At 69.7% G+C, this 50,426-nt stretch carries 54 protein-coding genes and 2 pseudogenes; 35 read left to right on the top strand and 21 right to left on the bottom strand.

The features are described 5' to 3' along the window. A partial coding sequence (locus ABT130_RS20215; RefSeq protein WP_502992177.1) for a WD40 repeat domain-containing protein occupies positions 1-404 on the bottom strand: 404 nt, incomplete at its 3' end. Between the two features lie 767 nt (positions 405-1,171). Here ABT130_RS20215 and ABT130_RS20210 point away from each other — a divergent pair. From ABT130_RS20210 to ABT130_RS20180, 7 genes are all read left to right on the top strand, one after another. Continuing rightward, complete coding sequence (locus ABT130_RS20210; RefSeq protein ID WP_350957238.1) at positions 1,172-1,543, top strand: hypothetical protein; 372 nt, start codon at positions 1,172-1,174, stop codon at positions 1,541-1,543. Between the two features lie 403 nt (positions 1,544-1,946). After that, entirely contained in the window at positions 1,947-3,650 is a 1,704-nt protein-coding gene (locus ABT130_RS20205; RefSeq protein ID WP_350957236.1) for an ABC transporter substrate-binding protein, read from the top strand. Further along, positions 3,637-4,566 carry an ABC transporter permease gene (locus ABT130_RS20200; protein WP_350957234.1) on the top strand — a complete coding sequence of 310 codons (930 nt, stop codon included), beginning with the start codon at positions 3,637-3,639 and terminating at the stop codon, positions 4,564-4,566. Before ABT130_RS20205 ends, ABT130_RS20200 begins: the two co-directional genes overlap by 14 nt. Further along, a complete protein-coding gene (locus ABT130_RS20195) occupies positions 4,563-5,549 on the top strand; it encodes an ABC transporter permease (protein WP_350957232.1) in 987 nt (328 codons plus the stop codon). Before ABT130_RS20200 ends, ABT130_RS20195 begins: the two co-directional genes overlap by 4 nt. Further along, positions 5,542-6,576, top strand: coding sequence for an ABC transporter ATP-binding protein (locus ABT130_RS20190; protein ID WP_350957230.1), 1,035 nt, complete (start codon positions 5,542-5,544; stop codon positions 6,574-6,576). Before ABT130_RS20195 ends, ABT130_RS20190 begins: the two co-directional genes overlap by 8 nt. Then, entirely contained in the window at positions 6,573-7,361 is a 789-nt protein-coding gene (locus ABT130_RS20185) for an ATP-binding cassette domain-containing protein (protein ID WP_350957228.1), read from the top strand. The genes ABT130_RS20190 and ABT130_RS20185 overlap by 4 nt, the downstream gene beginning before the upstream one ends. Positions 7,362-7,482: 121 nt before the next feature. Further along, positions 7,483-8,331, top strand: coding sequence for an alpha/beta fold hydrolase (locus ABT130_RS20180; protein ID WP_350957226.1), 849 nt, complete (start codon positions 7,483-7,485; stop codon positions 8,329-8,331). Here ABT130_RS20180 and ABT130_RS20175 read toward each other — a convergent pair. Further along, complete coding sequence (locus tag ABT130_RS20175; RefSeq protein WP_350921354.1) at positions 8,318-9,280, bottom strand: LysR family transcriptional regulator; 963 nt, start codon at positions 9,278-9,280, stop codon at positions 8,318-8,320. The two genes, ABT130_RS20180 and ABT130_RS20175, sit on opposite strands and share 14 nt — an antisense overlap. 183 nt (positions 9,281-9,463) lie before the next feature. Between ABT130_RS20175 and ABT130_RS20170 the strand changes: the two genes are divergently transcribed. The 4 genes from ABT130_RS20170 (at position 9,464) to ABT130_RS20155 (ending at position 11,822) form a co-directional block, all read left to right on the top strand. Further along, positions 9,464-10,270 carry an alpha/beta fold hydrolase gene (locus tag ABT130_RS20170; RefSeq protein ID WP_350957224.1) on the top strand — a complete coding sequence of 269 codons (807 nt, stop codon included), beginning with the start codon at positions 9,464-9,466 and terminating at the stop codon, positions 10,268-10,270. Next, the gene (locus ABT130_RS20165; RefSeq protein WP_350957222.1) at positions 10,267-10,509 is read left to right on the top strand and encodes a hypothetical protein; all 243 of its coding nucleotides are present in this window, start codon (positions 10,267-10,269) and stop codon (positions 10,507-10,509) included. Before ABT130_RS20170 ends, ABT130_RS20165 begins: the two co-directional genes overlap by 4 nt. A gap of 93 nt (positions 10,510-10,602) precedes the next feature. Next, on the top strand, positions 10,603-11,064 hold the full coding sequence (locus ABT130_RS20160) for a DUF5990 family protein (protein ID WP_350957220.1): 462 nt from the start codon (positions 10,603-10,605) through the stop codon (positions 11,062-11,064). A 194-nt stretch (positions 11,065-11,258) separates the two neighbouring features. Then, positions 11,259-11,822 (top strand): hypothetical protein, encoded by a 564-nt coding sequence (locus ABT130_RS20155; protein WP_350957218.1) that lies wholly within the window; start codon positions 11,259-11,261, stop codon positions 11,820-11,822. A gap of 122 nt (positions 11,823-11,944) precedes the next feature. Here ABT130_RS20155 and ABT130_RS20150 read toward each other — a convergent pair whose 3' ends face one another. Both ABT130_RS20150 and ABT130_RS20145 read right to left on the bottom strand, forming a co-directional pair. Beyond that, positions 11,945-12,619: a YoaK family protein gene (locus ABT130_RS20150; RefSeq protein WP_350957216.1), complete on the bottom strand. Its 675-nt coding sequence runs from the start codon at positions 12,617-12,619 to the stop codon at positions 11,945-11,947. A gap of 376 nt (positions 12,620-12,995) precedes the next feature. After that, positions 12,996-13,568 carry a histidine phosphatase family protein gene (locus ABT130_RS20145; RefSeq protein WP_350921344.1) on the bottom strand — a complete coding sequence of 191 codons (573 nt, stop codon included), beginning with the start codon at positions 13,566-13,568 and terminating at the stop codon, positions 12,996-12,998. Between the two features lie 119 nt (positions 13,569-13,687). On the opposite strand from ABT130_RS20145, the pseudogene ABT130_RS20140 reads away from it, so the two are divergent. Next, positions 13,688-13,744 (top strand): annotated as a pseudogene (locus ABT130_RS20140) (CbtB domain-containing protein); the annotation flags it as partial. Between the two features lie 25 nt (positions 13,745-13,769). Beyond that, a complete protein-coding gene (locus tag ABT130_RS20135; RefSeq protein ID WP_350921343.1) occupies positions 13,770-13,910 on the top strand; it encodes a hypothetical protein in 141 nt (46 codons plus the stop codon). Between the two features lie 175 nt (positions 13,911-14,085). Here ABT130_RS20135 and ABT130_RS20130 read toward each other — a convergent pair whose 3' ends face one another. The 3 genes from ABT130_RS20130 to ABT130_RS20120 form a co-directional block, all read right to left on the bottom strand. Further along, positions 14,086-15,873 carry a pectate lyase-like domain-containing protein gene (locus tag ABT130_RS20130; protein ID WP_350921340.1) on the bottom strand — a complete coding sequence of 596 codons (1,788 nt, stop codon included), beginning with the start codon at positions 15,871-15,873 and terminating at the stop codon, positions 14,086-14,088. Between the two features lie 243 nt (positions 15,874-16,116). Continuing rightward, positions 16,117-18,357, bottom strand: a complete 2,241-nt coding sequence (locus ABT130_RS20125) for a family 2 encapsulin nanocompartment cargo protein terpene cyclase (protein WP_350957214.1) — start codon at positions 18,355-18,357, stop codon at positions 16,117-16,119. A gap of 142 nt (positions 18,358-18,499) precedes the next feature. Next, on the bottom strand, positions 18,500-18,721 hold the full coding sequence (locus ABT130_RS20120) for a hypothetical protein (protein ID WP_350957212.1): 222 nt from the start codon (positions 18,719-18,721) through the stop codon (positions 18,500-18,502). Between the two features lie 154 nt (positions 18,722-18,875). Between ABT130_RS20120 and ABT130_RS20115 the strand changes: the two genes are divergently transcribed. The 3 genes from ABT130_RS20115 (at position 18,876) to ABT130_RS20105 (ending at position 22,352) form a co-directional block, all read left to right on the top strand. Continuing rightward, positions 18,876-20,819: an N-6 DNA methylase gene (locus tag ABT130_RS20115; protein ID WP_350957210.1), complete on the top strand. Its 1,944-nt coding sequence runs from the start codon at positions 18,876-18,878 to the stop codon at positions 20,817-20,819. 349 nt (positions 20,820-21,168) lie between these two features. Further along, positions 21,169-21,678 (top strand): SigE family RNA polymerase sigma factor, encoded by a 510-nt coding sequence (locus tag ABT130_RS20110; protein WP_350957208.1) that lies wholly within the window; start codon positions 21,169-21,171, stop codon positions 21,676-21,678. Then, positions 21,678-22,352 (top strand): hypothetical protein, encoded by a 675-nt coding sequence (locus ABT130_RS20105; RefSeq protein ID WP_350957206.1) that lies wholly within the window; start codon positions 21,678-21,680, stop codon positions 22,350-22,352. Before ABT130_RS20110 ends, ABT130_RS20105 begins: the two co-directional genes overlap by 1 nt. Before the next feature lie 276 nt (positions 22,353-22,628). On the opposite strand, the gene ABT130_RS20100 is transcribed toward ABT130_RS20105, so the two are convergent. Beyond that, entirely contained in the window at positions 22,629-23,117 is a 489-nt protein-coding gene (locus ABT130_RS20100) for an ATP-binding protein (RefSeq protein ID WP_350921331.1), read from the bottom strand. Positions 23,118-23,223: 106 nt separating this feature from the next. On the opposite strand from ABT130_RS20100, the gene ABT130_RS20095 reads away from it, so the two are divergent. Next, a complete protein-coding gene (locus tag ABT130_RS20095; RefSeq protein WP_350957204.1) occupies positions 23,224-24,003 on the top strand; it encodes a helix-turn-helix domain-containing protein in 780 nt (259 codons plus the stop codon). After that, positions 23,994-24,242: a DUF397 domain-containing protein gene (locus ABT130_RS20090; RefSeq protein ID WP_350957202.1), complete on the top strand. Its 249-nt coding sequence runs from the start codon at positions 23,994-23,996 to the stop codon at positions 24,240-24,242. The genes ABT130_RS20095 and ABT130_RS20090 overlap by 10 nt, the downstream gene beginning before the upstream one ends. A 139-nt stretch (positions 24,243-24,381) precedes the next feature. On the opposite strand, the gene ABT130_RS20085 is transcribed toward ABT130_RS20090, so the two are convergent. Then, on the bottom strand, positions 24,382-24,606 hold the full coding sequence (locus ABT130_RS20085) for a hypothetical protein (RefSeq protein WP_350957200.1): 225 nt from the start codon (positions 24,604-24,606) through the stop codon (positions 24,382-24,384). Between the two features lie 219 nt (positions 24,607-24,825). Here ABT130_RS20085 and ABT130_RS20080 point away from each other — a divergent pair, with 219 nt between their 5' ends. The 5 genes and pseudogenes from ABT130_RS20080 to ABT130_RS20060 all read left to right on the top strand — a co-directional run bounded on the left by ABT130_RS20080 (position 24,826) and on the right by ABT130_RS20060 (position 30,447). After that, the gene (locus ABT130_RS20080; RefSeq protein WP_350957198.1) at positions 24,826-26,097 is read left to right on the top strand and encodes a GAF domain-containing protein; all 1,272 of its coding nucleotides are present in this window, start codon (positions 24,826-24,828) and stop codon (positions 26,095-26,097) included. Between the two features lie 200 nt (positions 26,098-26,297). Continuing rightward, the gene (gene adh / locus ABT130_RS20075) at positions 26,298-27,815 is read left to right on the top strand and encodes an aldehyde dehydrogenase (RefSeq protein ID WP_350921319.1); all 1,518 of its coding nucleotides are present in this window, start codon (positions 26,298-26,300) and stop codon (positions 27,813-27,815) included. Then, positions 27,815-28,201: pseudogene (locus ABT130_RS20070) on the top strand (DUF779 domain-containing protein); the annotation flags it as partial. The gene adh and the pseudogene ABT130_RS20070, both read left to right, overlap by 1 nt. A 148-nt stretch (positions 28,202-28,349) precedes the next feature. Further along, complete coding sequence (locus ABT130_RS20065; protein WP_350957196.1) at positions 28,350-29,243, top strand: hypothetical protein; 894 nt, start codon at positions 28,350-28,352, stop codon at positions 29,241-29,243. Beyond that, complete coding sequence (locus ABT130_RS20060; protein WP_350957195.1) at positions 29,230-30,447, top strand: helix-turn-helix domain-containing protein; 1,218 nt, start codon at positions 29,230-29,232, stop codon at positions 30,445-30,447. The genes ABT130_RS20065 and ABT130_RS20060 overlap by 14 nt, the downstream gene beginning before the upstream one ends. Here ABT130_RS20060 and ABT130_RS20055 read toward each other — a convergent pair. The 3 genes from ABT130_RS20055 to ABT130_RS20045 all read right to left on the bottom strand — a co-directional run bounded on the left by ABT130_RS20055 (position 30,422) and on the right by ABT130_RS20045 (position 32,186). Next, positions 30,422-30,646, bottom strand: coding sequence for a hypothetical protein (locus ABT130_RS20055; RefSeq protein ID WP_350921311.1), 225 nt, complete (start codon positions 30,644-30,646; stop codon positions 30,422-30,424). The two genes, ABT130_RS20060 and ABT130_RS20055, sit on opposite strands and share 26 nt — an antisense overlap. 164 nt (positions 30,647-30,810) lie before the next feature. After that, positions 30,811-31,272, bottom strand: coding sequence for a hypothetical protein (locus tag ABT130_RS20050; protein WP_350957193.1), 462 nt, complete (start codon positions 31,270-31,272; stop codon positions 30,811-30,813). Between the two features lie 107 nt (positions 31,273-31,379). Continuing rightward, positions 31,380-32,186, bottom strand: coding sequence for a class II aldolase/adducin family protein (locus ABT130_RS20045; RefSeq protein ID WP_350957191.1), 807 nt, complete (start codon positions 32,184-32,186; stop codon positions 31,380-31,382). A gap of 179 nt (positions 32,187-32,365) precedes the next feature. Between ABT130_RS20045 and ABT130_RS20040 the strand changes: the two genes are divergently transcribed. Next, on the top strand, positions 32,366-32,998 hold the full coding sequence (locus tag ABT130_RS20040) for a helix-turn-helix domain-containing protein (RefSeq protein WP_350957189.1): 633 nt from the start codon (positions 32,366-32,368) through the stop codon (positions 32,996-32,998). On the opposite strand, the gene ABT130_RS20035 is transcribed toward ABT130_RS20040, so the two are convergent. Together ABT130_RS20035 and ABT130_RS20030 are read right to left on the bottom strand one after the other, a co-directional pair. Continuing rightward, the gene (locus ABT130_RS20035; RefSeq protein ID WP_350957188.1) at positions 32,952-33,647 is read right to left on the bottom strand and encodes an alpha/beta fold hydrolase; all 696 of its coding nucleotides are present in this window, start codon (positions 33,645-33,647) and stop codon (positions 32,952-32,954) included. The genes ABT130_RS20040 and ABT130_RS20035 overlap by 47 nt on opposite strands. A 114-nt stretch (positions 33,648-33,761) precedes the next feature. After that, positions 33,762-33,911, bottom strand: coding sequence for an FAD-dependent monooxygenase (locus ABT130_RS20030; protein WP_451935303.1), 150 nt, complete (start codon positions 33,909-33,911; stop codon positions 33,762-33,764). Positions 33,912-34,029: 118 nt separating this feature from the next. Between ABT130_RS20030 and ABT130_RS20025 the strand changes: the two genes are divergently transcribed. Next, complete coding sequence (locus tag ABT130_RS20025; protein ID WP_350957187.1) at positions 34,030-34,224, top strand: hypothetical protein; 195 nt, start codon at positions 34,030-34,032, stop codon at positions 34,222-34,224. Positions 34,225-34,310: 86 nt separating this feature from the next. Here ABT130_RS20025 and ABT130_RS20020 read toward each other — a convergent pair whose 3' ends face one another. The 3 genes from ABT130_RS20020 to ABT130_RS20010 form a co-directional block, all read right to left on the bottom strand. Next, on the bottom strand, positions 34,311-35,123 hold the full coding sequence (locus ABT130_RS20020) for an SAM-dependent methyltransferase (RefSeq protein WP_350957186.1): 813 nt from the start codon (positions 35,121-35,123) through the stop codon (positions 34,311-34,313). Between the two features lie 153 nt (positions 35,124-35,276). Then, positions 35,277-36,191 (bottom strand): Sco1979 family transcriptional regulator, encoded by a 915-nt coding sequence (locus tag ABT130_RS20015; RefSeq protein ID WP_350957185.1) that lies wholly within the window; start codon positions 36,189-36,191, stop codon positions 35,277-35,279. Between the two features lie 148 nt (positions 36,192-36,339). Beyond that, the gene (locus ABT130_RS20010; protein ID WP_350957183.1) at positions 36,340-37,011 is read right to left on the bottom strand and encodes a DUF6907 domain-containing protein; all 672 of its coding nucleotides are present in this window, start codon (positions 37,009-37,011) and stop codon (positions 36,340-36,342) included. 315 nt (positions 37,012-37,326) lie between these two features. Here ABT130_RS20010 and ABT130_RS20005 point away from each other — a divergent pair, with 315 nt between their 5' ends. Then, a complete protein-coding gene (locus ABT130_RS20005; RefSeq protein ID WP_350957181.1) occupies positions 37,327-37,878 on the top strand; it encodes a PepSY domain-containing protein in 552 nt (183 codons plus the stop codon). Between the two features lie 175 nt (positions 37,879-38,053). On the opposite strand, the gene ABT130_RS20000 is transcribed toward ABT130_RS20005, so the two are convergent. Next, on the bottom strand, positions 38,054-38,716 hold the full coding sequence (locus ABT130_RS20000; protein ID WP_350957179.1) for a hypothetical protein: 663 nt from the start codon (positions 38,714-38,716) through the stop codon (positions 38,054-38,056). 125 nt (positions 38,717-38,841) lie between these two features. Here ABT130_RS20000 and ABT130_RS19995 point away from each other — a divergent pair, with 125 nt between their 5' ends. Continuing rightward, on the top strand, positions 38,842-39,054 hold the full coding sequence (locus tag ABT130_RS19995) for a hypothetical protein (protein ID WP_350957177.1): 213 nt from the start codon (positions 38,842-38,844) through the stop codon (positions 39,052-39,054). Between the two features lie 126 nt (positions 39,055-39,180). Beyond that, positions 39,181-39,453, top strand: a complete 273-nt coding sequence (locus ABT130_RS19990; protein WP_350957175.1) for a hypothetical protein — start codon at positions 39,181-39,183, stop codon at positions 39,451-39,453. Positions 39,454-39,667: 214 nt separating this feature from the next. On the opposite strand, the gene ABT130_RS19985 is transcribed toward ABT130_RS19990, so the two are convergent. After that, a complete protein-coding gene (locus tag ABT130_RS19985) occupies positions 39,668-40,288 on the bottom strand; it encodes a nucleoside/nucleotide kinase family protein (RefSeq protein WP_350957282.1) in 621 nt (206 codons plus the stop codon). Between the two features lie 303 nt (positions 40,289-40,591). Between ABT130_RS19985 and ABT130_RS19980 the strand changes: the two genes are divergently transcribed. Further along, entirely contained in the window at positions 40,592-40,984 is a 393-nt protein-coding gene (locus tag ABT130_RS19980; RefSeq protein ID WP_350921284.1) for an isoamylase early set domain-containing protein, read from the top strand. 147 nt (positions 40,985-41,131) lie between these two features. Here ABT130_RS19980 and ABT130_RS19975 read toward each other — a convergent pair whose 3' ends face one another. After that, on the bottom strand, positions 41,132-42,244 hold the full coding sequence (locus ABT130_RS19975) for an acetate/propionate family kinase (protein ID WP_350957173.1): 1,113 nt from the start codon (positions 42,242-42,244) through the stop codon (positions 41,132-41,134). A 207-nt stretch (positions 42,245-42,451) separates the two neighbouring features. Between ABT130_RS19975 and ABT130_RS19970 the strand changes: the two genes are divergently transcribed. After that, positions 42,452-42,820 (top strand): STAS domain-containing protein, encoded by a 369-nt coding sequence (locus ABT130_RS19970; RefSeq protein WP_350957171.1) that lies wholly within the window; start codon positions 42,452-42,454, stop codon positions 42,818-42,820. A 110-nt stretch (positions 42,821-42,930) separates the two neighbouring features. Here ABT130_RS19970 and ABT130_RS19965 read toward each other — a convergent pair whose 3' ends face one another. Then, positions 42,931-43,149, bottom strand: coding sequence for an EF-hand domain-containing protein (locus tag ABT130_RS19965; RefSeq protein WP_350921277.1), 219 nt, complete (start codon positions 43,147-43,149; stop codon positions 42,931-42,933). Positions 43,150-43,395: 246 nt separating this feature from the next. On the opposite strand from ABT130_RS19965, the gene ABT130_RS19960 reads away from it, so the two are divergent. The 5 genes from ABT130_RS19960 to ABT130_RS19940 all read left to right on the top strand — a co-directional run. After that, positions 43,396-43,878 (top strand): GNAT family N-acetyltransferase, encoded by a 483-nt coding sequence (locus ABT130_RS19960; RefSeq protein ID WP_350957169.1) that lies wholly within the window; start codon positions 43,396-43,398, stop codon positions 43,876-43,878. Between the two features lie 361 nt (positions 43,879-44,239). Beyond that, positions 44,240-45,268: a lytic polysaccharide monooxygenase auxiliary activity family 9 protein gene (locus tag ABT130_RS19955; protein ID WP_350957167.1), complete on the top strand. Its 1,029-nt coding sequence runs from the start codon at positions 44,240-44,242 to the stop codon at positions 45,266-45,268. A 110-nt stretch (positions 45,269-45,378) separates the two neighbouring features. Continuing rightward, positions 45,379-45,888 (top strand): cellulose binding domain-containing protein, encoded by a 510-nt coding sequence (locus ABT130_RS19950; protein ID WP_350957165.1) that lies wholly within the window; start codon positions 45,379-45,381, stop codon positions 45,886-45,888. Positions 45,889-46,230: 342 nt separating this feature from the next. Then, a complete protein-coding gene (locus ABT130_RS19945) occupies positions 46,231-48,606 on the top strand; it encodes a Tex family protein (protein WP_350957163.1) in 2,376 nt (791 codons plus the stop codon). 608 nt (positions 48,607-49,214) lie between these two features. Then, positions 49,215-50,426: ricin-type beta-trefoil lectin domain protein (locus tag ABT130_RS19940; protein WP_350957161.1), on the top strand; the 1,212-nt coding region annotated here is incomplete at its 3' end.

The following is a 50,426-nucleotide window of genomic DNA, read 5'->3' as shown; positions in this document are numbered from 1 at the left end:
GCAATGGTTTCGCGGCCGGCCACGTCCCACAACTTCACGCTCTTGTCGAGGCTGCCGGTGGCGAGGGTTTTGCCGTCCGGGCTGAACGCCACCGAGATGACATCGTCGGTGTGGCCGGTGAGGGTGGCAACGGTGTTGCGGCCGGCCACGTCCCACAACTTCACGCTCTTGTCGGCGCTGCCGGTGGCGAGGGTTTTGCCGTCCGGGCTGAACGCCACAGAGAAGACCCAATGGGTGTGGCCGGTGAGGGCGGCGTTTGGTGTGGGTTTGGTGGCGTTTGGTGTGGGGTCGGGGGTGCAGGCGACCATGGTCGGCACGCCGATGGCGGCCAGGGCGCCGAGCCCGCCCAGGAGCAGGGTACGGCGAGATAGTGAGCGGCGCTGCCGCGGAGGGATCGTATTCACACCCCTAGGTGTAGAAGATCACGCTTGAGATTGACTTGGAGGTGCCTGCGTCCCCTTCTGCCTGCCCGGGCCGAGCAGCTCGCCGGCGGCGAACGGCTCCGGGGTCTTGGGACTATCCGGCCGGAATTGAACGTTAAGCCTTCCGCTGCTGGTCAGCATGGGGTCAGTAGGCTCCGAAGACGCCGATCGAGAGGGCTTTTCCGAGACTTGGATGCCGACTTCCCACAGCTCAGGACGCGCCGGTCGGTCTTAGCGTTCAATCCTGCGGAAATAGTCCCAGCACCCCGGATTACGGCAGGCGTTCGGCGCCGGGCGGTACTGTCGCGTGCAGAGTTCGGGGTTGAGGAACAGCGGAACAGCCGTTGGCGGTGAGAAAGATCTTGCTTCTCGTTGTGGCGGTGAACTGGTCAAATGCGAAGTGGGCAGGCGGTCAGGGTCGGCTGACGTGAGGGTGCGGCCTCAGGAAACGCTGCACCGGTGCCCTGCACGGACTTCCGCGACCTGCGACGAGGCGGCTTAGCGCCAACGGCTGTTCCGCTGTTCCTCAACCCCGACCCTCGCCGACTACCAGCACGCCTGGCCGGCCTGACCGTCGAGCACGACCAGAACGTCCCGAACATTCGAGATGTCTTGGCCTATGGAACTGGTAAAGATCGATGATCGAGTGACCTTTACCAGTTCCATAGGCCGGAGCAGGCGACGGGCCGGTCGAGGGACAGGCGTCGGGCGCTCACCACGGACGAAGGCAACGGTAGCCTGCGTCAGATATGCGCACCGTTCGCCTTGAGGGCCGGAGCTTCTCCGTTACCGATGACCCGGACCGGGTCATCGGTGGCTTCCTGTCTTACGCACTCTCGCTGAACAGACTCTCCGGACGTCCTCCCGCCGAGGAGTTCGCCGAGCGTTTCTCCCCCGACGGGAGCGAAATGGTTGTTCCCGATACCTTCGTGGCCTACCGGGCCACGGAGTCGGATGACACCGTTCCGGAGTTGTGGGAGTACACCGCGGAGGATTTCGATCGCATGGAGCTCTGGGTGCTTGTGCTGTTTCAGTGGCACCCGCTGCCGGACAACAGGGCCGTCATCGAGGGTCCCGAGCTGCGCCACCTGCTGAACGAGGCCCTCGCGCTGGTTGTGTAGGACCACAGGGTCGAGGAACAGCGGGACAGTCATTGGCGGTACGGGCTGTTCGAGCAGGTCAGGGCGATGCACGACCAACAGTGTTGAGTCAGCTTTTCGGCCCGAACATGGCGGGATGGTCCGGCGTGATAACACGATCTTTAGTGTTTCCGCAGGTCGCGGTGACCATCCGCACCATGATCCATCTCACCGCTAATGGCTGTCCCCGCGTCCCTCGACCCTGGGGACCGCCGGGCTATCATGGACGCCGCGCGCGCAGATCTCCGCGATCTGTAAGATTTTCTGAAAGGTTCCCTGCAAAACTCCTCGATGGACGCACGCTCTCGCCCGCCAACAGACTCCCTTCCTGAGATTCAAGCAGCGGACCCGACCGATCGGGACCGCTTCACAGGAAGCGCGATCTATGGCGAACCGATCCCGGAGAGTGGTGCCCGCAGGGCTCGCGCTCGTCCTGGCCCTCGTGATGGCGGGCTGCAACGCGAACTCGCAGTCCACCGAGCCGACGAAGGGCAAGAACACGACGGCGCTCGAGTCCGTGCCCCAGGGCGGGACCCTGCACTACCTCTCGCGGCGCGCGACCGAGTCCTTCGAGACCGCCAACGCGCAGATGGTGCCGACCAGCCGGCTGCGGTGGGTGCACCGCGGGCTGACGTCGTGGCGGACGTTCCCGGACAAGGACACGACCCTCGTGCCGGACCTCGCCACCGACACCGGTACGACGGACGACGGCGGCAAGACGTGGACCTTCACGCTGCAGGAGGGCCTGAAGTTCTCCGACGGCAGCCCGATCACCGCGCAGGACGTGAAGTACGGCATCGAGCGGTCGTTCGCGCCGATGTTCCAGGGTGGCCTCGGCTACCACAAGACGCTGCTGGTCGGCGGCACCGACTACGACGGCCCGTACGACGGCAAGGAACTCGACTCCATCGAGGTCGTCGACGACCACAAGATCGTCTTCCACCTGACGCGTCCGTTCGGCAACTGGCCGTGGATCGTCAGCATGCCGGCCTTCGCGCCGGTGCCGGCTGCGGCCGACACCAAGCCGGAGACGTACGGCGAGCACCCGGTCGCCAGCGGCCCGTACCAGGTGACGAGCTTCCGCAAGGGCTCGCAGGCGGTGCTGGAGCGCAACCCGAACTGGAAGGCCGACACCGACCAGGCACGGTTCGCCGGCCCGGACAAGATCGTCCTCGACATGGGCCTGAACAACGACACGATCGTGCAGCGCCTCATCGATGACAAGGGCGAGGACAAGACCGCGATCAGCAACGCGCTCATCTCGCCGTCGCAGTTCCAGCGGATCGAGTCCGACCCGTCGATCTCCGACCGCATGGCCAACAGCCCGTCGGGCTACTTCCGCTACCTCGCCATGAACGTCAAGCGCCCGGGCCTCTCCGACGTCCGCGTGCGGCAGGCGATCAACTACGCGATCAACAAGGCCGAGGTGCAGAGCGTGTACGGCGGCCCGAAGTTCGGCGGCCAGATCACCTCGACCATCATGACCCCCGGCATCCCCGGCTACACCGAGTACAACCTGTACGACGGCGGTGACACCGGCAACGTCGACAAGGCGAAGAAGCTGCTCGCCGACGCTGGCGTCTCCGACCTGAAGCTCACGCTGACCTACCCGACCGACGTGAGTGCGATCGAGGAGAAGGAAGCCCAGAGCATCAAGAACTCGCTGGCGCGGGTCGGCGTCAAGGTCGAGCTCAAGGGCCTCGACGGCGACACCTGGTCCGAGCTCGTCTCGTCCGCCGACGGCGACTACGACATGACGACGAACGGCTGGGGAGCGGACTTCCCGAGCGGCATGAGCACCATCCAGCCGCTGTTCGCGTCGAGCGAGATCGACAACGGCGGCGGCAACGCCTCGAAGTTCTCCAACCCCGAGGTGGACGCCGCGATCGACGCCGCGATCGCGGAGCCGGACCTCGACAAGGCCGGCGAGATGTGGGCCGCGATCGACAAGCAGATCATGGAGGACGCCCCGGTCGTGCCGATCCTCGTGCAGCGCACGCAGGCCCTGGCCGGTTCGAAGATCTTGAACTACTTCATCCCCGCCTACCCGCCGTTCGCGAATGAGCTGGTCGTCGGTGTCGATCGCTGAGATCCAGCAGGCGGAGGGCCGGGGTACGCCGGCCCTCGGCCGCTTCCTCCGGAAGCGGTCCGGCGTCGCCGGCCTGGTCATGCTGGTCGTGCCGCTCGTCGCGGGGCTCTGCGCCCCGCTGCTCGTGCGGATCGAGGGACAGGACCCGAGCACCTTCCACCCCGACCTGCTCGACCCGGACGGCGGCCGTCCGCTGGGCGCCTTCGGTGGCGTCAGCGCCGACCACTGGCTCGGCGTCGCCCCGGTGACGGGCGTCGACCTGTTCGCCCAGATCGTCTACGGCATCCGCTCGTCGCTGTTCATCGCGTTCGGGGCGAGCATCCTGTCGATCGCCTTCGCCGCCGTCCTCGGTACGGCGATCGGGTACTTCGGCGGCTGGCTCAACGCCGTCGCGGGGCGGGTGATCGACTTCATGTTCGGCTTCCCGGGCCTGATGTTCGTCATCGCGATCATGGCGATCGTGCCGCCGGAGATGCCGCGGGGCCTGGTCCTCGTGCTGGTACTGGCCTTCTTCGGCTGGACCGTCCCGGCCCGGATCATCGGCGCCCAGGCCGGCGCCATCAACGCCCGCGCCTTCGTCGAGGCGGCGCGCGCGACCGGGGCTCCGCCCTGGCAGATCATCCGCCGCGAGATGCTGCCGCACCTCTTCGGCCTGGTCGTCGTCCTGTTCGCGATGTCACTGCCCGGCAACGTCAGCGTCGTCGCGGGACTGTCGTTCCTCGGCGTCGGCCTGCGTGGCGACGTCCCCGACCTCGGCAAACTGCTCTCGGACTCGCTGCCGTGGATCTACAGCGGTGCGGACGTCTGGTACATGCTCTTCCCGGGCGCCGTGGTGTTCCTGATCGTATTCGGCGCCACGCTCGCCGGTGACGCGCTCCGCGACGTCCTCGACGTGCGCACGGAGGATGCTGCATGATCGTCTACATCGCCCGCCGCATGGTCACCGCGGTGTTCATGCTCCTCGCGATCGCCTTCGTGACGATAGCCCTCTTCTTCGGGGCCTCGAAGGACCCGGCCCGCGCCATGTGCGGCAAGCCGTGCCCGCCCGAGACCCGGGCCAAGGTCAGCGCCTACATGCAGACCGACCAGAGCGCGGTGTGGCAGTACACCGAGTTCGTGAAGGGCCTCTTCGTCGGCCGCACGTACGGCGAGGGCGCCCAGCAGGTGCACTGCCACGCACCCTGCTTCGGCTACTCATTCCCGAACCGCAGCGACGTCACGACGCTCATCGCCGAGCGGCTGCCCGTCACGTTGTCACTCGCGGTCGGCGCGGCCGTCCTGTGCCTCGTCGTGGGCATCGGCCTCGGCGCGTTGTCGGCGATACGCAAGGGTGGGATCGTCGACCGGTTCTCGACCGGCTTCGCGATGTTCGGGCTGTCGGTGCCGACCTTCCTCGTCGGCCTGCTCGTCGTCCAGGTCTTCGGCTTCATGCTCAACGCGCTGCCGTACTCCGGCTTCGTGTCGTTCTCGGAGTCACCGACGGACTGGGCCTGGCACCTGATCGGCCCGTGGATGGTGCTGTCGTTCATCCTCGCCGCCGGCTACATCCGGGTCACCCGCACCCAGCTCCTCAACGAGCTCTCGGCCGACCACCTCGTCGCGATGACCGCGCGCGGCGCGTCGACCCGGCAGGTGAACCGGCACGCCGTCCGCGGCGTGATGGTGCCGGTCGTGGCGATGTTCGCGCTCGACGTCACCGCGCTCCTGGGCGGGTCGGTGATCGCGGAGAAGGTGTTCAGCCTGCACGGGCTCGGCGACCTGCTGCTGTCCGGCGTGAACGAGTCCGACCTGAGCATCGTCGTCGGGGTGACGCTCTTCTCCGCCTTCCTCATCATCATCGGCAACCTGATCGCCGACCTGCTGATGCCGCTTCTCGATCCGAGGATCCGCCGTGCCTGACCCCGTACTCCAGGTCGAGGACCTGTGCGTCTCGTTCACCAGCGGCGGCGTCACCGCCGATGTCGTCCGGGACCTCTCCGTGAGGCTGGACGGCGGCCGCACGCTCGCCGTGGTCGGCGAGTCGGGGTCGGGCAAGACGATCACCGGCCGGGCGATCATGCGGCTGCTGCCGCGCGGGGCGAGCGCCCGGGGCCGGATCGTCGTCGCCGGCCGGGAGATGCTCTCCGCCGACGAGCGCGAGCTGCGCCGGGCCCGCGGCTCCGACGTGGCCATGGTGTTCCAGGACTCGATGTCCGCGCTCAGCCCGTACCTCGACATCGGCGCGCACATCGCCCAGGCGGTCCGCCTGCACAACCCGTCGGTCACCCGCCGCGCTGCGCGGGCCCGTGCGGTCGAGATGCTCGACCGGGTCGGCATCCCCGAGCCCGCGGACGCCGTATGCCGCTTCCCGCACGAGTTCTCCGGCGGCATGCGGCAACGCGCGGTGATCGCGATGGCCCTGGTGAACCGGCCGGCGCTCCTCATCGCCGACGAGCCGACCACCGCGCTCGACGTGACGGTGCAGGCGCAGATCCTGGCCCTGCTCCGCGAGCTCCAGCAGGAGTACGGCATGGCGATGCTCCTGATCAGCCACGACTTCGGAGTGGTGGGGAGCGCGGCGGACGACGTCCTCGTGCTGTACGCCGGCCGCCAGGCCGAGTACGGCAGCCTCCGCGACATCTTCGAGCAGCCCGCCCACCCGTACACCGCCGGTCTCCGCGCGGCCACGCCGCGGCTGGACGCCCGACTCGACACCGGAGGGGAGCGGACCCGGCTCCGCGCCATCCCCGGCGCGCCCACGTCGCTGCGCGACGCCGGACCGGGTTGCGCCTTCGCGCCGCGCTGCGGCCTCGCGGACCAGGTCGGCGAGCGCTGTGTCGTCGAGACACCGCTGCCCACCGTCCGCCCGACCAGCGAGGGCGGCGGCCTGCACCTTGCGGCCTGCCACCTCGATCGTCTCCCCGCACCGCAGGAGGTCGCCCGGTGAGCGAGCCGATCCTGGAGATGACCGACGTCAGCAAGCGCTACCGCACCGCCGGTGGCTTCGGCCGCGGGCGCAAGGGCTTCCTCGCCGTCGACGGCGTCTCGCTCCACGTCGAGCGGGGCGAGGCGCTCGGCCTGGTCGGCGAGTCCGGCTCGGGCAAGTCCACGCTGGCGCGGATGGCCAACGGCCTGGTGGTGCCGACGTCCGGCACCGTCCGTACGGACGGGCAGGACGTCGCCCGCCTCAGTCGGCGAGGACTGCGGCGGCTGCGGCGCAACGTCGCCATGGTCTTCCAGGACCCGTTGGCGTCGCTGAACCCGCTGCAGACCGTGCGGCAGACGCTGGAGAACGTCTTCCGTGCGCACGGCGAGACGACGTCGACCGCCGAGCTGGTCGCGCTGCTGGAGTCGGTCGGCCTCGGCGCCGACTACCTGGGGCGCTACCCGCACGAGGCGTCCGGCGGGCAGCTCCAGCGCGTCGCCGTGGCGCGCGCGCTCGCCCTCAAGCCGGACCTGATCATCGCGGACGAGCCGACCTCGGCGCTCGACGTGTCGGTGCGTGCCCAGATCCTCAACCTGCTGGCCGACCTGCAGCGCGACCAGGGGATCTCGTTCCTCCACGTCAGCCACGACCTGGCGGTGATCCGGCTCTACAGCGACCGCGTCGCCGTCATGCAGCGCGGCCGCATCGTCGAGACCGGCCCGTCCGACGAGATCTTCCGCTCCCCGCAGCACCCCTGCACGCGCGCGCTGGTCGAGGCGACACCGGAGGCGGAGCTGCCGGCCTGACCTGCGGGAGCGTTGCGCGACGCCGACCAGGCGTGCCACGATCATGACCATGACTCACCGAACGACCACCCCGTCGTGAGCCGGCCGGAGGCCGGCGCGACAGAGTACTGAATGAGGACACGTGGGAACCGACCTGTTCGTCCGAGAGTACGGGCGGGACGCAGCAGATGCGCCCGCCATCCTCATCCTGCACGGCGCCGTGGAGTCCGGCGCGTGCTACGGCGACGCCGTCGACCGCTGGTGCGGCGACTACCACATCGTGGCGCCGGACGCCCGGGGCCATGGGAAGTCGCCCAGCCGCCTGCCCGAGCACGAGGGCGTTCCGTCCACCGACGTGATGGTGCAGGACGCGATCGACATCCTCAAGGACATGCTCGACGAGACCGGGCGCAAGACGCTCGTCGTCGGGCACTCCATGGGCGCGCGGATCGCCGCCTTCGTCGCCGCCGACGCCCCGCACCTCGTGGCCGGCGTCGTGCTCGAGGACCCGCCGTGGTGGGTGCCGGAGGCCGGTCCCAACCCGTGGCTCAGCGTCGAGCAGACCACCAAGGACCCCTTCGACTACGCCGACACGGCGTCGGTCGAGGAGCTCATGGACATGCAGCGCGAGCTCAAGCCCCACTGGGCGGAGCAGGAGCTGCGCCCACTCGCCGAGGCGATGAAGGCCGTCGACATCGACTACATGGAGCAGCGGGTCCACGAGAGGCGCCGGATCTGGACGCCGACCGCGCGGCAGATCACGGTCGGCCCGGCCGGCGTACCGGCGCTGCTCGTCACCGGCACCGGCGACGTCATCGTCGACAAGCACTCCCGTGAGCGCCTCACGGCCGTCGCGCCCGGCTTCGACGTCGTCGTGATCGAGGGCGCCCACCACTGCGTGCGCCGCGACAAGCCGGACGAGTACCACCGGCACGTCGACGCCTTCCTCCGCGAGAACGCGCCGTCGGCCGGAGCCGTCACTCGACGCTGAAGGTGTCGGACCGCGCGAGCGGGCCGTAGATCTCCGAGTCCGGCTGGGCGACAGCGGCCCGCATCGCCTCCAGCCCCGCACGTACGACGGGGTGGCCCTGGTTGTCGCGCCGCGTCGTCATGATCACCTTGCGCAGCGGCGCGATGCCGCGCGTCGGCAGGATCGTCACCCAGTCGGCGTCGCGGGCGGAGAGCGCGGACTCCGGCACCAGGCAGATCCCCGCCTCGGCGGCGACCAGCGCCAGCGCGGCGCGGTAGTCGTCCGAGACGTGGGTGATCGGCGGGTGGAAGCCGAGCTCGGCGCACGCCTGCAGCACCATCGTGCGGCACGGGTTACCGGGCGAGGGCATGATCCAGCCCTCCTCGGTGAGCTGGGTGAGCCCGATGCCCTCCTCGCCGGCCAGCGGGTGCGCGTGGGGGAGGACGGCCTTGAACCGCTCGATGTAGAGCGGGAACTTCACGATGTCGGGGGAGTCGCGCTCGGGGTCGGACTCGTACTCCAGGCTGACGGTCACGTCGATATCGCCGCGCATCAGCATCCGGTGGCTCATGTGCGCCTCCGCGTCGACGACCGTGACGTCGACGCCCGGCGCCTGGCGGCGCAGCTCGACGATGGCGGGTGCCACCAACCAGCTGATCGCCGTGGGGAAGGCGCCGATCCGGAGCTGCCCGAGGACACCGCCCGCGTGCGCGGCCAGGTCGGCCTCGGCGATCTTCAGCCGGGAGTTGATCTCCTCGGCGTGCCCGGCGAGGATACGCCCGGCCGGCGTGAGCGCCAGCTTGCGCCCCGTGCGTACGACGAGCGCGTGGCCGACCTCGCGCTCGAGCGCCGCGAGCTGCTGCGACACCGCGGACGGCGTCAGGTGCAGCGCCGCCGCGGTCGCGGTGACCGAGTCGGACAGCACGAAGGCACGGAGGACGAGGAGACGTCGGGGGTCGATCGTGGGCACGCGGGCTCCGTCGCGAGTCGGCCGCGGTGGGGGCATCCGCGAGGCGGGACCAGGGGACCCCGATGCTAGCGGGCGCTTCCGGACGCGCGGCGCTCGGCCTGGCCGAGCGGATCGAAGGGCCGGGGCGGGCGGGCCTGGGCCGATCGCGGCGCTGGCCGATCGCCTGACCTGGTCGAGCAGGCCATGGGTCACCAGCTCACCGCGCTGCTCGGCCAGGCCGCCGCACTGGAACGCCTGGTCGATCGGTGCCGCCAGGACGACACGACTGCTCTGGCCGACCACCTGGACTCGGACTCGGTGGCCAGGGACATGGAGGCGATCCGCATCGCCCTCGGCCAGGACAGGCTCAACATGCTGGCCTTCTCCTACGGCGGGGTTCCGGCCGCCGCGTACGCGCGGCTTTACCCTGGGCACGTCCGAGCAGTGGTTTTCGACAGCACGCCCGACGCGACGGTGGGCTGGCGCGGTATGGAACGCGTGCAACTGCGCACCACTGAGGCGGCGTTCAAGCGCTTCACCACCTGGTGTGCCGGTGACGACGCGTGCGCCCTGCGGGGGCGGAACGTGCGTAAGCTCTGGCGCGAGCTGATCAAGAGCACCGGCCGCAGGCCCGTCACGTATGCCTCCGCCCGGCTGGGTGAGATCAGACTGACCGATTTGCACCTCAAGGCGCTGGCCCGGATGGTCCTCCCCGTTCCGGAGAGGTCACCGGAGTTCGCCGGCGCGCTGCTCAAGGCGAGTAAGGGCGACTTCGCCTGGTTCGGCGAGCAGATCCTGGGCGTCTCCGCGAGCTGGAGCTCGCCGGGCGCGGCGGCGACCCGGTGCCCGGACGGCCTGGTCGGACTGGGGTACGAGGCGCTCGTCAGCGACCGCCGTTACAGCGAGCGGATCTCCCGCGACTTCGGCGGCGGGGTGGGCACCAGGCTGGAGGCCCTGGCCTGCTCCGGCTGGAGGCCCTGGCCTGCTCCGGCTGGCGGCACCGGCCGGTGAACCCGCCGCGCCCCTTGCCGGCCGGACTGCCTTCGGTGCTGGGCCTCGGCGGCGATCGTGACTTTCCGGTCACCGAGCTCCTGGTGAGCAGGATCCCAGGCTCGGTCGCCGTCCGCTATGACGGCCCCGTTCACGTCGTCTACCTGCGGGCGAAGGACCCGTGCGTGACGGGGTACGCCGACCGGTATCTGACGAGGCTGACGTTGGCCCCCGCAGGCACGCTCTGCTCGCCCCGGTAGTCGATGCCACGGCAGAGAAGATTCCCGCATCCAGCCGGGGCCGCCACACGCCACCGCCGCTGACGGCCCCGCCTTTTGCGAGAAGATGATCCCATGCAGATCCGGATCGAGGCCTTCGACCTGCCAGGCCGCACCTGCGCCACCGCCCCTGGCTTTCCCGGCTACACCGACGTCCACGTCGCGGTCCAACGCCGAAACCAGCGAGAAGAGCTGCTCGACCCGCAGCCCGGCGACGCCGCGTCGGCGACCTGGACGCTGGAGTGCACCGCGACCACCACCCCGTCCGGCATCGACCTCAAAGGCCCCCATATCCAGGGCCGCCCCGAAGGCCGGTTCATCTACCTGTCATGGGGCACCGTGGAGGATGCCGGCACCTTCACCCTGTTCCGGCGAGCCAAGCTGATGCTCGACGCCGTCGACCCGACCACCGCCAAGGCCGCCACGCGCTCCGGGCTGCTGCTGGCCCGTCTTCGCCTCACCGATGCCAGGAACCAGCCGCTGTGTGCCGCGGTCAGGCCACCGCTCGTCGAATGGCTCGCCGGGCAGGCACATTGATCTCCCGCCGCGGCCGCAGAGCATCATGTGGCTCCGTGCCGGCCCACCACTCGGGTCCGGGTGACCAGGTCACAGTCTCCCGCTTGAAGCAGATGCCGCATCCAACCGTCGGCCACCTCGCGGGATCGTGACATCGCGCTCGTACGTATCAATGACGCACAGCCCTGTTCTCCCCCGGCCCCCAGGAGTCCGCCATGACCTGCACCAGAGGTGACCTGAGAGCGTTGATCCCGCTGCTTGGCATCATCATTGCCGCCGCGGCGTCCGCCTGCGCCTCGGACGTACGGAGACCACCCGCGGAGTCGGCGTCCACCGGACCGACACCCGCGCCGACCAGGATCGGGCCGCAGCCGGGCACTCTGCGAAAAGACCTGCCGTGCCCGGTCACCAGACCCGCCGACCGCCCCGCCCCGCCACCTCCCGAGGCGATTCGCTGGAACTCCGGAAACGACGGCCTCTACGGCGGTGGCGGCCTGTGGGTGGCGTTGCCTACCTCCGACTCGCGTGCCGTCCGCTGGCCGGACGGCAAACACCATCTGAAGATGGGATGGTGGCGAGCGTTCGACGGCCGGTTGAAACTGGGTGCCACCTCTCTCCGGACCGGCGAGACCGTGACGGAGGAACTCTCATCCGGCTACGGGACACGCGGCTTTCAGGCAAGCACCGTGGGTTTCCCCCATCCAGGCTGCTGGCTGGTCACCGGCTCGCTCGGCGCCACCGAGGTGAACTTCGTCGTTGACGTCAAATTTGAGAGCTGATCGTGAAGCCGTCCCGCGTCGGGGTAGGAGCGCGGGCATGGCGCGGCGGCCCTTTCCGTCTCACCAAACGGATCCCCCGCCGCGCTCCTTCCAGCTGCTCTGCTTCCGCGACCGGTAACAGGTCAGCGGGCGCGCGCCGGTGACGTGCGCCAGATGTAGAGGACGGTTGTCAGGGCCATCAGGACGGTCAGCACCACCAGTGTGGCGTTGAACCCGAAGTTCCGCAGCAGCAGGACGCCGGCCCAGGCACCGAGGACGAGCGCGACGATCTCCCCGGCGCGACGGCGGGCACGTGTGTGCCTGCCGGTGCCGAGAACCGAATCGGCCGCCAGATTGGCCAACGTGCCGGTCACCACGGTCGTACTGATGTCGGGGATCTTGAGACGGCGCACGACGGTGTTCCGCCCGCCCATGGCGACTCCCAGGGCGACGATCAGCGGGTAGCGGCCGGCCTGGGTGGTGGGCAGGAGGAACGAGCCCACTGTGGTGATGCCGAACAGGCTGGTCTCCATGGCCATGGCGAGGATCAGCCTGCGGCGGACGTTCGGAACCCTCTCGACCAGCTGCCCGGCCAGCCCGGCCCCGAGGAAGAATCCCATGACGGCGATGGCCGTCGCGACGAGCGGGAACTTGGACGGGTCGCCCGCGGCGAAGCCGAGGATGAGCAGGTTTCCGGTCATGTTCGCCATGAACACCTGGCCGATGCCCACGTAGCTGATCGCGTCCACGAGTCCGCTGATGACGGTCAGACCGGCCAGCGGCGCGTCGGATGGCCGGTCGTTCTTCACCTCTGGCACGGCGGATGGCGGATCAGCCCGGTGGTGAGTCCGTGGACTCCGAGGCCACGCGTCGAAGGGGCTGGGCCCGAGGCGTCGGCGATCCCTGTCACGGTGCCCACCCGCGGCCGGGTGTGACCTCCCCTGGACGGCATAGTCGAACCTCTCGTTACAGGTACCCGCGTCAGATGCCTCTGAGCAGACACTCTTCACCAGAGGTGGAGGAGGATGGCCGTACCGAAACCCGGGCTCGCCGCATTTTGACAAGCATTTTCGAGTGCCCCCGAAAAGCAATATGCGGCCATATGGGCTTTTCTCATGAGTTTTTGATGCCGAGGCGCAGGGAGGGAACTCTCATCACCGCGCCGCCCGGCGTGCTTGAGGTCGTGGCTCTCCGTCAGACCGGCGGCCGGTCAGGCTCGGTCGCGCGCAGCTGCCAGCGGCCGTGGTGGGCGGTGAGCTGAACCCGGGCCAGCGGCGGGACGTCGACGCGCCAGAACGAGGCGGGAGGCGCGGCGAGCACGTTCACCAGCGCGGCCCGGATGACCGCGGCGTGCGTCACCGCGACCGCGCGACCGTGGAAGGAATCCCGCCACAGGCCCGCCAGCCAGTCGCCGGTCCGCTCGATCAGATCCACGATCGACTCCCCGCCGTGCGGCCTGGCGGCGGGATCGGTGAGCCATTCCTGGATCGCCTCGGGTTCGGCGGCCTGAACCTCGGCGAGCCCGCGGCCGCGCCAGCGCCCGTAGTCGCAGTCGCGCAGCGCGGGCTCGATCGACGGGTCCAGTCCGAGCGCCGCCGCGGTCTCCCTGGCCGCGGCGGCGGGGCTGCACCAGGCCGTCGCCGCGGACTCCCACCCGTGCCCTGCCGCGTGTCCGCCTCGTTCGGTGAGCGGCTCATCGGCCGGGAAGAACGCCCGGGAGAGCGCGACGGTGGGACCATGACAGACCAAGATCAAACGGATCGTCACGTGGCGGCTCCGGATGGTGAGCGGGGGATGGCGTCTGTGGATGCCTTTGGTTTCCTTCCGGCCCACGGACGGAACCCGACCCGCATCGTACGTTGTCATCAACCTGACTATGACGGCGATTCGTCCACGAGTTCGTCCACGACGGCCGGCATCTCCTCGGCTTCCCCTGTCACTGACCAGCAGACGGGACGTGCTATGACGATGCGCGCACTGCTGCTGCGCGTAATGCTCGTCGGGCTCGTATCGGCCGCCCTCGGACTGGTGTTCGGCGCCCTAACGGAACGCAGCCTGATCGCCCGGCCACGAAACAACCGGGCGACAGCGACAGCCGACACCGGCTGACCTGTATTCGGAACCCCGAGGCCACTGCCGGTCCAGGCGTCGTTCCCGTCGCTGCTGCGCGGGCCGGAGCGGGACGTGCCCCCGCCGGTGCGGGAACACGTCCCTTGGACACCGCCCAAGGAGGCCCGCGCACCACGGCCCTCCTTGGGCGGCGCCGTTCACCGGCCGGATCGGGTCAGGGGTAGCTGACCACGTTGCTCGTCCCGTAGGAGCCCACGACGGGGGTGCCCGCCTCGTTGATGGTCCGTTCGATGCCGCCGCTGCCGTTGAGGAAGACCGTGACCATGTTGTGGAAGCGAACGTCCCGGGTCTTGGGCACCTCGATCGCCCGGTCCGTGCGGATGTCCACTCCCTGGTTGAAGTAGGAGTAGACGCCCAGGCCCCACGCCTCGTGGGTCCGCACCCCGCGGCCGACCTTGTACGACGCCCAGCCCTTACCGGTCGGGCTGGTCCAGGCCGCCTGGCTCGGTGGGTCGTAGGGAAGCTCGCTCTGGTAGAAGATCGTCCGGCCCCTCTCCCCGTTCCAGATCGTCTGGTACTTCTGGTAGTGCTCGACGAACAGGCCGTACGCCGTCACGTCGTCGCCGTTGACCACGACGCCCGTGTCCGCCGTGTTCTGGGTCCAGCCGATCCCGTTGCCGTGGTCGCCGCGCCAGGCCCAGATGTTGTCGATGATCGTGTCGTCGCTGTTGACCACGAGGCTCGTCTTCGCCCTGCCCACCCACGGTCCGCCGATGCGGAAGAAGACGTCCTGCAGCGAGATCGGGTTCCTGGCGTGGTCCCGGTGGCTGTTGCGGTCGCCGCCGACCTCGACGAGCGTGTCGGACTCGCGCCGCCCGGCGTCGACGAGCACACCCGCGATCCGGACGCCGTCGACGTCCTCGACACGCAGTGCCGCGTCACCGGTGTCGGGGGCCAGGCTCGGCATGCCGAGCCCGAGCACCACGGTGTCCTTGTGCTTGACCCGCAGGGCCCGGTCGAGGTGGTAGACGCCCGGGGTGAGCAGCAGGTGCCTGCCGCGCGACAACTCCTGGTTGATCTTCCGCGCGCTGTCGGTCGGCTTGGCGATGAAGAAGTCACGGATCGGCAGCGACGAGCCCTGCTGCCGGCCGTCGGCCCACGTCGTGCCCGAGGTGTCGCGGCGCAGGGCCGGGACGAAGACCCGGTAGGCGCCCGAGCCGTCGACGTACAGGAAGGGCTTCTCACGCGTCACCGGACTGGTGGGCAGCGTCGTGTAGGGCGGGTTGGGGAAGCCTCCCTCGGGGGCACCCACCACGCCGGAGAACACCTGGTTCCAGACCCCGTTGGTCCAGACGTCGCCGAGCACGCTGTCGCGCGTCAGCCACTGCTGCTGCGAGCCGTTGATCGTGACCCCGTCGACCTTCGAGTCGGCGATGTACCCGCCGCTGGAGAATCCGCCGTTCCCCGGCTCCAGCCAGAGGGTGCCGCGAATGTGGACCCGTCGCATCGGTGACGCCTGCGACACCGCCCACTGGTTCGACCAGTCGGTCGGCGTCACGGACAGGTTCTCGGCGGAGCGCCAGAAGTTGGTGAGCGCGGAGATGCCCGCCGCCGAGGTCGGATCGGGCTGGCCGACGACCCGTACCGCGCCGTGGATGTCGACGTCGTCCGGCGACTGGCCGAGGCCGGCGACGGTCGTGTAGTAGCCGAGCTTCGCGTTGACGTCGTAGCGGCCGGGCTTGAAGAGCACGGCGTAGCGGTCCGTGCCCATCTCGTTGTTCTCCTGCCGGGTGAAGATCTCGTCGAGCTTGGCCTGGATCTGGGGGGCGGGCGTCGACGGGTCGTACACGAAGACGTTGGGCCCGAAGTCCGGCTCCCCGCCCGGGTGCGCGGCGGCGGGGCCCGCCACGGACACCAGGCCGGTGGCGGCGAGCGCCGCCGCCGAGGCGGCCAGCGCGAGGAGACGGATTAGGGAGATGCCTCTGCGTGTACGCGAGGTCACACGCACATCCTGGTCGCGGGCTGTTCTCATCGACCTGCCTATCGAGCACGGGCGGCATGACGACGCCGAGGCACCGAGAGAGCGCTCTCTCAGTGCCGCCATGCTTACGTCAAGCCTTAAATGAAGGGTTGACGTATTTCTATCCGGTCAACGCCGCCTCGCGCTACGGCAGCGCGGCACCTTTGTCCGCCTGCCCGGAAGCGGCCCTGCGAGAGCACAGGGCACGCTCGGCCACATCGATGCTCAAAGACCCGCCGCGAGGTATCGGTGCGCGGACGCCCCAAGGTGAGCGGCCGCGGTGCCGAGCCCGGCGGGGGCACCGAGGGGCCGTGTCGTCGCGGGTGGGTAGTTCAGCTCGGACTCGTCGTAGCGGCGGGTCTTCATGTGCCAGAGCAGGACGCCCGCCATCCAGTCCTGCAGCTCCGCCACGTATCCGTTGACTGTTTCCCGAGCCTCCCCGTCGAGGTCGAAGTCGTCGAACAGAGCCGGGATCTCGGTGGCGACGGTGTGCTCGAACTGTCGCATTCGAGACGTCATCAGGTCGTTGACGATGTCGACCGCCTGTCGCAGGTCGCAGTTGAGGAAGTCCTGCACGACCAGCACGCAGTTGTGCAGCTCGCCTTCGAACTGGATCTCCTTCTGGTAGGAGCAGAGGTCGTTGACCAGGCAGGCGTAGTCGGCGGCCGAGTCGTCCAGCCCGCGCATCGTCCGGGTGTTGTAGACCTCGGGCGGCACCGACTGGCCGTGGGCCAGCCGGGACAGGCTCATGGTGAGGTCGGAGCCGAAGGTCTTGCGGCGCATCTCGATGTAGTCGACCGGGTCGGGAACCCGGTTCTGGATGTGGTTGGCCAGCTCCCACAGCCAGCTCTCCGTCATGTCCTCGACGGTCCGGCGGAACCCGGCACGCGCGCTCTCCGACATGGGGGTCGCGGTACGGAACCACAGGTCGGCCAGGCCACGCTCGATCGGGTTGGCCGGCGGCGGGGTGGCGGAGAGGTCGAGCGGCATGAACGCCGACAGCCGCTCGTTGAACACCTTCGCGCCGAGCATGTCACGCCGGGGTCCGAACATCACCGGGAAGTAGTCGTCGGCGTAGGTCCCCCAGGTGAGCCAGAACGTCGAGATGTCCAGCTCGGGGCCGGGCGCGTCCGGGTTGATCGCCCCGGCACAGATGGCGAAGTCGTAGCCGTCGAACTTGCGCTCGGTCCAGATGGCCAGCCCGGGGAAGCCGGGTAGCTGCTCGAACATCCCCATCTCACGCGCCCACTCCACCGCGTGGCGGCGGGCGCTGTCCAGGTTGGGGTTCATCCTGGCCGTGTATGGCATGTAGATCTCGGGCAGCGGCACCGCCCCCACCTTCTGCAGGGGGACGTGGAGGTGACTCCTGATCCCACCCGGGCCGGTGATGCCGGGCGCCAGCCTGATGCGCGCCGCCGAGGTGCCCAGGCCGGTGGGACCGCCGAGGAGGGCCGGGGCGACCGGGGAGGTCTGCGAGGCGCCGTTCATGTAGCGGCTGGAGCGCATGTGCCACTCATGGCCACCCGACTGCCAGTCCTGGAGCCCCTTGACGTACGCGAGGACGTCGATGCGAGCCTTCAGGTCCAGGCCGTGCTCCTCGAAGAGGGCCGGCAACTCGGTGAGGGCGGTGTTCTCGAACTGGTGCAGCCTGGAGGTGATCAGGTCGTTGACCGCGTCGGCCGCCTGCTGGGTGTCGTAGCCCAGGAAGCGCTCGAAGACCAGCACCCCGTTGCTGAGCTCGCCCTCGTCGCCGACCTCCCGCTCGTAGGAGAAGAGGTCGTTGCGCAGGTGCACCCCGTCGGCGAAGGTGTCCCTCAGCACCCGCATCGGCCTGCTGGCGGCGACGGCGGCCGGGACCTCCGCGCCCGCGGCGTGCTCCACCAGGTTGGCCGACCAGGGGGCGCCGCCGACCTTACGCCGCATCTCGATGTACTCGATCGGGTTGGCGACGCGTCCGGCGTTGATGTTGGCGAGCTCCCAGAGGGACTCGTCGAGGAGGTTCCTGGTGCTCTCGACGAACCGGGCCCGCCAGTCGGCGGACATGGCCGGGATGGTGCGGGCCCACAGGTCGGCCAGGCCGCGCTCCACCGGGTTCTCCGGCTCGGGAGCGGGCCCGGTGGGGTGCACCGGCATGAAGGCCGCCAGCCGGTCGAGGTATTCCTTGGCCCCGGCCAGGTCACCGCTGCGCTTGAAGGCCTCCAGGAAGTGGTCGTCGAAGAAGAACACCCACACGTACCAGTCGGTGATGAGGTCGAGCTCACCGGCGGGCGCGTCGGGGTGGGTGTAGGCGCAGAGCAGGCCGTAGTCCATCGCCTCCAGCCTGTCCTCGTCCCAGATGCCGAGGTCGGGATCGAGGATGCCCATGTCGTGTGCCCAGGCCCTGGTGTGCTCGCGCGCGGTCTCCACGTGGGGGTTCAGCCTGGCCGGATACGGCAGGTAGAAGTCAGGGAGCTCGAAGGGTTGCATGTTCCGTCCTTCCGTATCCGACTTCGACGTCCTCGGGAGCGCCCTTGGGCATCGGGAGCACGGCGAATCGATGAGGCGGCCCCCCTTTCCGGAAGCCACGACAGGCAGAACGTTACGCAATGACCACGGAGAGTGAAAGGGATTATCGCGAATACGCCATGGCACGGTCAGGACATCCGGTGCCCGCCGACCGGTGCTCCCGGCAACCCGGGCGCGACGCACCGGCCGCGAGGTCACGGAGCTGGTCGGCGAACGCGAGCGCCTGCTCCGGTGTCATCCGGGGCTCGGTGCCGACGTAGAAGACCACGATGTCCCCGCTCGGGGACGTCGTGGCGGTGAACGGGAGAGACGGGTGGATAACCATGATGGGGTCATCCTTGCCTGCCCCACCGACAATTCGCAGGTCCTTTTACGCCGGCCCCTTCGTCGCGTGAACCAAATACACGTACCCGATGCCGCCGATCGACGCCCGTCAACGCCGTGAGATAAGTTGTCGTCCACATGTCGAATGAGCTGACGTGGGAAAACGGAGGCTGGCGATGGCAGGGGACGAGGCGAGCGTCACCGCCGCCGACATCGCACGGATGGCGGGCGTCGGCCGCGCGGCCGTGAGCAACTGGCGGCGACGGCACGAGGACTTCCCCGAGCCCGTGGGCGGGACGGCGACCAGCCCGACCTTCTCACTCGGCGCCGTCGAGGCGTGGCTGCTTGCGCAGGGCAAGGTGGCCGAGCTCCCGCTACGCGAGCGCGTCTGGCAGCAGGTCCGCGCCGCCGGCGACGACCTCAGGCTCGGCGAGGTCGTCGCCGAGGCCGCCGAGCTCCTGCTCGGCCAGGGCCGGCCCCACACCGTCCCGGCCCCCGCGTGGCAGCTGATCAGGCGGTACGCCGAGGAGGAGGGCGGCCCTGGGGCCATCCGCTTCCTGCTGGACCGCTACGCCGACGTCCACTCGCGCCGCCTGGCCGAGACGCCCGCCGAGATCGCGGACTTCATGGCCCACCTGGCGGGGCCCGACGCCCAATCCGTCCTCGACCCCGCCTGCGGTCTCGGCGTCCTGCTCGCCGCGGCGGCCCCGGGGCGGCGCGCGTACGGGCAGGAGTACGACGACTCCCTCGCCCGGCTGGCGCAGTCACGCCTGGCACTGGCCGGAGCGGGCGACAAGACGCCGGCGGCCGGCCGGAAGCGGGCGGGCGGCAGGGCGGCGGGCGGTGCGCCGGAGACCGGTGGCGAGGTCAGGACGGGCGACTCGCTGCGCCATGACGCCTGGCCCGACCTGACCGTCGACGCCGTGGTGTGCCATCCCCCGTTCAACGAGCGCCACTGGGGATACGACGAGCTGACAAGCGACCCGCGCTGGGAGTACGGGCTGCCGCCCAAGATGGAGTCGGAGCTGGCCTGGGTCCAGCACGCGCTCGCCCACCTGGCGCCGGGTGGCGTCGCGGTGCTGCTGATGCCCGCGATCGCCGCCAACCGCCGCTCGGGCCGCCGCATCCGCAGCAACCTGCTGCGGCGCGGAACCCTGCGGGCCGTCATCGGCCTCCCCCCGAAGGTCGCGTCGGGTGGCACCGCGCTGCCCGTGCACATCTGGGTGCTGCGCAAGCCCACCGCCGACGACCGCACCCCCTCCCGCGTCCTGATGGCCGAGGCCGACCTGGGAAACCTCGACGCGGTGGCCGAGCGGTGGCACGAGTTCCGCGCGGACCCCGACCTCGACGTCGACAGGCCGGGCGAGAGCCGGACGGTCCCGATCATCGAGCTGGTCGACGAGGACGTCGACGTCACCCCTTCCCGGTATCTCGGAACCGAGGAGCAGGTCTCCGCGGAGGGTTATCTCCTGCTCCGCGAGCGCCTGGCCGAGCGGCTCGGGCGGCTGGCCACCCTCGTCCCCGAGGCCGTCCCCGGCACCGGCCAGGAGTTGCCGTCCGTCACGCTGGCGGAACTGGAGCGGATCGGGGCGCTGGCCGTCTGGCAGGCGGGGCGCTTCGAGATCGACGGCTCGGGCGATCCGGTGCTGACCGACCGGCACGTCCTGGACGGGGGCGCGGTGGAGACGCGCACCCGCCCCGAGGGCCGGGTCAGGATCGAGCCCGGAGACGTGGTCGCCGCCATCGGGACCGGCGGCCTGGCCACCCGGGTGATCGAGGAGACCGGCCTGCTGCTCGGCCCCCGGCTCGTCCTGCTGCGCCCCGACCCCGACCGGCTGGACCCGTTCTTCCTCGCGGGCTTCGTCCGGGCGCTCTCCCCGGGTGCGACGACCGGCACCCAGTCGGGCTCCACCCGCTTCGACCCGCGCCGCGCCCAGGTGCCGCGCCTCTCGGTCGAGGAGCAGCGAAGGTACGGCGACACCTTCCGCAGGATCTTCACCTTCGAGGCCGAACTCCGGGAGCTGACCACCTCGGGCCAGACCGCCGCCACCGCCCTGACCCACGCCCTCGCCGCCGGAACCCTCGCTCCCCCGGCCTGAGGTGTCCTTCCGCACGGGCGGGCACGACCTGGCCCTGCCCGGTCGATAGCTGATGGCTGCGGGGTCGATCCCGCCATCGGCCGGGCTCGGCTGTCCTACCGGCGCGCCGCCGAGCTGTTCGAGCAGGCCACCGCCGACCGCCGGGCGCTCACCCTCGCCGGCCGCATCGCGGGCTACGCGACGGCCCAGACGATCCAGCACAGCCCGCAACCGCCCTACAGGAGCGGTTCGCCGACACCGCACCTGCTGCTGATCGCCGCCCGACGATCCCAAGCCTGCCCGTCCCATGCAACCGGCACCCGGGCCGGAAGCATCTCCTGGGATGTGAAGCCATCGATCTGGGAGACCCATGAGCCTTGACGAGGAGTACACCGCCTACGTGAGTGGCCGGCTGTCCTGGTTGCGGAAGATCGCTTACCCGCTGTGCCAGGACTGGCACCGCGCCGATGACCTGGTGCAGACGGCGATAACGCGGCTCTACGTCAAATGGCGCCAGGCGCGAGCCGCCGATGACCTCGACGCCTACGTACGGGTGATGCTGATCCGGGTCTTCCTCGCCGAACAGCGAGGGGGCTGGTTTTCCCGGGTACGGCTGACGTCCGCGATATCCCACCAGCCGCTCGAAACCGGCGACCGGGACATGGCCATGGACCTCAACCGAGCCCTCGCCGCCGTCCCTCCGCGCCAACGCGCCACCCTCGTACTCCGCTTTCACTGCGACCTGAGCGTGGAACAGACCGCCCACGCGCTCGGCTGCTCCACCGGAACCGTCAAGAGCCAGACCGCCCGCGGCCTCGCCACCCTGCGCTCGATGCTCGGTGCGCCGGAGTCCCGTCTCGCACGTATGGAGGGCCACTGATGGATGTCAAGCAGATGTTCGACTCGCTGGCGACGCACGAGCAGCCGCCTACCGCGGTTGACGTGAACCAGGCCATGGCAGCAGGACGTGCCGTGCGCAGACGTCATCGTGCTGCCGTCGCCGGGACCACGGCCGCGGTGGCGGTCGCGGCCGTCCTCGCGGTCGGGACGGTTCACCCGTGGCCGCGGCAGGACGGCGTCGCTGTCGCCGTGCCCGCCACCCCCTCCGCCACGCCCTCCGTCAAGGCCACGCCACGGCCCACCTACAAGGGATTCGCGGAATTGAAGAAGAAGTTCCCCCCCAAGGGGAAGGTCGCCTCCGTGCCGCCGCTGCTGATGTGGGTGAGCGACGCGCCCGGCAAGAAGGGGCTTCTCCTTTGCGAGAGCGGGCCGAACGGTGGCTCCTGCTCCGGATTTCCGCCCCTCGCCGCCAAGGAGTTCGCCCGCAGGCAGGGCAAGCTACGCGGCGTGCACGTCTGGTTTGGTGTGGCCAAGGACGACGTACACGGAGTGACGGCTGTCACCAGGGACGGGCGGAAGGTTCCAGGCAGCCTCGCCCGGGGCGTCAGTCCAGGGCTCGGGCTTTGGGCCGTCGAGTATCCCCCTGGAGCCGGCATGCGGAGCCTTGTCTTCACCGGCGCGAAGGGGAGGGCCCTGCAGCGAATCGCCCTGTGACGTGTCTTGATCTCTCACACCGCTGAGGGGCCTGACCCGCCCCTCGGCGGACCGCTGTTCAACGTCGGCGGTCGCTGGAACCGCTCGCCGGCAAGATGGCCTGTACGCTCGACCGTGGCGGGATATCGCGATCTTGCATGTTTCCGCAGGTCGCGGTGACCATCTGTACCATGATCCATCTCACCGCCAACCTCGGGCCTTCGCGGCGAGTAGGCATGAGCTCGGCTCTTGGAGGTGGTCACTGCGAAAAAGTGACCACCTCCGATCTCTACAGCCTCAGGGCCATGCCACCAACTGGAACCAGACGGACTTTCCGTAGGGGTTGAGGGTCCAGCCCCAGTTGTGGGAGAGGTCTTCGACGATGGTGAGGCCCCTGCCGGAGGTCGCCAGGTGGTCGGTCTGTCTCATCCGGGGGACGGCCATGCAGGAGTCATAGACGTCCACGGTCATCAATTCTTTCTCCCTGGTGGTTCTGACACGGATGGCGGTCGGCTCTGGAACGTCCGGCGAGCCGTATGCGATCGCGTTGGTGACGAGTTCGGAGACCAGGAGTTCGGCGATTTCCGGGATGTCTTCCGACGTGTTCCAGTCGGTGGCGATGTCCCGGACGAATCGGCGGGCGGAGGCCACGTTTCTCGTTTCACGCGGTATCCATCTCTCCCCCAGCACGGCCAGGGAAGGGTCCAGCGTGTAGCGATATTCGATCAGTGCCGCGTACGCCTTGAGAGCCTCTTTTCCGGCCTCCCTCTCTTCTTTGGAATCCATATAGCCAGCGTGCCGCGATATGGCTACGCTTGGTAGTCGAACGGTTACCATCGACGAGCGTTGGGGATTCGCACGGCCGTTGTTGAATTCCGGCAAGGAGGGCATCGTGGTCGACCTTTACACACCTCAGGCAATATGGGGCCGGGAGCTGAAGCACTACCGGAAAGCGGCGGGGCTCACCCAGAGTCAGCTGGCCGAGAAGATCCATTTCAGCGAGTCCCTGATCAGCGGGGTGGAGACCGGCCAGATCCCGGCCAGCCCGGAGTTCGCCGACGCCTGCGACGCGGTCCTCAACACGGGCGGCGCCCTCCGCCGCCTCCTCGACTGGCGGAAGGGGCAACAGTTCCCGTCATGGTTCGGCAAGTGGCGGGCAAGGGAGCAGGAGGCAACTGAGCTGCGCGCCTACGAACCTCTTCTGATTCCAGGGCTGCTTCAGACCGAGGCTTACGCCCGTGTGGTGATGCATGGCGACGAGATAGCCCTGAGAGCTCGCCTGGAACGTCAGTCGATCCTCACCCGGGAGAATCCGCAGCCCCCGATCCTCCGATGCGTCATCGATGAGGCTGTTCTCTATCGCCCCATAGGTGAACCCAAGGACATGCGAGGGCAGCTGGAGTATCTGTGTTCCATAATCAGCCCCACGCTTAGTATCCAGGTGATTCCCCACGGAATGCATCCGGGTCTGCTCAGCGGGTTCACCATCGCGACCTTTGATGGTGGAATCGATGTAGCGTACGTGGACACGGCTCTACATGGACTCACCGTCAGTGATCACGAAGAAGTCCGCTACGCAATCCGGAAGTTCGAGTCCATCAGGACCGAGGCGTTGCCGCTACGCATGTCGATAGACCTCATCAAAAGGACGGCAGAGGAAAGATGGACCTGAGCAAAGCTCAATGGCGTAAGTCGACTTGGACCGGGGACAACGGCGGAAACTGCGTTGAGGTCGCGGAGCTCAAGGATGTCGTCGACGCCCCCGGCCACAAGGCCGAGCACCCCGAGCTGATCGCCGTACGCGATTCCAAGGACCCCGAAGGCCCCAAGCTCTTCTTCACCCCCGCCGAGTGGGACGCCTTCATCAACGGCGTGAAGGCCAACGAGTTCGACCGCGGCCACCAAGGCTGAAAGCTCGACGCCACCCCGCTTCCTCTGTCACGATCCCGACTCGCTGTGAGATCACGACAGAGGAAGCGGGCTCGGTATGGTCCGCGTCCTCTCTACTGGAGCATGCCAAGGACGGTGTGCAGGGCGTAGCCGACACACGTCACCACGCACGCAGGTGCTCCGTGTCTCTCATGATCGCTTCCGCTTCGGCCCTGTCCGCGGGATCGCCTGCCAGCCTCTCGGCTGCGACTCGGGCCAACTCCATGCGGTGGAGACGCTGAGCGATGACGAGCGCTTCGCGAACGGCTTCGGTCGCCGAACGGCCATCAGAGGTCAGCTCGTTCAGAGCCTTCTCCGCCTTGGCATCGAGATCAACAGTCGACATACCCACATCTTTCACGGTACGACCAGGCGTCTCGCAGGTCTTCGGCCGAATTTCGTAACCGTTCAGATTCCCACGGCGCCCAAAGCTTGGCGTTTCCTCCCCGCCGTGAACGACGGGGCCTCCACGCTGCGATTCCCATGAGGCGCCGGCCCGAAAGGGTGCGCCGTGGCGCGGGGTGAGGCATCATCACGGTAGGCGGCAACGGGTTTGAGGCGGGTCATGGAAGGAAACCAGGCGCTGCGTCGGCATCGCACCAACCTGGAACTGGAGTGGACACGCTGGCTCCAGGGCGGGCACCCGCATGGCCACCGACAACTCAGGGCGGAGATCGTCGACTCCTGGCGCCGGTCCATCGCGACGGTGCGACCCGAGCAGGACAGCGCCCCCGAGGAAGGCGAGGCCCGTCAGCGCTGGCGGCAGTCGCCGCTGCGCGAGCCGCTGACCGCGGTCGCCGACGAGCTGCGCGGGATCGCCGAGGACGGCGGTTTCATCGCGGCGGTCACCGACGAGACGGGCACCATCATGTGGACCTGCGGCGGCCGGGTCATGCGGCGGCGGGCCGAGGCGGTGAACTTCGCCCCCGGGGGCCGCTGGGACGAGCAGGCCATGGGCACCAACGCCCTCTCCCTCGCGCTGCGCACCGGCCGCCCGACCCAGGTGTTCTCAGCCGAGCACCTCGTGCGGGCCCTGCACGGGTGGGTCTGTTACTGCGCCCCGATCCGGGCCCCCGGCGGCCAGGTTCTCGGCGTGCTCGACCTGTCGAGCACCTGGGAGCGCTCGCACCCCCTGGCCATGCCCGCACTGCACACCCTGGTCGGCGGCATCGAGAGCCGCCTGGCCGAACGGATGGGCTCTCCCTCCGCGGGCGGGCCTTCCATCCAGGGCTCCTTCGCCGGAGGTCCCGGCCGGAACGGTGGCTCCGGTCTGCGGCTGCGCGCCCTCGGCGGCGCCGGGCTGACCCGTGACGGCGTTCCCGTCCGGCTGCCCCCTCGCCAGCTGGAGATCCTCACCCTGCTCGCTCTCGCGGGACCGCAGGGACCCGGGATGTCCCCCGAGCGGCTGATGGACGAGCTGTACGGCGAGCGGCACGTCGCCACGACCACCCTCAAGGCGGAGGTCTCCCACCTGCGGCGGGCGCTCTCGGGCGCGCTGGCCACCCGGCGGTACGAGCTGACCGCGCCCGTTGGCTGCGACGCCGCCGAGGTGCTCGCCGCCCTCCGCGCCGGGCGGGTGGAGGAGGCGGCGCGGCTCTACGGCGGCCCCCTGCTGCCGTGGTCCGACGCGCCGGGGATCAGGACCTGGCGCGAGCACATCGAGGTCGCGCTGCGCGAGGCCGTCCTCCGGTGGCATGGCCCGGGACCGGTGTTCCGCTTCGGCGAGCTGCACCCGTACGACCTGGAGATACACGAGCGGGCCCTGGCGGTCCTCGGGCCCGGTGACCCGCGCAGGGCGGTGGCGCTCGCCCGTCACCGCACGGCGCGGAACGACTGACCTCACCCCTCGGCCGCCCCTCGGCACCGTCGCCCGCCCGAAGGCTCCGGACGATCCCCTGGCACCGCCCGCCCACGGCCCCCGTGCCGCCCCGGGCCGCCCGGGGCGGCCCCGGCACCGTCCACCCTGACGCCAACCTTTCACCAACCTCGCCCATCCATCGTTGGCTCTGTTACAGCCATGTGAAGGAGGGCGAAACCATGGTCTACGCACCACCCGGTTCCGAAGGAAGCATCGTCACCTACGCCTCCCGGTACGACAACTTCATCGGCGGCGAGTGGGTGCCCCCGGTGGACGGGGCCTACTTCGACAACCCGAGCCCGGTCACCGGGCAGACCTTCACCAGCGTGGCCCGCTCCACCGCGGCCGACGTCGACCTGGCGCTGGACGCCGCCCACAACGCGGCCGAGGCCTGGGGCCGGACCTCACCCGCCGAACGGTCGATCATCCTCAACCGGATCGCCGACCGCATCGAGGAGAACCTGGAGCGGCTCGCCGTCGCCGAGACCTGGGAGAACGGCAAGCCGGTACGCGAGACGCTCGCCGCGGACCTGCCGCTGGCCGTCGACCACTTCCGCTACTTCGCCGGGGTCGTCCGCGCCCAGGAGGGCGGCATCAGCCAGCTGGACGAGGACACCGTCGCCTACCACTTCCACGAGCCGCTGGGCGTGGTGGGCCAGATCATCCCGTGGAACTTCCCCATCCTGATGGCGGTGTGGAAGCTCGCCCCCGCCCTGGCCGCGGGCAACTGCGTCGTCCTCAAGCCCGCCGAGCAGACCCCCACCAGCATCCTGCTGGTGATGGAGCTGATCGCCGACCTGCTCCCGCCCGGTGTGATCAACGTCGTCAACGGGTTCGGCGCGGAGGCGGGCCGGCCGCTGGCCTCCAGCCCGCGCGTGGCCAAGGTGGCCTTCACCGGCGAGACCACGACCGGGCGGCTGATCATGCAGTACGCCTCGGAGAACATCATCCCGGTGACGCTGGAGCTCGGCGGCAAGAGCCCCAACATCTTCCTTCCCGACGTCACGGCCTCCGACGACGACTTCCTGGACAAGGCCATCGAGGGTTTCGTGATGTTCGCCCTGAACCAGGGTGAGGTGTGCACCTGTCCCTCGCGGGCCCTGATCCACGCGTCCATCTACGACGAGTTCATGAGCAGGGCACTCGACCGCACCAGGGCCATCGTCGGCGGCGACCCGCTGGACCCGGCCACCATGATCGGCGCGCAGGCGAGCAACGACCAGTACGAGAAGATCCTGTCCTACATCGACATCGGGCTGAAGGAGGGGGCCGAGCTGCTCACCGGCGGCGGCCCGCGCACGGTTCCCGGCCTGGAGGGCGGCTACTACATCGAGCCGACGATCTTCAAGGGCACCAACGACATGCGCGTCTTCCAGGAGGAGATCTTCGGGCCGGTCGTCTCGGTGACGACCTTCGACTCGGAGGACGAGGCCCTGAAGATCGCCAACGACACCCTGTACGGCCTGGGCGCCGGAGTGTGGACCCGCGACATGAACACCGCCTACCGGTTCGGCCGGGCGATCAAGGCCGGGCGGGTGTGGACCAACTGCTACCACGCTTATCCGGCGCACGCCGCGTTCGGCGGCTACAAGCAGTCGGGCATCGGCCGCGAGAACCACAGGGTCATGCTGGACCACTACCAGCAGACCAAGAACCTGCTGGTCAGCTACTCGCCCAAGAGACTGGGCTTCTTCTGATGCCGACCGGCCCCACCGGTGAGCCGCACCCGCTCCGAGTGGAGCGGGTGCGGCTCAGCCCCGCCGCCGAGGAACTGCTGACCGTGCTCCACGAACGGCACGGCCCGTTGATGTTCCACCAGTCGGGCGGCTGCTGCGACGGCAGCTCGCCCATGTGCTACCCCCGGGGCGAGTTCCGGGTCGGCGGCGCGGACCTGCTGCTGGGCGTGCTGGCCCTGGACACCCCGTTCTGGATCAGCGCCTCCCAGTACGCCTACTGGCGGCACACCCACCTCACGGTGGACGTGGTCCCCGGCCGCGGCGGAGGATTCTCCCTTGAGGCCCCGGAGGGGGTGCGCTTCCTCATCCGCTCCCGGCTGTTCACCGACGAGGAGGCCGAGCGGATCCGCAAGGAGCCTCCCCCACCGAGCGGGGCCGCCGGCGACACGGGGGATGGGCAACATCAAATAGAGTCACAGCGGGAGTACGATGCACGGAAATGAAGTGTCGGCGGCGATCGTCTGACACCGGGCGAAGCGTGAGCGGAGGTCGCCGATGGGCAGAGGGTCGTCGTCGCCGGACCAGGCCGGGGTGGCACAGGTGAAGCCGGGCCAGGCGGGGTCAAGCTGGGCGAGGGAACGGTTCGGCGAGCGTGCCGAGGTCGTACGGCGGCAGCTGGCCGCCTCGCTGCTTGAGGCGATGGGCAACGCGCAGGACGCGCAGAGCTCCGCACACAGCGACAAGCGGTACACCTACGGCTTCACCATGATGGCCAGGCGCTACGAGGCGCTCGCCGAGGGACTGCGTGACGAGCCGGGCTTCCGGCTGGTCAGGCCGCATGGCTCGGCGCACCACCTGGTGGTGCTCGGCGGAAACCTGCTGCTGCCGTTCCGCTACGCCGAGGACGACCGCACGCCGATCTCCGAGGCCCGGATCAGCGACGGCCGCATCTCCTCACTGGTCCGCGAGCTGTTCGACCGGTTCGGCCCGGCGACCTCCTACCGCCAGGAGGAACTGGACCTGGCGCTCGACGGGGGAAGTGCCCAGGAGGAGCTGGACCTGTCCGCGGGGGCGGACGGTCCGGCCACGGTCCGCCCCGCGCTCACCGGGCTGCCCGACGAGACCCGGCTGGTCCCGGTCGCCTACGCGGGCAACGCGCAGGCCGGCCTGCTGCGGCTCTACTGGGGCGAGGCGGAGCTCGTCGACGAGTTCGGCAGGATCCGCTGGCTGCACCACGAGCCGATCCCGCTGCCGGCCGCCTCCACAGGTCCCCTCAGCGGCCTGTGGGCGACGGAGCCCGGTGCCGCGTCGCGTTTCGACGGCGGTCTCCTGCCCGACCTCGCGCTGAGCACGCGGTCTTCAGCCGAGCGGAAGAATGGCAAGATCTTCCCCGTAGGCAGTGAGGCACCAGAGGAAACCGCGGTCACCGGCGACAATGAGCAACCGTAACCAGACCCCCCTGTCCGGCGTCGCCGAGGGCGGCCCGAGCCCGCAGGCCGTCACCGACGCGTTCGACCAGGCGCGGCTGACCCAGGCGCGGCAGCTGGCGGGGATGACGAAGAAGGACCTGGCCGAGCGGATCGGCGTCACCCCCGCGGCGGTGGGGCAGTACGAGACGGGCATGACCCGTCCACGCCCCGAGCTCGTGCCCCGCCTGGCCGACGTGCTCGGCGTGCCACCGGCGTTCTTCCTGCTCGGCCGCCCGCACGGCAAGCTGGACGGGTCCATGGCGCACTTCAGGAGCCTGCGCTCCACCCGTGCCCACCAGCGCGCCAAGGCCGCGGCCTTCGTCGAGCAGGTCTGGGAGCTGGCCCACGCGCTGGAGAAGCAGGTCAGGCTGCCGGACGTGGCCCTTCCCGGTTTCTCCGGCGGCGAGGTCCACTCCGGTGTCGAGTTGCCCCGCGACCCGGTCCAGGCCGCCCGCGCCCTGCGGCGGCTCTGGCGGCTGGGCACCGGCCCGCTGTCGCACGTCGTCCGGCACATGGAGGCGCAGGGGATCGTCGTGGTCCTCCCTCCGCCGGACGAGGACGCCACCACGGTGGACGCCTTCTCCACCTCCCAGCTGCCGCGCCCGATCGTGGTGCTGACCGCCAACCGGTTCGACGACATCCACCGCTACCGCTTCACCGCCGCCCACGAGCTGGGCCATCTGGTGCTGCACGGTGACACGGCCTCGGGAGACACCCAGCAGGAGCGCGAGGCCGACGTCTTCGCCGCCGAGTTCCTCACCCCGCGCGACAGCATCCTGCCCGAGCTGCCCGGCCGCCTCGACCTGCGCAGGCTGGTCGAGCTCAAGCGCACCTGGGGCGTGTCCGTCGACTCCCTGCTGTACCGCTGCCGCGAGGTCGGGCTGATCTCCGACTCGGCGGCGAGCCGCGCCTACCAGCGGCTCAAGACGCTCCGCGACCAGCCGGGCTTCGCCGCCGAGCCGATCAGCGGCTACCCCGGCGAGCGGCCCGTGCTGCTGCGCCAGGCCTTCGACCTGGCCGTCGGCGAGACCGGCCTCACCATGGAGCGGCTCGCCGCCCAGCTGGCCTGGCCGGTCTCCCGGGTGCGTGAGCTGCTCGACCTGCCCGACCAGCGCCCGGCGTTGCGCCTCGTACCCGACGCGTCCGCGGCAGGCGGCCCTACTCGTCCTCGACGCGCTCCCTGATCCATTCCATGCCGTCCTGCCAGGAGGCGAACGCCTGGAGATAGCGGCCGTCGCGGGCGTGGAAGGCGTGATACCGGAAGTCCCCGTCGCTGCCCGTACGGATCAGGTCGTAGACGTCACCCTTGGAGCGGTACCACACGCACTCGCCGTCAGCGGGACGCGAGGACGAGGCATAGGCGAACTCACGCGTGATGGACATGTGACGGATGCTACGGATCGACGAATCCGCAGGCAATGCCGTATCCATTTCATTCAGGGATAAAGTTCGCCCTTCCGGATGGCTGACGCACCCGGTATCCGGGCGGTACGGCGGCCTCGGCCCGTGCCAGGCGGGCATTCCTGGCACGGGCCGAGCCCCGGCCGTCACCCGGCGGGCGGTGTGGGGGTGGGGCTCACCCGGTGGTCGGTCAGGTGCAGGTCGCCTCCGAGCGTCTCGCGCAGCTCGTCCAGGACCTGCCTGGCGCCGAGCACGGTCCACAACTCCCCGACGAGATGGGGGTTGTACTCCGGCGCCTGGTCCATCCACTGGTCCTTGCCGTGCTGGGTGACGAAGGTGCTGATGAAGAACCGGCCGACGGGGGTCCTACAGGCTCCGGTACGGATGTCGACCGCGTCGACCTGGATCCTGACCTTGCAGCCGACCTTCTCGGCGAGCTGCTCGACCGTGGGCGGTGGCCCCGCGGGGACCGCGTTGCCCGCCGCGGCGACGGGGGCTCCCGCGGGCCGGTCCGCGCTGCAGGCGAGGGAGAACGACAGGGCGAGGATCGCCGCGGCGATCACGCGGGCGTTCCTGGCGACACCGGACTGGCACGAATGTGTCAACATCCTGGAGATACGCCTGTCCACCCCGATAAGTTCACCGCCCGCCCGCATCCTGGAGGTCAGCCGACGGGCCAGGCACGGCAAGGAGGCACCCGGCCACGTCCTCGCCGTCAGTCGAGGACATCGGGCTCCTGCTCGAAGACCAGGTCGGCGAGGAGCCGGAAGTTGTGCCGGGCCATGTTGGCATTGCCGAACTGGCGGTGTGCCAGCACGGCCTCCTCGTCGGTCATGATCCGGGGACGCCCGGCCGCGTCGGCCAGCAACTGCATCTGGCAGGCGCGTTCCATGGCGATGAACCACCAGACGGCCTCCTCGACGGAGCGGCCCACGGTGAGCAGGCCGTGGTGGCGCAGGATCGCCGCCCGCCGGTCACCGAGCCGGGCGGCGATGCGCCGGCCCTCCGCCTTCTCCAGCACCAGCCCCTTGTACTCGTCGAAGAGCACGTGGTCGTCGTAGAACGCGCACGCCTCCTGGATGATCGGATCGAGCTGCCTGCCCATCGCGGCGAAAGCGCGGCCGTGAATCGTGTGCGCGTGGGCCACGGCCATCACGTCCTGGCGGGCATGGTGCACGGAGGAGTGGATCCAGAACGCGGCCTTGTTGGTACGGCGGCTCCCTTCGACGACGTGGCCGCGCTCGTCGAGCAGCAGCAGATCGCTCACCCGGATCCGGGAGAAGTGCACCGCGTACGGGTTGACCCAGAACCGGTCGGGAAACTCGGGGTCGCGCGCCGTGATGTGACCCGCGATGCCCTCGTCGTAGCCGTATCTGGCGAAGATCCGGAAGGCGGCCGCCAGCTGCCGCTTGCGGTGCAGCCGTTCCTCGGCGATCGACCCGGCCCCCTCCGCCAGCGGGGGAAGGTCGAGCTCCTCGGCGGCTCGCGCACCGGCGTCACGGCTCTCGGCACTGGTCTTCATCGGTCCTGCCCTTCGTGTCGTACGCCCGGAGTACGCCACCCCGCGACGCAATCAACCTAAAAGGCAATATAAGTTGCCTTGGAGGCAAATAGAAGTGCGCCCTCGCACCCGAAGGTCCAGGTGGGAGGTTGCCCGTTGAGCAACGGCCGGTTGCCTCTGAGGCGTGTAACGTGCGCGTCATGGAGAACGGGTCCGACATCGACCTGCTGGTCGCCCAGCGGTTGAGAGAGCTGCGCTCGCTGCGCGGCATCACACTGAACGCGCTCGCCGAGCAGACCGGGCTGTCCGCTCCGTACCTGTCGCGTCTGGAGAAGGGGGAACGCCAGCCCTCCATCGGCACCCTGCTACAGCTGGCCAGGGTCTATGGCGTATCGGTCGGCGAACTGGTCGAGGAGCGCGGCGGCGACGGCTACTATCTGCTGCGTTCCGCCGACGCGACGGTACACCGCGGTCCGGACGGGCTGTACACCGTGCTCAGCGGCCCGCACTCGACCGTATCCGTGCTGCGCGTGGAGATTCCCCCCGGCAGGCACTCGAAAGACGCCCGGCACTCGGGCGAGGAGTGGTTGCACGTGCTGTCGGGCAGCGCCCGGCTCGCCCTGGACGGCGAGCCCATCACCCTGAACGAGGGCGACGCCGTCCACTTCGACTCCGGACGCACGCACAGCCTGGCCAACGACGGCGAGGGCACGGCCACCGTGCTGATCGTGTCGACCTCGGCGACCACTCCCGCGCACCACCCGACGCCGCCCTCACGCCGGGCCGCTACACCAGTGACAGCAACTCGGCGGTCAGCCGCCCGGGATCTGTGACCATCACCATGTGACCGCAGCCGTCGAGGGTGACCAACCGGAAACCCCGCTGGGCCGCCCCGGCGGCGATGCCGTCGAACAGCGGCTGGCCCGCGCAGTGAAGGTAGGTGACCGGAACCGAGGAGAGCACCTTCTCGCTGCCGGGCCCGACGGGCTCCTCGTGCGTCAGCAGCGACTGCGGGGTCGCCTTGGCCGCGAGCCACCGCTGATCGGCCGGATCGGACACGCCCAGCGCCGCGAAGTTTATCGGCGCGACCGCCCACGGCGGCACCCCGTCCGACGGCACGAGCATCTCACGTAGCCAGGGCAGCATGTCGAAGGCGGACTGGCCACTCCACGGCGCGAACGCGTCGACATAGACGACCTGGGCGATCCGGTCGGTGACCGCACTCACGCCGGTGACCACCATCCCGCCGTAACTGTGCCCGACCAGCACGGCGTCGCCGACGTCCTCCCACTCCAGCAGCCGGGCGATGTCCTGGACGTGGGTACCCAGGCCCACCTCGGGCCCCGCCAGATGGTGACGGTCTCCGAGGCCGGTGAGGCTGGGTGCGAGCACGCGGTGCCCGGCCGCCTCCAGCGCCGGGCGCACCCGCCCCCAGATCCAGCCACCACCCCAGGAACCGTGTACGAGCACGAATGTCGCCATGGTGCGTACCCTCCTTCCGCGCCCAGCTATGACGCCGGTCACCGTGATGCACAGCATCACCGAACGCTCTTCGGGACGTCAACCTTTCAGGCAATAGAAATTGCCTGAAAGGCATCATGTCGGGAGCGCGGCGATGACCTCCTGGAGGCCCACGTTGAGACCCACCCCGCCGGTGGGGAAGTGCATGTGCTCGGCGTCTCCGGCGAGCGGGACGCGCCCCCTGCGGTACTCGGCCGCCTGCCGGGTGGCGTTGCCGAATCGGATCGTGGCGGGTACCTACTCGACCGAGGAGCACACCCTGCGCGTGGCCGAGGCGATGATCGCCTGCCTGCTGGAGGGCGGGTTGTCCGAGCGCGACGCCGCGTGAGCGTGCTGGATCATCGTGTACTTCACGCTGGGCCTGGCCCAGGAGGAGCAGGGCGCGCCCGAACCCATCGGAAACGCGTTGAGCGGAGCGATCTCCCCGAACACGCATCCAGCTCTGACGCGGGTGTTCGGCCACCTCTCGGACGGCACGTTCGAGGAGCGCCACGACTTCGGCCTCGACCTGATCGTCAGGTCTCTGCGGCCGTCCTGACGGGCCGCGCCCCCGCGCGAAGGACCACCGCTCCCGGATGAGGAGCATGGCGACCCGCGCGGGAGCGGGACGGTACGGTGCGCCGGTCAGGGAACCCGGCCGACGGCGCCCACCGTGATGGCGCCGGCTCCCGGCGGGATGACGACGTCGCTGGGGTCGGGCCGCCAGTCGTAGACGGGCACCAGACCGGGTTCGAGGATCTCCAGCCCGTCGAACAGTTCGCGGATCTGGGTGAGGGTGCGGGGGAAGACACCGCCCGCGGTGGTCGTGCCGTAGACACCACGGCCCTGGCGGACCTGCTCCTCGCTGAGGTCGCCGGAGGTGACGTGGGAGATCACCACGTGGCTGCCCGAGGCCAGCCGCCGCCCGAAGGAGGTGGCGATGTCGGCGGCCTCCTTGTCATCCGCGACGAAGTGCAGGATGGAGACCATGAGGACGGCGACCGGCTGGTCGAAGTCGATGCGCTCGCGGACCTCGGGGTGGTCCAGGATCGCATCCGGCTCCCGCAGGTCCCCGGAGATCACGGTGGTCTGCGGGTTGTCGGCGAGCAGCGCGCGGGCGTGCACGAGCACGATGGGATCGTTGTCGACGTAGACGATCCGGGAGTCGGGCGCCTCGCGCAGGACGACCTGGTGCACGTTCTCCTGCGTCGGCAGGCCGGTGCCGATGTCGATGAACTGGCGGACCCCCGCGGCGGCGAGATGCCGCACGGTGCGCCCGAGGAAGGCGCGGTTTGAACGCGCCACGTCCTTCACGTTGGGGACAAGCTCCACGATCCTGTCACCGGCCGCCCGGTCGGAGGCGAAGTTGTCCTTGCCTCCCAGGTAGTAGTCGTACATACGGGCCACACTCGGGACCGTGGGGTCGATTCCCGCTGGGGCCTGCTCGCGCTCAGTCATATCCTCGCCTTCACCACTCTTTCCCGGCATGCTAGACGAGCAGCGAGCATTTCAGATCATGAAACGACATATCATCTGATCGACAATTAGGACGGCCCCAAACTCTCGGGCAGCGCATCCCCCCGGAACCCACCGGCGAACGGCCCTCCCGGATCAGCCCGAGAGCTCCTCGCGAAGGTCCTCCAGGAACCTCCGGCTCTCGGCGAGGGAGTACGCCTGGATGCACAGGCGGTCCATGACCTGCATGTAGTGGTCGGTCTCGTCGAGCTTGTCCAGATAGAGGGCGCTGGTGAGCTGCTCCATGTAGACCACGTCGGGCAGGTCCCGCTCGGGGAAGCGCAGGATGGAGAACGGACCGCCCGCCGCGGCGTGGCCGCCCCGGTCGAACGGCATGATCTGCAGCTTGACGTTGGGCAGCTCGACGGCTTCGAGCAGGTGGTCTATCTGGGCGCGCAGCACCTGGGGCCCGCCGATGGGCCGCCGCAGCACGGCCTCGTCCATCACCGCCCAGAGCGTCGGAGCGCCCGGCCTGGTCAGCCGCTGCTGACGGGCCATACGGAGCGAGACCCGGCGGTCGACCTCGCTCGCCGAGGCGCCGCCGTGCACGAGCATGATGACGGCCCGCGCGTATTCGGGGCTCTGCAGGAGGCCGGGGATGAACTGCACCTCGTAGGTCCGGACCGTCGAGGCAGCCTCTTCGAGCCCGACGTAGACCTCGAACCAGTTCGGGAGCAGGTCGCCGTACTTGTGCCACCAGCCGGGCGCGTTGGCCTGACGGGCCAGTGTCAGCAGCGGGGCCCTTTCCTCGGTATCGGTCACCCCGTACATCGTCAGCAGATCCGCGACATCGCGTTCCTTGAAACCGACTCGCCCGAGCTCCAGCCGGCTGATCTTGGCGTGGGAGGCGCGAATGGCATAGCCGGCCTGCTCGCGGGTGATGTTCTTGGCGACGCGCAGCCTCCGCAGCTGGGCACCGAGGAGAATGCGCAGGATGGTGGGGCCGCCACCCCCCGCGTAGGTGAGAACACCGCTCTGCGCGCCGCCGTCCTCGGCGGTCTGTCCGGCCATATCGGCTCCCTGTCGCACCTTCCTACGGTGCCACAGTTTCACATATACGGTGCGAATCTCACAGTCCCGCTTGGCACGTACTTGCGCACGCACTTGCAATCGCGTGTGCATACATCGACAAATCTTTCATAACAGCTCATTTTCCGACTCAGCACCCGTGCCCGAAACCTCGCCGAGGCCACCGGCCCGAGGCGAGGTCGCAGGTGTCGTCGTGCGGGACACCCCGGCCGGCCGCGGTACGGCGGGACAGCATGCCGCGCACGATGTCGCACAGCTCGCTCGTCTCCCTCGGCGACAGCACCCGGCTGAGGCGGCGCTCGACCACTCCCCCGTTCAACGGTCCCGGCGCCTTCGTCACGTTGAGGTAGCCGGACAGGAACGCGATCCGGAACAGCTTCTCCTGCGAGGGCGACTCGGCGGGGACGCGACCCGTCTCGCCGTCCCGGGGCACCTCCAGCCCACCGAGCAGCAGGTGCGCGGCGGCCCGTTGCAGGGCCAGCCCGTACGCGCGCACGGCCTCGTCGGGGGAGAAGGCGACGATCGAGCGCCCGACGGCCTCGGCCGAGCCGGGCGACAGGTCGGTGATGCCGGTCTCCTCGCCGAGACGGGTGTAGACGCGCACGACCTGCTCCCCCACGTACCCGGGCTGGAGGTGCTGGGAGAGCGTGACCGTCACCGTGGACCCGTCGGGGTTGTGCACCTCGGCGATGTCGGCCGCGTGGGTGACGTAGGTGGTGGAGTGCGCACGCTCGCACCATGGAGGGCACGGAGTCTCGATGTGGGAGCGAGAAGTCCCGACAGAGGCAGTGAGGTCGTCCATCCCGATCCTTCCAGCGTGGAGATCCGCGTGCGGGCGCGACGGCGGATCGCGCCCGGCCACGAGCCGGGGACCGCCGCTCGGGTCCGTGCTCGTGCCGATCGGTTTCGAGGTCGCTTTCACCCACAGGTACGCAGGGCCGGCGCGCCGGGTTCAGCCCGGCCCGGGTGATCGGCACGACCTACCGGCCCGCGAGGAACTCGGCCTGCTCTCCCTCTCGGCGGGCGAAACCATCCGCTGAACCGGCCGGCGGACCTTAACCTGCTTTTAGGGTTGGCGCAGCGTGGCGCTAATGGGGCACCCGGCAAGCTCGGGGACATGCGAAACACTACGAAACTCACCATCGCCGCCACCGGACTCCTCGCCGTCATCGCCGGAGGTGGCGCGGTCGCCTCCGCCGGAACCACGACGCCCACCCCGGCCCCCAGCGGCACGGCGACGACTCCCGCGCCGGTGAATCCGACGCCCGACGCCGAGAGCACCCCCGCGCCCGGCGAGGCGGCGGCCGAGATCTCGCGGGACGAGGCCGTCAGGATCGCTCAGGAGAAGGTGCCCGGCGCCAAGCTCGTCAAGGTCGAGTTCGACGGCGACGAGACTCCCGCCAACTGGGAGGTCGAGCTCCGCGAAGGCGATGTCGAGCACGACTTCGACGTCGACGCCGCCACCGGCGCGATCCTGGAGCAGGACCGGGAGGCCGTGGACGACGACGCCGACGACAGCGCCTCCGACGACAACGCCACCAACGGCAGGGACGACCACGGCAACCGGGATGACAGGGACGACAGGGACGACCACGAAGACCGGGACGACCACGGCAACCGGGATCACCACGACGACCGGGACGACCACCACGACCGGGACGATGACTGACCACCTGACCGGCGTGAGGAGCCCGTGGCGCCCCTGTGCCACGGGTTCCCCTGCCGAACCGGCTACTCCTCCCCGGACCGCGGGGCGCGGTCCCCGGCACCCCGCACGACCTCCTCGGCGACACCTTCCCGGACGTACCCCCTGCCCGTGAGAACGGCCGCGGAGGACGCGGCCGTCAGCGCCGCCGCACCCGGTAGGCCAGCGCCGCGAGGGCGGTGACCCCCAGGAGCCCCGCGACCAGGTACGAGGGCCGCCACCAGGAGCCGCCCTCCACGACCGCCACGGTGGTCACATCGCCGGGTGCACCCCCCGCGGGCGCCGCCGCCGGGGTGGCGACGGGCGTGGCGGAAGCGCTGGAGGCGGCATCGCCCAGGGGGACGGCCGGCGGCCGGATCGCCCCCCAGTGCTCCTGCGGCGGCTGGGCGGCGATCGACTGCCTGAACTCACTGGGAATCGGGGCGATCTCCAGCCCTCCCGGCACGGTGAGGGTGCCGATCCGGTAGGGCGCGAACCAGCCCTGGATGGCCTCCACCTCCCACGTTCCCTCGGGCAGCGAGATCGCGGTGGCGTAGTGGGCGGGCTCCTTCAACTTCACTCCGACAAACTTGAGGCTTTTCTTCCCGTCGGTGAACTTCAGCGCGACCTCGCCCAGGTCTTCGCCCAGGTACGGGTGGGTGCCGTGCTGGAGCAGCCAGAAGCCGAGCGTGTACGTCGTGTCCGGGTCCGTCTTCGCGGGAACCGGGTCCATCACGGTGATCGCCCAGCCTCCGGCCCGCGCCGGTGCGGCCAGGGCCAGCAGGGGGACGATGAACGCCAGGAGGATAAGGGTTCGTCTCATGCGGGAGGTACACCGGCCGGGCCGGTCAGGTTCCCGTCACCGGGCGGGTGCGAGGCCGGATCGGCGGGCACGGCGAGACGGCCACGGCCGGGAGTCGAGGCCGAAAGCAGGGGTATGGACAGCAGATGAGCCTTCAGGAAGAACTGCGGCAGGTCGAAGAGGATCTGGAGAGACTGCGTAACGAGGTCGCCGAGATGCGCAGGCAGGTCGGAGAGCTCGGCCCCACCGACCCCGTCGAACGATCAATGATGATCAACCAGGCCGACGAGCAGGAGATCCTCGTCAGCGAGCTCGACGCCAGGCGCGAAGACCTCCTCAAGCGCCTCGGCAAGGAGTGAACGGGACCACCGGCACCAAGAGGCCCCTACCTGCGGTTCGTTACATTCGGTTATCTATGATTTCCCAGGGTAACCATAACAGCGAACCACCATCAGGGGGATGAAATGATCAGTACGCTTCACAAAATGGGCGTGAAGTCCAACGCGATGTACATCGCCGGAATCGCCTCGGTCGGCCTGTCCTTCGCGGCGTGGCTGGCATCGAATTCGGCGGAGAAGGCAGGCATCGACCGGGCGGACCGGTGGGGGATCTTCATCGGTGAGTGGGCACCCACCTTCTTCGGGATGGGGATCGCGCTGCGCATGGAGGAGGCCCGCGACGAAATGCGGCCGACGGAGCAGGAGATGCTCCACGGCACGTACGCCGAGGGCAGAATGCCCTCGCGTGCGGGTGTCTAGGTCCTGTCTCGCGGATCCTGCTCTGGCGAGGATCGGTCAGGTGGTGCCTCGCGAGGCGGAGGAGGGAGCCGCGGCGGGCCGCGGTGACCGACGGCAACGCGGCGAGGCGCCACCTGACCGTGCCGTTGGATGATCGAAGGCGGGGCGTGTCCACCGGGACGCACCCCGCCTTCGTGCCCGGCCCGCATTCCCGCTCCGCCCGCCGGAAGACGGGTCACGGCGCTGTGACCAGGGCCGGATGTCTCGGGTCGTCGACGCGGACGACCATGTCGGCGACCCGCGCCGGCGCGACCTCCGCCTCGTAGCGCGCGTAGGCGGGCAACGTCCAGCGCTCCTCGTCCGGGGTGCGCCGGGCGAGCGCGCCCGGCGAGAGCCTCAGGTGCACGGTCAGGTCGAACGGCAGCCCCCTGCCCAGCAGCAGCGGACCGGCCAGCAGCAGCACCCCACCTGGGGGGACGGTGACGTAGGGTGCGCGGGTGGCCCGATCGATCGTGCTGTCCCACAGCGTGGGCAGCACCTTCCCCGACCGGCCGGGAGCGAGCGGCCCCAGAACCTCGCGGACCAGCCCTTTGTAGTCGAACCAGTCGGTGTAGAAGGAGTCAGGATCGGTCCTGCCGTACTCGAAACGGAGCGAGGCCGGGCGCAGGAAGTCGGCGGAGAGGACACGGAGCACCTCCCGGCCGCGGAGCCGGAGCGGGTCAACCAGCGCGTCGGCGAGATCCCCGGGCCGCGCCGCCGGCGCTCCGTCGAGCGCGACGCGCACCCAGGAGTCGCGGGGCTCCGCGTCCACCCGGTCCGCTACTTCCTCCACCAGTGACGACGGGGAGATCGGCATTATGTCCACTCCACCATCCTGGCCGACACCCGACCTGTCTCCGACCGTGGATCGGCCGACCACCATGCCCGGGTCAAGGTCGGACGTGATGCCGATCAAAAGTCGGTCTGCCCGGGTTGTCCCGCCGCTACGGGCGGTAACGATCCATATGGGATCGACGGTTCGGCCGTGACTGAGCGTCGGCCTCCCGGTCGCGTCACGTCCCTGTCGGCGCGACCCGGTAGTTGGCGTGATCTTCACGTCTTTCCGCAACCGAGATCACGGCACGTTACGCACGGAGACAGTGATGTCAGGAGGATTTCAGTGATCAAGCGCGGTAAGCCGACCAAGAACGGCCAGGTCAAGCTGACTTTCACCATAGCGGAGGGCCCGGCCAGGGGAGGGGTTTCACTGGTCGGCGACTTCAACGGCTGGGACCCCTACGCCCACCCCATGCAACGCAAGGAGAACGGCACCTACCAGGTGAGCCTGACCGTCCCCGCACGGCAGCCCATCCGTTTCCGCTATCTCGCGGACGGCGGCGTGTGGTTCGACGACGCCGACGCCGATCACCACGACGAGCACGGCGGCCGGATCAACCCGGTGGACGTCCAGGAAGCGCCGGAGGGAATCACCTCGGCGCCCAGCGTCGGCAAGCCGATGCGGCAGACGCTCACGGCGGGGCCGCCGGTCACGAACTCGGTATCCGCCTCGTAAGGTCTGGCAACCACGCATGGAACGGAGTCCCGTTCGCGGGACATGCCGTTGCGCCGTCTCCGCGATCATCGGGGCAACCTGCCCCTTCCCGTCCCCGTGAGGGCGTGAAAAGGCAGGCTGCCCCGCCCGCGGACGGTGACCGGGTTCTCACTGATGGCCGCCGAGCACACCGAGGGTGTCGCGGGCGAGTTGAAGCTCCTCTCTCGGACGGATCCCCAGCACGGGCACGGGTACGCCGGGTGCGCTGACCATCCCGTCGACGTCGAGGTCGGTGCGGACGGGCGGCTCGATCCCGAGCAGCGCGAGCCCGCGGCAGACGGCTTCGCGGACCTCCGGCTGATCCCAGCCGATCTCCCCGGTGAAGACGAGCGCGTCCAGCCGGTCCAGGCTCGTCGCGGCCGCGGCGATCTCCCGGCTCACCCGGTACGCGAACACCTCCAGGGCCAGGGCCGCGGCGGGGGCGCCGGAGGCGACCAGTTCCCGGGTGTCGCCCGACTCCCCGTCCGAGAGTCCGAGCAGTCCCGACCGGTGTTCCAGGCCGTCGCGCAGCTCGTCGAGCGTGAGCCGGGAACCGGACAGCAGCCAGAGCAGCATGCCGGGGTCGACGCTCCCCGAACGCGTGCTCATCGGCACCCCCTCCAGCGGGGTGAACCCCATCGAGGTGTCCATGCTGCGGCCCTCGCGGACCGCGCACACCGAGGAGCCTCCGCCGAGATGGGTCAGGACGACCTGGAGTGCGCGAACGGGCCGGTCAAGCAGTTCCGCGGCCCGCCCCAGCGCCCAGGCGTAGGACAGACCGTGGAAGCCGTAGCGGCGCAGGCCGTACCGGCTCCTCCACCGCGCGGGCAGCGCGTAGGTGACGGCGCGGTCCGGAAGCCCGGCGTGGAAGGCGGTGTCGGGGCAGAGCACGTGCGGGAGGCCGGGCAGCCGGCGCCGGGCGGCCTCGACGAGTGCGAGCGCGGGCGGCACATGCAGCGGGGCAAGGTCCGCGTACTCTCTTACCGCGTCCAGCACGTCGTCATCGACGACCGTCGGCTTCCGTACGGCCTCACCGCCGTGTACCAGCCGGTGGCCGACCGCGGCGAGGCCGCCGTCCGGGACGTCGGCGATGAAGTCCCCGATCGTCCGCTCCGCCGACCCGGGATCGGGACTCCGCTCGCTGTGCTCGGTGCGCAGGACCTCGCCGTCGCGGACGAGGTGAAGCTGGAGGCTCGATGATCCCGCGTTGACCGTGAGCACTGCCAGGCCTGTGGTTCCCATTTTCCGGGCCTGCCCGGAGGCGGAACGGGCAAACGGCGTTTCCCCGAGCGGGTCCGCTTCGTGTCGGGCGCCGTCCCGACATCCGGCGGTTCACGGTCACCCGTTGAACTGTCACAAGCCACGGGCGTACGGTGGTGCTGATGGCACCAGTCCTTGCACGGCTCCCGACAGGGCGCTGTCTCCAACTGCCGTAGACAGCGGGGCGATATGACTCGGCTTTCCGTCACCGTGGACGCGCGTCCGCAGTTCTCCGTAGTGACCCTGATCGGCGATCTGGACAAATCATCGGCTCCCCTGCTGGAGGAGAGGCTCGCGGAGTTCATGAGGCGGGGCCATGTCTGCCTGGTCGTCGACACGACGGAGCTGGAATTCTGCGATTCCACGGGCATCTGGGTGCTGCTGACGAGCCTGCGGCGCGCCTACGAGCGCAAGGGCTGGCTGCGCCTCGTCGGCGTGCACGGATTCCTCGCCCGCCTGCTCGATCTGACCAAACTGCGAGACGCGTTTCCCATCGCCTCCACGGTCGAGGAGTCGGTGCGTGAACTCTCCGGTGAGAGCGTCACCGCCTCACGTTGATTCCCGGCGGCCCTCCGGCGATCGGCCCCGCGGCGGGATCGTGAGCCGGACCGCGGACACGGACATGGCTGCCGGACGCGCCCGCTCCCCGAGGAGAGCGGGCGGGCGGATCAGCCGCGGGAGACCAGGCGGACGAACTCCTCGAACGAGAAGCGGCCGTCGCCGTCGGAGTCGCCGTCCCGGTTCAGCGACCCGATGGCCTCCGCGGGCAGGTCGGGGAAGTGCCCGCTGAACTCCGCCTCCGTGATGAATCCGTCACCGTCGGCGTCGATGGCCGCGAACGCCTGCCTGAGTTCCGCCAACCGCTCCCCCGTGGGCTCTGTCGACATGGTGACCCGCCTCTCTCAACGACCCGCACTTCGATCAGCAGCCAACTTACGGGAGGAGCCACCCGCACAGCTACACCGCGATGTATGTCATGTTTTATTACTAAAAATCCGCTTTGCTGGCGCGGTCCCCGTACCCCGCGCCTACCGCACCCGAGAGCCCGACGTGACCCGCGACTACACCTCTGACCTGCGGCGACAGGCAGCCTCCGGGTAACGCCCGCCTTTGATCGTCAGTAGACTGCGAGCATGATTCGCCCCGCAACACCGGATGACATTCCGACGATCATCGACATGATCCACGGCCTCGCGGAGTACGAGAAGGCTCCGGATCAGGTCAAGAACACCCCGGACCTGCTCCGTGAGGCGCTCTTCGGCTCCTCCCCCAGCGTGTTCTGCCACATGGCCACCGACGGGGACAGCGCCACGGGGTTCGCGATCTGGTTCGTCTCCTACTCGACCTGGACCGGCACGCACGGGGTCTACCTCGAAGATCTCTTCGTCCGTCCCGAGCACCGGCGTGGCGGGTACGGCAGGGAACTGCTCACCGAACTGGCCCGCATCTGCGTGGAGCGCGGCTACGACCGGTTCGAGTGGTCGGTGCTCGACTGGAACGCCCCCGCCATCGACTTCTACCGGTCGCTCGGCGCGGAACCACAGGACGAGTGGGACAGGTACCGGCTCGCGGGCCCCGCGCTCGAGAAGCTCGCCGCGACGGAGAGAAAGCAGTAGTCACACCGGGTCCGTCCTCGCCGCCAAGACCGGCCGGAACACCGTTCCGGCCGGTCTTGGCGTTTTCCGCATGGCATTCCCCGCACCATCCGGAAGCCCTCGCGCGAAAACCTCACCGGAACACGCTCAGGCCGTGAACCTTTCATCTCGCAAAACCGCCCTCCACCCCTCCGACCTGCTGCGACAGCCTGTCATCGGACCTCGGGAAAGGCAGTCCATTTACACCCCTGGACCGACGACCTAGAGTCCGTCTCGCGTGGGCGCCTCACCGCCATTGATCAACTACTCGTCATCCCTCGAAAGGGAGGGTAATTCTGTGAGTAAATGGCGAAGTATGGCTGTCGCCAGTGTGGCCACATTAATGACCGCACTGCTCGCCGTCGTCCTCATTCCCCAGTCGGCCTCGGCGCACGGCGCCATGATGACGCCTGGCAGCCGGACCTTTTTCTGCTGGCAGGACGGCCTCTCCCCGCAGGGGAACATCGTCCCCATCAACCCGGCCTGCTCGGCGGCGGTGGCCCAGAGCGGAGCCAACTCGCTCTACAACTGGTTCAGCGTGCTGCGGTCCGACGGTGCCGGGCGGACCCAGGGGTTCATCCCGGACGGTCAGGCGTGCAGCGGCGGCAACCCCGGCTACAGCGGGTACGACCTGCCGAGCGCCGACTGGCCGGTGACGCACCTGACCTCGGGCGCGTCGATCCAGTTCAAGTACAACAAGTGGGCCGCCCACCCCGGCTGGTTCTACCTCTACATCACCAAGGACGGCTGGAACCCCAACCGGGCACTGACCTGGGGTGACCTGGAGAGCACGCCCTTCCACACGGCCGACCACCCGCAGAGCGTCGGCTCACCGGGTACCAACGACGCCCACTACTACTGGAACGCCACGCTGCCCTCGAACAAGACGGGCCGCCACATCATCTACTCGGTGTGGAAGCGCTCCGACTCGGCCGAGACGTTCTACAACTGCTCCGACGTGGTCTTCGACGGTGGCAACGGCGAGGTGACCGGCGTGGGTCGGCCGGGCACCAACCCGACCCCCAGCCCGACACCGACCGTGACGCCGACCGTGACGCCGACGCCCGGCCCCGGCGGGTCGTGCACCGCCTCCTACAAGACCATCAACTCCTGGTCGGGCGGCTTCCAGGCCGAGGTGACCGTGAGCAACCCGGGTTCCGCCGCCATCAACGGCTGGACCGCGAAGTGGACGCTCGGCAGCGGCAGTGCCATAAACAGCCTGTGGAACGGCACGTACACCACATCGGGGTCCGCGGTCACGGCCAAGAACGCCGACTGGAACCGGACGATAGCGGCCGGAGGCTCGACCACCTTCGGGTTCACCGCCTCGGGCACCAGCGGCTCCCCGACCGTCACCTGTACCAGCCCATAACGGGACGTGGTCCCGCCGGTGCCCGACGGGCGCCGGCGGGACCACGCGCGTTTCCCCGTCTCACCCCGCCGTGTCCGTACCGGGCCCGTGTCCTCGCGGAAGGGATTCCCGTGCCGCCCACCACGAAGATCGCGCAACTGCTGGGTCTCGTCTCGCTCGGCGCGGCGGTGGCCCTGATCGCGGTGGCCTGCGCAGGCCGGGCACCGGAGGGCGGGCACACCGCGGCGCACCTCCCCTCCCCGCTCCCCCCTCAGACCACCTCGGCGCCACCGCCTTCCCCGGCCGTCCAGCGAGACACCCCGGCCGCGCTCCCGGCCGCGGCGAAGTGCCGGGCGACGGTCACCCTGGTGGAGTCGTGGCCCGGCGGCTACCGAGGCGCCGCGACGATCACCAACGACGGTGAGCAGCCGCTGGGCGGCTGGTACATCCAGTGGATGCTGCCGCAGGGGGCGACCCTCACCCAGGCGTGGAACGGCACCCACATGCAGAGCGGCCCCGTCGCGATGATCCACGCCTTGGGCGACAGGCCGCCGCTGCGGCCGGGAGCGACCGCCACCGACATCGGCTTCGTGGGAGCCGCCGCCACCCCCCCGACCTTCACCGAGATCACCTGCGGTTAGCGGCACCCCGAGGCGGGCGCCCGTTCCCGGTCGGCTGAGGCCGAACGCGTCCGCGAGCGTCCCCACCCGGTCCTCGAACCGGTGGCGATCGGCTCCCTCGCCATGCCCCTCGCGCTGGGCGGCGGTGCGCGGATCACCGGCGGCGGGCTCCACCTCAGCGGCACCGGCACCGCGGTGTGCCGGGGGTCCGTGTGACCTCACCCTGGAGCTCCGCGCGCGGCTGGACACCGACGTGGTGCGCGGTTCTTTTCCGGCTCCCGCGTGATTCCCGCCTCCGGCTCTCCGACCCGCCGGGGAGGTGAGGCGGTAGCTTGGGACCGCCATCAAGAAGGAAGAGAGATCGTGACCACGTCTATTCATCAGCGGATCGCCGAAGAGCTGGGTGTGCGCGAGCGACAGGTGCAGGCGGCGGTGGACCTGCTCGACGGCGGCGCCACCGTGCCGTTCATCGCCCGCTACCGCAAGGAAGCCACCGAGATGCTCGACGACACGCAGCTGCGCACTCTGGAGGAGAGGCTGCGCTATCTGCGAGAGCTGGAGGAGCGGCGCACCGCGATCCTGGAATCGATCGAAGGCCAGGGCAAGCTCGACGACGCCCTGCGGGCACAGATCATGGCGGCCGATTCCAAGGCCCGCCTGGAGGACATCTACCTTCCCTACAAGCCCAAGCGGCGGACCAAGGCGCAGATCGCCAGGGAGGCGGGGCTCGAACCGCTCGCCGACGGCCTGCTGGCGGACCCGTCGGTCGACCCGCGGGCCGCGGCGGAGGCGTTCGTCGGCGAGGGGGTGGCCGACGCCGCCGCCGCGCTTGACGGTGCCCGCGCGATCCTGGTCGAGCGGTTCGGCGAGGACGCCGACCTGGTCGGCGAGCTGCGCGAGCGGATGTGGACGAAGGGGCGCCTGGTCGCCGCGGTCCGCGAGGGCAAGGAGGCGGAGGGCGCCAAGTTCTCCGACTACTTCGACTTCGCCGAGCCGTTCACCAAGCTGCCCTCGCACCGGATCCTGGCGATGTTCCGGGGGGAGAAGGAGGAGGTCCTCACCCTCACCCTGGAGCCGGAGCCGGAGCCCACCGGCACCTACGAGGGCCGCGTCGCGCACCGCTTCGGCATCGCCGACCGGGGCAGGCCCGCCGACGCGTGGCTGGCCGACACGGTCCGCTGGGCCTGGCGCACCCGCATCCTCGTCCACCTCGGCATCGACCTGCGGACGCGCATGTGGCAGGCCGCCGAGGAGGAGGCGGTCCGGGTGTTCGCCGCGAACCTGCGCGACCTGCTGCTCGCCGCGCCCGCGGGGAGCCGCGCGACCATGGGGCTGGACCCGGGGCTGCGCACCGGCGTGAAGGTCGCGGTGGTTGACGCGACCGGCAAGGTGCTGGCCACCGACACGATCTACCCCCACGAACCGCGCCGCCAGTGGGACCAGTCGCTGGCCACCCTCGCCGCGCTGGCGAAGAAGTACGGCGTGGAACTCGTCTCCATCGGCAACGGCACCGCCTCGCGCGAGACCGACAAGCTCGCGGGCGAGCTGGTGAAGCTGGTCCCCGGGCTGACCAAGGTCGTGGTGTCGGAGGCCGGGGCCTCGGTCTACTCCGCCTCGGCGTTCGCCTCGCAGGAGCTGCCCGGCATGGACGTGTCGCTGCGCGGCGCCGTGTCGATCGCCCGGCGACTCCAGGACCCGCTGGCCGAACTGGTCAAGATCGACCCCAAGTCGATCGGCGTCGGCCAGTACCAGCACGACCTCGCCGAGACCAAGCTCTCCCGCTCCCTCGACGCGGTGGTGGAGGACTGCGTGAACGCGGTCGGCGTCGACGTCAACACCGCCTCGGCACCGCTGCTCACCCGGGTGTCGGGCATCGGCTCCGGGCTCGCCGAGAACATCGTCCAGCATCGCGACGCCAACGGCCCGTTCCGTTCCCGCAAGGCGCTGAAGGACGTGGCCAGGCTCGGCCCGAAGGCCTTCGAGCAGTGCGCGGGCTTCCTGCGCATCCGCGGCGGCGACGACCCGCTCGACACCTCCAGCGTGCACCCGGAGTCCTACCCGGTGGTGCGGCGCATCCTGCAGAGCACCGGCGGTGACATCACCACCCTGATCGGCAACGGTACGGTGCTGCGGGCCCTGCGCCCGGCGGAGTTCGTGGACGACACCTTCGGGCTGCCGACCGTCACCGACATCCTCTCCGAGTTGGAGAAGCCGGGCCGTGACCCGCGCCCGGCCTTCAAGACGGCGACCTTCAAGGAGGGCGTGGAGAAGCTCTCCGACCTCACCCCCGGCATGCTGCTGGAGGGCGTGGTCACCAACGTGGCGGCCTTCGGCGCCTTCGTCGACGTCGGCGTGCACCAGGACGGCCTGGTGCACGTGTCGGCGCTGTCGCACAACTTCGTCAAGGACCCGCGCGAGGTGGTCAAGCCCGGTGACATCGTCAGGGTGAAGGTGCTCGACGTCGACATCCCCCGCAAGCGCATCTCGCTCACCCTGCGCCTGGACGACGACGTCAAGCCGTCCGGCCCGCGAGGACCGCGCGACCAGCGCGACCAGCAGGGCGGTGGCGGTCAGCGCCAAGGCGACGGCGGCAGGCAAGGCGGCGGGCAAGGCGGCGGGCAAGGACGCGGCGACCGGCAGCGGCAGGACCGCGGGGGCCGGCAGCGTAACGCGCCGAGCGGCGCGATGGCCGACGCCCTGCGCCGCGCCGGGCTCGACGGCTCCGGCGGTCGCCCCTGATCCGTACCGGATGATCCGGACGGCGGGTGAGAAACCCTCGGCGCCGGCGGCTTCCGGGCAGGAGGCCGCCGGTGCCGCACGGAACCACGACGGGGACAGGCCCGGTGGCCTCCGCGAACGGGCCGCCGACGCCGCACGATCCCCGCGCGCGCCGTCAGCGGATCGCTGGCGTTCTGACGGACCCCTCTGACAGGGACCACCCCCTGGAACGGTCCCATCCGCAGGTCGCCGTCTCGCGCCTCCGCACAGATCACAGCGTTTCGCACGGGCGGGCGAGCCGGACTGTGCGGCTTTTTTTACCTCTTGTATTGACTGGAGAACGAAGTCTGACCTAAGGTCCCGGGCAAGCGAGACCTTGCCTTGAAGGGACCCCCCATGACTCGCTCTCTCCAACGCGGGGCGTTGGCGGATGCGAGGCGCGCCGACCGCTCCCCTTCCGGGCAAGATCTCGCCTCCCCCTGCCGTATCCGTCGCGGCAGGACCTCAGGGCACGCCGAGCGGCGCGCCGCCACACGTCAGGCCCACCGGGTCGCGTACGGCCATTCGCAAAAGCACGCTCGTCATGTCCGGCCCCCCGCACGCCCCCCAAGACGGAAGGAAATCCGCGTATGGCCGCCAGACAGTCGCCTCCCCGGCGCCGTCGCACGCCGCTCCCGACCACCCTCGGCGGGATGCTCACCGTCGTCGCCCTCGCCCTCGCCGGTGTGACGGTCGCGTCACCGGCCGCCGCCGCCACCGGGCAGATCACCGGCATCGGCGGCAAGTGCGTCGACGTCGCCGGCGCCAGCAGCGCCAACGGCACCGCGATCCAGCTCTACGACTGCAACGGCACCGCCGCCCAGCAGTGGACCCGTAACGGCGACGGCACCATCAGGGCGCTGGGCAAGTGCCTGGACGTCACCGCCGCCGGCACCGCCAACGGAACGCAGATCCAGCTCTACGACTGCAACGGCACCGCGGCCCAGCAGTGGGTCTACAGCGCCGCGAACGACCTGGTGAACCCCGCCGCCAACAAGTGCCTGGACGCCACCGGTCAGTCCAGCGCCAACGGCACCCGCCTGCAGATCTGGGAGTGCAGCGGCAACGCCAACCAGAAGTGGACCGCCCCGAGCGACGGCGGTCCCCCTCCCACGACTCCCCCGGGCAAGATGGCCGGAGCTCCGTACCTCTACATGGGCTGGGGCAACCCGCCGAACCCCGCGACGGTCATGAGTGCCACCGGCGTGAAGTCCTTCACCATGGCGTTCATCCTGTCCGGCGGCGGCTGCACCCCGCGCTGGGACGGCTCCAGGCCGCTGACCGGCGGCGCCGACCAGACCGCGATCAACCAGATCAAGGCCGCGGGCGGCAGCGTCCAGGTCTCCTTCGGCGGCTGGTCGGGCAACAAGCTCGGCCCGAACTGCTCCACCCCGGCCGCCTACGCGGGAGCGGTGCAGCAGGTCATCAACGCGGTCGGCCCGGCGGTCGTCGACTTCGACATCGAGAACAGCGATGAGTTCGAGAACTACACCGTCCAGGACCGCATCCTCAACGGCCTGAAGATCGTCAAGCAGAACAACCCCAACGTCAAGATCGCCGTCACCTTCGGCACCGGGACCGGCGGCCCGAGCGCGGCCGGTATCCGCCTGATCAACCAGGCCAAGGCGCTGGCCGTGCCGATCGACAACTACACGATCATGCCGTTCAACTTCGGCGCCTCGAACATCTACAACGCCACGGTCAGTTCCTCCGAGGGCCTGAAGAACGCGCTGAAGGCGGCCAACGGCTGGACCGACGCGCAGGCGTACGCCCGGATGGGCATCTCCGGCATGAACGGCCTG

The sequence above is a fragment of the Streptosporangium sp. NPDC001681 genome, assembly GCF_040298085.1.
Classification (GTDB): domain Bacteria; phylum Actinomycetota; class Actinomycetes; order Streptosporangiales; family Streptosporangiaceae; genus Streptosporangium.
The sequence above is the reverse complement of the archived record's forward strand: the minus strand, read 5'-3'. Positions and strand labels throughout refer to the sequence as shown.

What these genes read in the sequence shown, in the direction of transcription:
- ABT130_RS20210 (WP_350957238.1), top strand. Translation starts at nt 1,172, where the DNA reads ATGCGCACCGTTCGCCTTGAGGGCCGGAGCTTCTCCGTTACCGATGAC.
- ABT130_RS20205 (WP_350957236.1), top strand. Translation starts at nt 1,947, where the DNA reads ATGGCGAACCGATCCCGGAGAGTGGTGCCCGCAGGGCTCGCGCTCGTC.
- ABT130_RS20195 (WP_350957232.1), top strand. Translation starts at nt 4,563, where the DNA reads ATGATCGTCTACATCGCCCGCCGCATGGTCACCGCGGTGTTCATGCTC.
- ABT130_RS20170 (WP_350957224.1), top strand. Translation starts at nt 9,464, where the DNA reads ATGGGTCACCAGCTCACCGCGCTGCTCGGCCAGGCCGCCGCACTGGAA.
- ABT130_RS20160 (WP_350957220.1), top strand. Translation starts at nt 10,603, where the DNA reads ATGCAGATCCGGATCGAGGCCTTCGACCTGCCAGGCCGCACCTGCGCC.
- ABT130_RS20155 (WP_350957218.1), top strand. Translation starts at nt 11,259, where the DNA reads ATGACCTGCACCAGAGGTGACCTGAGAGCGTTGATCCCGCTGCTTGGC.
- ABT130_RS20135 (WP_350921343.1), top strand. Translation starts at nt 13,770, where the DNA reads ATGCGCGCACTGCTGCTGCGCGTAATGCTCGTCGGGCTCGTATCGGCC.
- ABT130_RS20125 (WP_350957214.1), bottom strand. Translation starts at nt 18,357, where the DNA reads ATGCAACCCTTCGAGCTCCCTGACTTCTACCTGCCGTATCCGGCCAGG.
- ABT130_RS20120 (WP_350957212.1), bottom strand. Translation starts at nt 18,721, where the DNA reads ATGGTTATCCACCCGTCTCTCCCGTTCACCGCCACGACGTCCCCGAGC.
- ABT130_RS20110 (WP_350957208.1), top strand. Translation starts at nt 21,169, where the DNA reads ATGAGCCTTGACGAGGAGTACACCGCCTACGTGAGTGGCCGGCTGTCC.
- ABT130_RS20105 (WP_350957206.1), top strand. Translation starts at nt 21,678, where the DNA reads ATGGATGTCAAGCAGATGTTCGACTCGCTGGCGACGCACGAGCAGCCG.
- ABT130_RS20100 (WP_350921331.1), bottom strand. Translation starts at nt 23,117, where the DNA reads ATGGATTCCAAAGAAGAGAGGGAGGCCGGAAAAGAGGCTCTCAAGGCG.
- ABT130_RS20090 (WP_350957202.1), top strand. Translation starts at nt 23,994, where the DNA reads ATGGACCTGAGCAAAGCTCAATGGCGTAAGTCGACTTGGACCGGGGAC.
- ABT130_RS20085 (WP_350957200.1), bottom strand. Translation starts at nt 24,606, where the DNA reads ATGTCGACTGTTGATCTCGATGCCAAGGCGGAGAAGGCTCTGAACGAG.
- ABT130_RS20080 (WP_350957198.1), top strand. Translation starts at nt 24,826, where the DNA reads ATGGAAGGAAACCAGGCGCTGCGTCGGCATCGCACCAACCTGGAACTG.
- adh (WP_350921319.1), top strand. Translation starts at nt 26,298, where the DNA reads ATGGTCTACGCACCACCCGGTTCCGAAGGAAGCATCGTCACCTACGCC.
- ABT130_RS20065 (WP_350957196.1), top strand. Translation starts at nt 28,350, where the DNA reads ATGGGCAGAGGGTCGTCGTCGCCGGACCAGGCCGGGGTGGCACAGGTG.
- ABT130_RS20060 (WP_350957195.1), top strand. Translation starts at nt 29,230, where the DNA reads ATGAGCAACCGTAACCAGACCCCCCTGTCCGGCGTCGCCGAGGGCGGC.
- ABT130_RS20055 (WP_350921311.1), bottom strand. Translation starts at nt 30,646, where the DNA reads ATGTCCATCACGCGTGAGTTCGCCTATGCCTCGTCCTCGCGTCCCGCT.
- ABT130_RS20050 (WP_350957193.1), bottom strand. Translation starts at nt 31,272, where the DNA reads ATGTTGACACATTCGTGCCAGTCCGGTGTCGCCAGGAACGCCCGCGTG.
- ABT130_RS20045 (WP_350957191.1), bottom strand. Translation starts at nt 32,186, where the DNA reads ATGAAGACCAGTGCCGAGAGCCGTGACGCCGGTGCGCGAGCCGCCGAG.
- ABT130_RS20040 (WP_350957189.1), top strand. Translation starts at nt 32,366, where the DNA reads ATGGAGAACGGGTCCGACATCGACCTGCTGGTCGCCCAGCGGTTGAGA.
- ABT130_RS20035 (WP_350957188.1), bottom strand. Translation starts at nt 33,647, where the DNA reads ATGGCGACATTCGTGCTCGTACACGGTTCCTGGGGTGGTGGCTGGATC.
- ABT130_RS20020 (WP_350957186.1), bottom strand. Translation starts at nt 35,123, where the DNA reads ATGACTGAGCGCGAGCAGGCCCCAGCGGGAATCGACCCCACGGTCCCG.
- ABT130_RS20015 (WP_350957185.1), bottom strand. Translation starts at nt 36,191, where the DNA reads ATGGCCGGACAGACCGCCGAGGACGGCGGCGCGCAGAGCGGTGTTCTC.
- ABT130_RS20010 (WP_350957183.1), bottom strand. Translation starts at nt 37,011, where the DNA reads ATGGACGACCTCACTGCCTCTGTCGGGACTTCTCGCTCCCACATCGAG.
- ABT130_RS20005 (WP_350957181.1), top strand. Translation starts at nt 37,327, where the DNA reads ATGCGAAACACTACGAAACTCACCATCGCCGCCACCGGACTCCTCGCC.
- ABT130_RS20000 (WP_350957179.1), bottom strand. Translation starts at nt 38,716, where the DNA reads ATGAGACGAACCCTTATCCTCCTGGCGTTCATCGTCCCCCTGCTGGCC.
- ABT130_RS19995 (WP_350957177.1), top strand. Translation starts at nt 38,842, where the DNA reads ATGAGCCTTCAGGAAGAACTGCGGCAGGTCGAAGAGGATCTGGAGAGA.
- ABT130_RS19990 (WP_350957175.1), top strand. Translation starts at nt 39,181, where the DNA reads ATGGGCGTGAAGTCCAACGCGATGTACATCGCCGGAATCGCCTCGGTC.
- ABT130_RS19985 (WP_350957282.1), bottom strand. Translation starts at nt 40,288, where the DNA reads ATGCCGATCTCCCCGTCGTCACTGGTGGAGGAAGTAGCGGACCGGGTG.
- ABT130_RS19975 (WP_350957173.1), bottom strand. Translation starts at nt 42,244, where the DNA reads ATGGGAACCACAGGCCTGGCAGTGCTCACGGTCAACGCGGGATCATCG.
- ABT130_RS19970 (WP_350957171.1), top strand. Translation starts at nt 42,452, where the DNA reads ATGACTCGGCTTTCCGTCACCGTGGACGCGCGTCCGCAGTTCTCCGTA.
- ABT130_RS19965 (WP_350921277.1), bottom strand. Translation starts at nt 43,149, where the DNA reads ATGTCGACAGAGCCCACGGGGGAGCGGTTGGCGGAACTCAGGCAGGCG.
- ABT130_RS19960 (WP_350957169.1), top strand. Translation starts at nt 43,396, where the DNA reads ATGATTCGCCCCGCAACACCGGATGACATTCCGACGATCATCGACATG.
- ABT130_RS19955 (WP_350957167.1), top strand. Translation starts at nt 44,240, where the DNA reads ATGACCGCACTGCTCGCCGTCGTCCTCATTCCCCAGTCGGCCTCGGCG.